Below are 50179 nucleotides of genomic sequence, written 5' to 3' on the forward strand. Positions count from 1 at the left end.
TGACATGGGCACCGTGATCGATCAGCGCGCGGCCATCGAATTCGAAGCCAAGGTGAAAGATGCCGAAAGCCGTGGTGCGCGGCTGTTGTATGGCAATATTCGGGACGGTGCCTTGTATTCACCGACCGTGCTCGATCATGTGCCGGCCGATTGTCTGTTGGTGGCGCAGGAAACCTTTGGCCCGGTATCGCCGGTAATCCGCTGTACCGACATCGCCCACGCCATCCGCATTTCCAATTCCACGCCTTACGGTCTGTCGTCGTCGGTATGTACCAATCGCATGGATTACATCACGCGCTTTGTACGTGAACTCGAAGTCGGCAGCGTCAATGTGCGCGAAGTGCCAGGCTATCGTCTGGAACTGACACCATTCGGCGGCATCAAGGATTCCGGCCTCGGTTACAAGGAAGGGGTATTGGAAGCGATGAAGAGCTTCTGCAATACCAAGACCTATTCGCTGCCGTGGCTGTGAACGAGATGCGCGGTTGACAACAGGATGACCGGCGGCCTGCTGCCTCGGTCATCTTGTCTGGCCTCAGCCGTAATACGGGAATTGCTGCGACTGGTCCATGAAGGCGTGGTAATGCACCACCACGCCGGCTTCCCGCAAGCTCAGCACGGCATAGGCTGGCGGCTCCATGGAAGTGGTGGCCGGACCGGTGAGGGCGAAATCGAGCGCATGCTGATGGTTGGTGCCGGGCACGGTGGCGAATGGCGTGCCATACCAGGTGCCGCCCGAGGGGCGATGTACGTGACCGGAAAACATGTAGCGCACATTGCCGTGTTTTCTGACCAGCAAGCGCAGGTCGGCTTCTTCGCGCAGGCGAATCCAGTCCATCGACGGCAGATCGAGTTCGAACGGCGGGTGGTGCGAGAACAGATAGACCTGACGTGGTCCCGCTTCTGCCAGCATGCGGTCGAGCCAGGCCAGACGGTCTGCGCACAGACGACCTTCATGGGTGCCGGCTTCTTTGGTATCGAGGAAGATCAGACGGGCGCTGTCGGTGTCGACCACGCTTTGGATAAAACCATGGGTATCGACCGGCATGTGCGGGAACACGCTGCGAAATACCGGGCGTTCGTCGTGATTGCCCAAGAGCAGGCGCACCGGCAACTTCAGTTCTTGCAGGCAGGCGGCAAGAATGCGATAGGAGGCTTCATCGCCGTCGTGGGTCAGATCGCCGGTGATCACGCACAGGTCGGCATCGGCATGGTGTTGATTGACATGGGCGATGCAGGTGCGAAAACGGCTGACCGAGTCTTCGCCGAACAACAGATTGCCGTCCGGTACCAGGTGGATGTCGGTGATTTGTATGACTTTCATCAGAATGTATTTTTCTATTAAAAAATAATGCGGCAGAGGCTGGGACTGAGGCAGAGCGAGCGGCAATGACCAGGCGTGCCGAGCGCAGACAGTACGGTTGTACGGCAAGGAGGCAACAACGACGTCAGTTTCGTTTTTCTTGGCCTCATCGGATGCCGGCACGCAAGAAGGCTTGAATGAACTGGCGCTGGAATACGAGGAAACCGATCATCAGCGGCGCAATCGCCACCAGCGTCGCGGCGCTGATGATAGCGATGTTGACGCCGCTTTCCGGCGCGCCGAACAGCGACAGACCGACCGTCAGCGGGCGCGTCGCCGGGGAGTTGGTGACGATCAGCGGCCACAGGAAATTGTTCCAGTGGGTCGCCACCGATACCAGTGCATAGGCCAGATAGACCGGCGTGGCGGCCGGCACGTAAACTCGCCACAGTACGCCGAACCAGCCGCAACCTTCGATGCGCGCCGCTTCTTCCAGCTCGCGCGGGATTTGCATGAAGGTCTGGCGCAGCAAGAAAATGCCGAAGGCGCTGGCCATGTAAGGCACTGCCATGCCGAGCGGCGTATCGAACATGCCGAGCCGGGTCACCATCGCATAGTTCTCGACGATCAGGATTTCCGGCAGCACGAACAATTGCAGCAGTACCAGTACGAACAGGATTTTCTTGCCGGTGAACTGAAAGCGGGCGAATGCGAATCCGGCCAGCGTGCACAGCGTGAACTGGCCGACCAGGATCAGGCTGACCAGCACAAAGGTATTGAAGAAGTAGCGCAGCCAGGGCGCCGCTTGCCAGGCCTGGCGGAAATTCTCGAGGATCAGCGGCGCCCGCCAGTCCAGGCTGAGGGCGGCATTGGCGGTGTGAAACGCGGCCCACAAGGCGAACAGCAGCGGCGCGATCCACAGCAGCGCCAGCAACCAGGCGCCGAAGGTATCGACGATGCTCCAGAGACGGTCGGCGGACATCGCCGGCGCCGTCGGTATGTCGGCGGCGGGTGCAGCATCACGGGGAATGCGAAGGGTAGTGGTATTCATCGGTAGTGGATGCGACGGTCAAAGAACAGGAATTGCAAGGCGGCGATCAGGCCCAGTGCAACCAGCACCATTACTGTCATCACGGCCGCGCTGGATTGATCGAGATAGGCGAAGGCCATTTCCCAGATCCAGTACAGGATCAGCTTGGAGGCATTGTCGGGACCACCCTTGGTCAGGATGAACAAATGGTCGATCAGGCGTACCGAATTGATCAAGGCGTTGATCGTCACGAACAGGGTCGTCGGCATCAGCAACGGCAGCACCACGCGGCGCGTGTAGGTCCAGCGGCCAGCGCCTTCGATCCGGGCCGCTTCGCGCAGATCGGGCGGAATCGCTTGCAAGGCGGCCAGATAGAAAATCATGAAAAAGCCGGCTTCTTTCCAGATCGTCACTGCCATTACCGACCACAGCGCTGTACCCGGTTGGCCGAGCCAGTTGGTGGGGCCGATGCCGAACAGGGCGGTAAAGTGATCCAGCAGGCCGAGGCCCGGGGTATAGAAAAACAGCCACAGATTGGCCGCCGCAATCATCGGCAACATGGTGGGCGTGAAAAAGGCCGTGCGCACCAGACCGCGGCCGCCGATACGGGCGTTGGCCCACAGCGCCATGGCCAGCGCCAGTACAATCGAGACCGGAACGGTCACGCCGGCATACAACAGATTGTTGCCGACGATGTGCCAGAATGCCGGGTCGGCCAGCAACTCACGGTAGTTGGCGATGCCATTGAAAGCGCTCGGACGGCGTGCGGTGCCGCGCGAGAAAAAGCTGGCCCACAGTGTTGCCAGCATCGGAAAGAAAGCGAACAGCGTCAGCAGAATCAGCGCTGGTGACAGCAAGCCCCAGCCGAACAGATTGTGCAGGCGGCGTTCGGCGGTATTGACGTGCAGCGGTGCGGCGGAAATTGGTGGATTCATCAGGATCTTATCCAGTGGTTGAGCTTGAGCGCGATGCCGGTATGACCGCAACCGGCATCGCCATGCTCATTACTTCTGCTTCAGGTAGCGCGGGCGCCGATTAACGGTAAGGCTTCAACAAACGTTCGGCAGTCGCTTGTGCTTCATCGAGTGCCTGCTTTGGCGTCTTGGTGCCGGTCAGTGCGGCCTGAATCGCATTCGACAGCGCTTCCCGCACGCGCGCGGTTTGCTCGGTCGAGAATTCCGGAATTGCGACGGCCAATTGATCACGCGCCACCAGTGCTTGCGGGAAGCTCTTGGCGTAATCGCGCAGGGCCGGGGTGTTGTACGAAGCCGGGCTGGTGCCGACATAACCGGTGGCGATCGACCATTGCGCAGCACGTTCCGGCGCTGTCATCCAGCGTACGAATTTGACCGAAGCAGTCTGTTGCTCAGGGGTTGAACCCTTGAACAGATAGATATTGCCGCCGCCGACCGGTGAACCCGGTTGCTTGTTGGCCGGCAGCATGGCAACGCCAAAGTCGAATTTGGCTTCTTTCTTGACCGCGGTCAGATTGCCGGTGGTGTGCCACATCATGGCGGTCTGGCCTTGCACGAAGGCCTGGCGCAGCGTGCCCCATTCAATTGCACCGGCCGGGCTGACTTTATGCGTGGCGGCCAGCGCACGCCAGAATTCCAGCGCTTCGACGGCGGCGGGCGTATTGAAGTAAACCTGGGTGCCTTCCTTGTTCATCAGCGACACACCGTTTTGAATCGCGAACGCCTGGAACATCCAGTATGGATAACCGGTGGAGGGCACCATCAGACCAAACTTGTCCTTGGCGGTCAGCTTGGTGGCGGCGGCCAGCATTTCTTTCCAGGTCTTCGGCGGCGCATCCGGATTGAGGCCGGCAGCGCGGAACATGTCCTTGTTATAGAACATCACGATGGTCGAACGCTGGAATGGAATCCCCCAGACGTGGCCGCCGATGGTGCCGTTGGCCATCAGGCCGGGATAGAAGCTTTGCAGCCAGGCCTTGTCTTCCGGACTGGTGGCGACCTTGTCGAAAGGTTCGATCAGGTTTTGGTCGATCAGGTCGTAAGTGTCGAGCGCGCCGAGCACCGACAATTGCGCCGGCTGACCACCCTTGATGGCGGACAGGGCGCGCACGCGGGTTTCGTCATAGTTGCCGGAATAGACGGCCTTGACCTTGATGTCAGGATTGGCTTTCTGGAAGTCATTGATCATGCCGTCAATGACATCGGTCAGCGGACCGCCGACGGCAATCGGATAGTACATGGTCAGATCGGTGGCGGCGCTGGCGGCCGAGGCGGCAGTCAGGGCACAGGCCACCAGTGCGGCGACAGTAGTTTTGCGGATCAGTTTGCTCAGCATTGCGGTTCCTTTGAAAGGGAGGTTCATGTTGCACAGAAAGGGATGAAACATTCAGGCGGTGGCCGGCAGTGCTTGCCGGCGCTCCGGATCAGCCGGTCTTGGCGTCAGCGTGGTGGCGGGTAAACGCTGTCCGTCATGGGCGGCAAAGATGTGCGCATCGGCGGCGCTCCAGTTGAGGCCGACGCGGTCGCCGAGTTTGAGGCTGCTCTTTTCCGGACTGCGCACAATGATGGCGTCGCCGCCCGGCAAGTCGAGATAGATGTACGATTCGGCGCCCTGGAATTCGACGCCGGTAACGCTGCCGAACAATTCGGTGGTGGACGGGGCGACGATATGAAAATGTTCCGGCCGCACCCCGAGCAGATATTTCCCGGCGCCGGCTGGCACGCCGGCGCACATCGCCGGCGGCAACTTTTCCGCCGCCATCAGCATCATGGGCGGGCTGCCGATGAAGCTGGCAGCAAATGCCGTGGCCGGCGTTTCATACAACTCTGCCGGCGCACCGCTCTGGACGATGCTGCCGCCATTCATCAAAACGATCTTGTCGGCCATGCCCATGGCTTCGGTCTGGTCATGCGTGACGTACACCACCGTCATGCCGAGCCGCTGCTGCAAGCCACGGATTTCATGCCGTACCGAATGGCGCAGTTTGGCGTCGAGGTTGGACAGCGGTTCATCCATCAGACAGATCGAGTGACCGGCCACAATCGCGCGCGCCAGCGCCACGCGCTGACGCTGGCCGCCCGAGAGCTGGGCCGGTTTGCGTTGTTCCAGTCCCTGCAGATTGGTCAGTTCCAGCGCATCTTGCAAACGCTGGCGGCGTTCGGCTGCGTGCACACCGCGCACCTGCATGCCGAAGCAAATGTTTTCGGCGATGTTCAGATGCGGAAACAGCGCATATGACTGGAACACCATCGACAAGCCACGCGCCGAGGGCGCCGCCGAAGTGACATCCTTGCCGTCGATCTCGACCCGGCCGCTGTCCGGGATTTCCAATCCTGCCAACAGCCGCAGCAAGGTTGATTTGCCGCAGCCGGACGGTCCCAGCAGCGCGACCAGTTGGCCGCGCTCAAATTCCAGATCGAGTGCTTTGATGACCTGATGCTGGCCCCAGGATTTGCTGATGCCGGAGAGGCGAATGGCGATGTCGTTATTCATGATGATTTTCCTGCGATGGCGGAGTGGTTCGATGCACTCGCCGGAAGTGAAGTCGGGGCGTCGTCTTGTGCGGCCTTGCGTTGCAGCGAGGTCACGACGACGCGGGTATTGCCGGCCAGCATGGCGGCCAGTGCCGGATTCAGCGGACTGTCGGTGACCAGGATGTCGGGGTCGGACAGATGACCGCCGCGCACCGGCGCTTGCCGGCCGAATTTGGAATTGTCGGTGACCAGAATCTGGGTGCGGCAGCTTTCGCGCAGGGCCTGACGCGAACTCGATTCCATGCGGTCGAAATCGAGCAGGGTGCCGTCGGTGTCGACGCCGCCGACGCCGTAAATGCCGAAGTCGGCGCGGAAGTTGCGAAACAGTTTGTCGGCGTCGTTGCCGAGAATTTCCGGGTTGGGAAACCGCAGGGTACCGCCCGGCACGATGACCTGGTTGTTCTGGTTGGTCGACAACGCCAGCGCTGCCCGCAGATTGTTGGTGATCACCGTCAGGTGATCATGCTTGGCCAGTGCCAGCGCTACTTGTTCGGGCGTGGTGCCGATACCGATCAGCACGCTGCATGAATCGGGAATCAGTTTGGCGACGGCGGCGCCGATCTCGGCTTTCTGTTCCAGATTGTTGATGCGCCGCATGTCGTAAGGCTGGTTGCGCGCCGACAGGATCAGCTCGGCGCCGCCATGCCGGCGGCGCAGGATGTCGGCGTCGCACAACGCATTGATGTCGCGCCGGATGGTCTGCGTGGTGACGGCGAAATGCTCCGCCAGCGCTTCCATCGTGATGAAGCCGTGTTGCCGGAACAGGGTAATGATTTCGTTGTGCCGCAACGATACGGGCTTGGCCGCAGGATTCGCCGACATGTTCATTTATCCATTCATTCGTTCATTTGAAATCGTGATGAATGGTATCGGGCGATTGTTACCGGCGCGTGACGTTCATATGAACAATTTGTGATGTTCATATCCACATAACGTCATGGCGATGTCATATATCGCGGGCATAGTTCGCAGCGTTTCACCGCCAGCCGAATGAATTCTTTTTCGTTCGCTTCATCGCCAACTGTTTCCAACTTTTCTGAAAATCATTCATGAAAAAAATCGTTCTCGCCATTTCGCTTTCTGCCGCTGGCTTATCCGTCGCCGCAGGTGCGCATGCGCAAACCGCAACTACCTCGTCGGGTGTCACCATCTACGGCATCATCAATCCCAGCCTGACCTACACTGACAAAGTCGCCAACGCCAACGCCGCCAATCCGACCGGCACCGGTTCGCGCCTGAGCATGGACACCGCCGTGGCGCAGGGTTCGCGCATCGGCTTCAAGGGTGTCGAAGATCTGGGCGGCGGACTGACGGCGCTGTTTACCATCGAAAACGGTTTCAACGCCGACACCGGTCAGGCTGCCCAAGGCGGCCTGTTGTTCGGCCGCACTGCCATCGTCGGTTTGTCTGGCAGCAAGGGCACCGTTTATCTGGGGCGCCAAAAGGATTACATCGATGACTTGTCGGCCTACAACGGCGCACTTGATTTCGGCAGCCTGGTCAACAACATCCATGCCCTGAATCTGGATCGCTCGCAAGGTTCGCGCGTCAACAACTCGATCCGCTACAACTCGCCGGTGATGGGCGGCGTCACGCTGAGCGCCTTGTACGGTTTCGGCGAACAGGCCGGTTCGACCGGCGCCGGCCAATCGTTCGGTATCGGCGGCAGCTATAACAACGGGCCATTGTCGGTCGGCGCCGCGTACTTCCAGAACAAGCTGACTGCCAACAACACCTTCACCGGTTCCAGCGATTCCGGCGTAGCGCCGGGTGCGATTACTGGCGGCATCGCCAGCACTTCCCTGAAAACTTTCCTGCTTGGCGGCTCCTACAAGCTGGGCGACTTGCGCATGTACGGTTCGTTCTCGCAGGTCAAACAACCGCTGGCAGTGGCTGCCGGCACCGCAATGACTGGCTTCACGGCAGGCAGCGGTGCGGCGTTCACCTTCGGCGGCGTCAACAACAGCAAGGTCAATATCGTCGACCTCGGCGTCAACTACAGCATTACCCCGACCACGCAATTGCTGGCCAACTTCGTGACCACCCGTTCCAAGTTCGTCGGCGCCAATGACGGTAAGGCAAGTCAGTTGTCGCTCGGTGTGGATTACTTCTTGTCCAAGCGTACCGACGTCTATCTGTTCTACGCGAACATCCGTTCGTCGGACATGTTCAATCCGGGTTTGTATGTCGCACCGGGCAGCAGCAATACGCAAAACGTCCTGACGGCCGGTATCCGTCACAAGTTTTGATTTGATCAAAGGAAACCGATATGCGTAATTTGATGAACAGTGTCATCGGCGCGGCGTTCTTGAGCGTCTCGCTGGCGGCGTTCGCCGATCCGCTGATTGCAGCCCATCGCGGCGGCACCGGTGACGGTCCGGAAAATACCATTCCGACACTGCAGAATTCACTGAAACACGGCGCCGATATCCTGTGGATGACGGTGCAAGTGTCCAGTGACGGCGTGCCGGTGTTGTATCGTCCGGCCGATGTCTCGGCGCTGACCGATGGCAAGGGCCTGGTCAATACGTTGACGGCGGCGCAACTGACGGCATTGAATGCGGGTTATGCATACAGTGTCGCGGACGGGGCCGGCAACAAAAGCTATCCGTATCGTCAGCAGCCGGTGCAGGTGCCGACGTTGCGCGATGCCTTGCGTGCAGTGCCGGCATCGACCCAGATCCTGATCGACATGAAGCAGGTGCCGGCAGAAGCATTGGTGACCGCAGTGGCCAACGTCATCGACGAAGAAAACGCCTGGCAGCGCGTGCGTTTCTATTCGACTGAAGCCGACGTGATTGCGCTGATGGCGAAGCAACCCAAGGCGCGCGTGTTCGAATCGCGCGATGCCACGCGGGATCGTCTGGCGCGCATTGCCCTGAACGGCGGTGCCTGCGATGCGCCGCCGGCTGCCGGCACCTGGTCCGGCATCGAGCTGGAACGCAAGGTGCGGGTGGTCGAGAAATTCACGCTGGGCGAAGGTGTGTCGGAGGTAGTGGCGCACTGGTGGACACCGGAAGCGATGAAATGCTTCAAGACTAATCCTGATGTCAAGGTAGTGGTGTTCGGCGTTGATTCACCGGCGGCTTATGGCGCCGCGCAGAAGTTGGGCGTGGATGTGGTGATGACGGATTCGCCGCTCAAGATGAAGACGATACGCGCAGCGGCAAAGTAATCCGGTGCGCAAGTAATCAGTAGCAAGAGCAGCGGGAAGGGCGCAAGCTGCTTCCCGCTTTTTATTGCGTCGTGGTGTTGACGGGCAACGCTTCTCGATTTCAGCTGAAAACCAACAGCTGAAATTTTTTTTTCATTTTCTTTGACGATTATGTTTCATTAATATATATTTGTGAAACTGATGAATCATCAAGGTATAACCATGAATACAAGTTTGCAAGACCGGATATTGCAATTTCAAAGCCAGTTTACCGAGAGCGAACGCCGCCTTGCCGATGTCATGCTGTCCTGTTCGGACCAGCTGGCGTCTTACTCGGCGACTGAAATTGCGCAGATGGCCGGGGTTTCCAAAGCCACTGCCGCGCGCTTCTTCCGCACGCTTGGGTATGAAAATTTCAATGATGTACGCAGTCAGGTACGCGATGCGGCTGACCGCGGCTCCCCTCTGTATGAACTGGCGGGAGTGCAACCGGTGGCGGCACCGGCTGATTCGCTGGAAAAGCATTTGGCCAACGATTTGCAAAATCTGGCCAATACCCTCAAGGCACTCGATCCGGATACCGTCAGGCAAACCATCGCCGCGCTGGCCAAGGCGCGCCGGGTATTCGTCGGCGGTTTTCGCAACGGCCGGGTGCTGGCGCAGTATGCCTGGGCCTTGCTGACTCAGGTGCGCAGCGAAGTATTGCTGGTGCCCGGCGCCGGGTTGAACCTGGCCGAAGATCTGGCCGATCTGGGTGCCGATGATGTGTTGCTGGTGATGGACTTCCGGCGGCGCGTGACCTTGCTCAGGCCGATGATCGAGCATGCCAGCCAGGTCGGCGCCAAAGTCATCATTCTTACCGATCCCAGCGCCATCGAATTGCCGGCCCGTGCCGACCTCGTTCTGCGCTGCGTGAATCATGGTTCTGCCGTATTCGACTCTTACGTCGCCGCCATGAGCCTGATCAATCATCTCTGTTCCAGCCTTGCCGTGACCATGGGCGAACGCGCCCGCAAACGGCTCAAGGCAATTGAAACCTTACACGACCATTATGGCGATTTGCATCGCTGAATTCATCACAGGAGACTTCTTTGGCTACCATCATTCCACAACTGCAACTACAGTGTTTTCAGAATCCTGCGGTGCAGCCCGCAGCACGCTACAGCCCGCAGCAACAGGAAATTCTGGGCGGCGCGGCGTTTGTCACTGCCCGCGATGAAATTACCCGCTGGCCCGGTTACGCCGCCACGCCTTTGTGCGACTTGTCCGGTCTGGCGCGGGCCGCCGGGGTTGCCGCCATTCGCTATAAGGATGAATCAGAACGTTTCGGACTGAGCAGTTTCAAGGCACTGGGCGGCGCCTACGCCGTGAGCCGTTTGCTGATTCGTGAAATTTCCAGCCGGCTGCAGATCAGCAATGTGACAGTCGACGACTTGCTGTCCGGACGCTACGGCGAAATTACCAAATCCATTACGGTTACCTGCGCCACCGATGGCAATCACGGCCGTTCCGTGGCTTGGGGCGCGCAGCGCTTTGGCTGCAACTGCATCATTTATATTCACGCTACCGTGAGCAATGGACGCAAGGAAGCGATTGCGGCCTATGGTGCTGAAGTCATCCGCACCGCCGGCAATTACGACGATTCCGTGCGTCAGGCCGCAGAAGACGCCGCCCGTGAAGCACGCTTTGTCGTCTCGGATACCTCCTATGAAGGTTACATGGATGTGCCCAAGGATGTCATGCAAGGCTACGCCGTCATGGCCGATGAGGCATTGCAGCAACTCGGCCCGGCGCAATTGCCGACTCACGTTTTCTTGCAAGGCGGTGTCGGTGGACTGGCCGCAGCAGTGTGTGCACATTTCTGGGAACAACTGGGGCTGGAGCGTCCGCGTTTCATCGTGGTCGAACCTGACAAGGCGGCCTGTCTCTATGAGAGCGCCAAGGCCGGACATCCGGTCGCGGTGCATGGCGAGCTCGATACCGTGATGGCGGGTCTGGCCTGTGGTGAAGTATCGCTGCTGGCATGGGAAATCCTGCATACCGGCAGCCATGCATTCCTCACGATTGATGATGAGTCGGCGCTGGAAACGGTGCGTTTGCTGGCCGCCAGTCCTTATGGCGACGCGCCGGTGGTTGCCGGCGAATCTGCCGTTGCCGGTCTGGCCGGTTGTCTTGGCGCGCTGGCGGATGCCGATATCGCCCGTCAGCTGGGCTTGGATGCCGGCAGCCGGATTTTGGTATTCGGCAGCGAAGGTGCGACCGATCCGGATTTGTACCAGCGTATTGTCGGCCGCTCCGCTGCTGACGTGAAGGCAGCGGGATGAGCTCGGCAACCGTAGCGCAAGTCCCGGTTGTCAATCGGGAACGCTTGCTCAAACGCATCAGCGATCTGGCGGCAGTGGGCGCCATTGAAGGCGGTGGTGTATGCCGCCTGGCACTGACTGACAGTGACCGCGAAGGGCGTGACCTGGTGTGTCGCTGGATGCAGGAATTGCAGCTGGAAGTCAGTGTGGATGCCATCGGCAATGTCGTCGGCTTGCGGCGCGGGCGAGAAGATGGCGCACCGGTAATGACCGGGTCGCATATCGACACGGTGCGTACCGGTGGCCGCTATGACGGCAATCTCGGTGTGCTGGCCGGACTGGAAGTCATGGCCGCGCTCAACGACGCCGGCATCGTCACGCAACGGCCGCTGGCAGTCGCTTTCTTTACCAACGAAGAGGGCGCGCGGTTTCAACCGGACATGATGGGCAGTCTGGTATTTCAGGGCGATATGCCATTGCAGCAGGCGCTTGATACGGTGGGCATCGACGGTACTTCGGTACGCGAGAATCTGGATCGCATCGGCTATGCCGGCGCGGCGCCGGTCGGCAACAACCGGGTACACGCCTTTGTCGAACTGCATGTGGAGCAGGGGCCGGTGCTGGAGCATGAGCACATCACCATCGGCGCGGTCACCGGAGTGCAGGGGATTCACTGGACCGAATACACGGTCGAGGGCATATCCAATCATGCCGGTACCACGCCGATGCGGTTGCGGCATGACGCCGGTATCGTGGCGGCCCGCATTGCCTGTTTCGTGCGCGACTTGTCAGCCCGGCTGGGCGGCGGTCAACTGGCCACGGTCGGGCACCTGCAGCTGACCCCCAATCTGATCAACGTGATTCCGAACCGGGCCGTGTTTACTGTCGATTTGCGCAATACGGACGGCGTGGTGCTGGTGCAAGCGGTGCAGTCGGTGTCCGAATTCGCGGCGGTGGTTGCGACAGAGGAGGGGGTGAGTCTGACGACCCGTTCACTGGCCGATTTTGCACCGGTTGAATTTGCCCCGCATCTGGTGGACCGGGTCGAAGCCATTGCGCGTCAGCGCGGCCATAGCGTGCGCCGCATGCCGAGCGGCGCCGGACACGATGCCCAGATGCTGGCGCGGATGTGTCCGGCCGGGATGATTTTCGTCCCCAGCGTCGGCGGCCTGTCCCACAACGTTGCCGAATTTACCGCCGACAGCGATATTCAGGCCGGCGCCGACATTTTGCTGGAACTGATGCTGGAGCTGGCGCAAAGCTGAACCGGTCAAGTCCAAACAAATATTCATCAAGTATTCACGAAGGAGAGTGTTATGCCACGTTTTATCAATGTTGCTGCCGCGCAGCTGGGGCCGATACAGCGCGCCGATTCACGCAAGGACGTGATTGCGCGCCTGCTGCAACATTTGCAGCAGGCCCATGCCATGGGCTGCCAGTTGGTGGTTTTTCCGGAGCTGGCGCTGACCACGTTTTTCCCGCGCTGGTATATGGAAGATCCGGTCGAGGTCGATGCGTTCTATGAAAGCCAGATGCCAGGCCCGCAAACGCAGGCATTGTTTGACGCCGCCGAAAAACTCGGGATCGGCTTCTACCTCGGCTATGCCGAATTGGCGGTTGAAAATGGTGTACGGCGTCGTTTCAATTCATCGATTCTGGTCGGTCAGGATGGCAAGATCATCGGCAAGTATCGCAAGGTGCATTTGCCGGGACATGCCGAGAATGAGCCGTGGCGTGCCTTTCAGCATCTGGAGAAACATTACTTCGAACCGGGCCCGTCGTTCGATGTCTGGCGCGGCTTTGGCGGCGTGATGGGAATGGCCTTGTGCAATGACCGTCGCTGGTCGGAGACCTACCGCGTCATGGGACTCAAAGGCGTGGAAATGATTCTGCTTGGTTACAACACGCCGGTACACAATCCGCCGGCCCCCGAGCATGATGATTTGTCCATGTTCCACAATGCTCTCGTGATGCAGGCCGGGGCTTATCAGAACGGCACCTGGGTAGTCGGCGTTGCCAAGGCCGGTCTGGAAGAGGGTTGTGAAATGATTGGCGGCACCAGCATCATTGCGCCGTCGGGTGAAATCGTCGCCGCCTGTTCCACCAAAGGCGATGAACTGGCCATCGCCCGCTGCGATCTGGATCTGTGTCGCTCATATAAAACCACGACCTTCAATTTTGAGCGCCACCGGCGTCCCGAAGCCTATGGCCTGATCACTGAACAGCGCGGCGCGGTTGAACCGGCCTGACTGAACTGAACACGGCGTGGTCGGTAGCTGCTGATTACTGACTGCGCTGCGATAACCCACATTTTTATAACGTTGCGGAACATTTATTGTCCGCAGGGGTAGCGCTTTGCCCAAACAAAGCGAATGGAGGATGACATGCATAAAACAGTAACTGATACGTTCGCTGCCGGCAGCCTGGCGGCGACCAATGATGATGGCTTGTACCGAAAAGTGGCATGGCGGTTGATGCCATTCCTGATGCTTTGTTACGTGGCGGCGTTTCTGGACCGGGTCAATGTCGGTTTCGCCAAGTTCCAGATGCTCGATGATCTCAAATTCAGCCAGACCGTGTACGGCTTTGGCGCCGGTATTTTCTTTCTTGGCTATTTCCTGTTCGAGGTGCCGAGCAATGTATTGATGCACCGTATCGGCGCCAAAAAAACCTTGGCCCGGATCATGATCCTGTGGGGGCTGATTTCAGCGTCGATGGCGCTCACGCAAAACGCGACCCAGTTTTATATCCTGCGATTTTTGCTGGGCGCTGCCGAAGCCGGCTTTTATCCCGGCATCATTTTGTATCTGACTTATTGGTTTCCGGCGAACCGGCGCGGGCAAATCATCGCCGTGTTCATGACCGCGGTGCCGATTGCCGGTATTCTCGGCGGCCCGCTGTCGGGCTGGATCATGGAGTCGTTCCATACCACCCATGGCCTGGCCGGCTGGCAATGGATGTTTCTGATCGAAGCGATTCCATCGATCATGCTTGGCATCGCGGTGATCTGGTGCCTGGATGATCGCATCAGCGATGCCAAATGGCTGAACCGGGAACAAAAGACGCGCCTGATCTCCAACATCGAAGCGGACAAGCAAAGCAAGGTGGAACACGTATCGATCATTTCGCTGTTCAAGGATCGCCGCGTGGTACATATGGCGCTGATTTGCTACTGCACGGTATCGAGCCTGTCCGGGCTGGCATTCTGGTTGCCTACCGTGATCAAGTCGACCGGCGTGGTGTCGTTGCTGGATGTCGGATTGCTGACGGCGATTCCGAATGCGGCGGCGGTCATTTCCATGATTCTGGTGTGCCGTCATTCCGACGCCGTGCGTGAACGGCGCTGGCATCTGATCATTCCATTCCTGGTCGGCGGCACCGGCCTGGTGCTGAGCACGATATTCGGCCATAACCCGGCACTGGCGATCACCATGCTGTCGATTGCCGCCGCCGGTTGCATGGTGTGCTCGCCGCTGTTCTGGAGTCTGCCAACCGCATTCCTCGATGGGCGCAGTGCCGCCGCCGGGATCGCCGCCATCAATGCCTTTGCCGGCCTGGCAGCCTTCATGAGTCCTTACATCATCGGTTGGATCAAGGATGCCACCGGTTCTACCGATTGGGGCATGTACTTTCTTGCCAGCTTTACTGTCATTGGCGCGGTTCTGGTGTATCTGGTGCCGAAAGACATGGTGAATAAATAAACGACATGTCCAGGTCATTGTCAGTGGCCTGGATGTTTCATGATGAGGAAACAGAATGAATGATCAGTTAAGTGATGTGGTGGCGCTGACGCAGGAAATGGTGCGCACGCCAAGTTTTTCCGGCAATGAGAGTGCAATGGCCAAGTTGGTGGCCGGGTACATGCAAGAGTCGGGTTTTACGGATATCAAGACCGATATCAACGGCTCGGTCCTGGGTTTGATCGGTCCGGCGGATGCCGATATTGCGCTGTTGTTCGACGGGCATATGGATGTGGTACCAGTCATCGGCGACTGGAAGTTTGATCCGTTTGGCGGCGCCATCGTCGATGGCCGTTTGTATGGACGCGGCAGTACCGACATGAAGGGCGGCATTGCCGCCGCTATTTGCGGGGTTGCTGCCGCAGCCAGAACCGGCCGGCTGAAAAAGCGCATTGCGGTATCGGCCAGCGTACTGGAAGAAGTCATCGAAGGCTACGCCTTGTCGACCGTACTTCAACACTGCAAACCGCAAGCGGTGGTCATTTGCGAACCATCCAGACTCAAGATCAAGGTGGCGCAAAAAGGGCGCATGGAAATACTGCTGACCTTGCATGGCAAACCGGCTCATGCCGCATCGCCGGAATACGGTGTCAATCCGTTGGCAGCGGCCGCACGCGCTTTGCTGGCACTGGAAAAAATCGAATTGCCGAGCGACGATGTGGTCGGCCAGGCACTGCTGGTGCCGACCGATATCGTGTCTGCGCCGTATCCTTCGATTTCCATGATCCCGCTGTCAGCCACGATACGATTTGACCGGCGCACATTAAGCGGCGAAAGCGAGCACGATATTCTGGCGGCCATCAGTGCTTGTCTGAATCAGGAGGGGATCCGTGACTTCCAGCTCAAGGTGACCAATGATGCCGTGCACACATTCACCGGCGAGACCGGCCATCCGGCCAGATTCTTGCCCGGCTGGAAATTGCCGGATGATGCGCCGCTGCTGACCAATACCATGCGTGCCGTGGTCGCTGCCGGCGTCGAGCCGCACATCGGTTACTGGGGCTTCTGCACCAATGGCTCCGAATCCGCCGGACGACAAGCCATTCCCACCATCGGCATCGGCCCCGGTTGCGAAGAAGATGCGCATACCATTGATGAGTCGGTAGCGCTGGAGCAGCTTGAGAAGGCGCGCGAGATATACCGTCATTTGAGTTTGCTGGCCGGCGCCGAAGGATGACACATGCCGGCCACCGACGGTAACAGACGATGGCCGGAGCGTGGCGTGAATCAGGTGCCGGTCGCGAGCAAATCGTCGATGCGCAATGACGGCCACGATCCGTCTTCGCACATGGAGTTGACCAATTGCGCGATCAGATCGGCCACGGCGCGCTTGGCGTTGGTGGCGGGGATGTTGTTCGACATGCAGATGCCGAGCGTGCGCGATACCTGTGCCGGGCTGATGCGGCGCGCCCGCAGCCGGCCCTGCAATACTTCCTGTTGCACCAGCGCCAGCGGCATGATGGTGTTGCCGCTGCCGGCTTCGACTGCACTTTTGAGAATGTGTACCGAATTGATTTCGGCACGCAGTGCGGGCATGTGCAATCCTTCCCGCATCACGGCTTCTTCGATGATGCTGCGAATGCAGTGGCTGTGTTGCAGGCCCGACAGCATGAGCGGACCTGCCAGCGCGTCTGTCAGTGACATATCGCCGGCGCCGCCCGGATTCTTTCCGGCCTGGCTGATCAGGTAAAAATCTTCTTGTGCAATCGGTCTGAAGGAAAAACCCTGCAACTGGACGTTCGAGGTAAATACCGCCAGGTCGACGCGGCCCTGCCATAGTTGTTCCAACAGATTGCCGGTCAGCTCTTCATTGATATGCAGTGAAATGTTGGGCAAGCGCGCCTGCGCCGCATTGATCAGCGGCAGCGCCAGCGCGCCCGAGGTACTTTGCGGCAAGCCGACGACGACATTGCCGAAGATGGCATCGGTCGGAAAATGCACCGCTTCGCGCGCATCGCTCATCTGCTTCAGGATGGCTTTGCCGTATTCATAAAACACTTTGCCGCTTTCGGTGGGGAACACGCCGCTGCGGCTGCGATGCAGCAATTGCACGTCAAGGTCGGTTTCCAGATCCGAGATTTGCTTGCTCAGCGCCGATTGCGCCACGAACAATCGTCCGGCGGCACGCGACACGCTGCCGCTGTCGACCACGGCGAGGAAGTATTTGATTTGCCTGATTTCCAACTGAAAGTCTCCGCGGCCGGCATCATTTCCGGCCTGTGATGGGTGTTGCCAATATGGCAATTGCGGCGTCAGGCAGGCGATGGCAGCCATCTGCAAACGAGAACGCGGGATATGCAATCGATATTACCACCGGCGATTGTTTCCGCAGTAAGCTTTGCAGCCATTCAGCCTCAGCCACAGAACCCCAGAGTTCGGCAGTGCCCCATAACGGAGATACACCATGACCACCATGCCTGCGCTCGCTTCCGCACGCGTCTTGCCCGCGCCGTTTTGCGCCGCGATGACCGCCTTGCTCGATAGCCGCTTCACGTTGTCATTGCCGGTGCGCGAGCATCACGGCAAGGATGAGTCGCCGTTCGGCATCATCGCGCCCGATGCGGTGGCATTCATTCACAGTACCGAAGAGGCGGCGGCCGTCATGCGCCTGTGCAGCGAACACCGGGTGCCGGTGATTCCGTTTGGTGCCGGCACCTCGATCGAAGGCCACTTTCTGGCACCGCACGGCGGCATCAGTCTTGATCTCAGCGGCATGAATGCGGTAGTCGCGGTCAATCCCGAGGATTTGACCGTCACGGTGCAGGCTGGTGTGCTGCGCAAGCAATTGAATGAAGAGATCAAGCATACCGGTCTGTTCTTTCCCATCGATCCCGGTGCCGATGCGTCCATCGGCGGCATGTGCGCGACCCGCGCTTCAGGGACCAATGCCGTGCGCTATCAGACCATGCGCGAGAATGTGCTGGCGCTGACCGTGGTCACCCCGGCCGGCAAGATCATCCATACCGGCACCCGCGCCCGCAAGTCCTCGGCCGGTTACGATCTGACCCGCGTCTACATCGGCAGTGAAGGCACGCTGGGTATCATCACTGAAATCACGCTGCGCGTGTATCCGCAGCCGGAAGCGCTGTCGGCGGCTGTGTGCGCATTTCCGACCATGGCCGATGCGGTGCGCACCGTCATTGAAACGATACAGATGGGCGTGCCGGTGGCGCGCGTCGAATTCGTGGATGCCTTGTCGATCCGCGCCATCAATCGTCACGACCAACTCGAACTGGCCGAGATGCCGACCTTGTTCTTCGAATTCCACGGCAGCGACAGCGGGGTCAAGGAGCAAGCCGAAACGGTGCAGCAGATCGCCGGCGACAACGGCGGCCAGCAGTTTGCATGGGCGACGCAACCGGAAGATCGCAAGAAATTGTGGAATGCCCGTCATAATGCCTACTTCGCGGTGTTGCAACTCAAGCCCGGTTGCGTGGCGGTGGTCACCGATGTGTGCGTACCGATTTCACGGCTGGCCGAATGCGTGACCGCGACCGATGTCGATTTGCAGGCCTCGGCGTTGCCATGTCCCATCGTTGGTCATGTCGGCGACGGCAATTTCCACGTCATCATCCTGGTCGATCCGGATAAGCCGGAAGAGCGCGCCGAGGCCGAGCGCATCAATGCCCGCATCGTCGAACGCGCGCTGGCGATGGAGGGCACCTGTACCGGCGAGCACGGCATCGGCCTGCACAAGATGGAATTCCTGCGCACCGAACAGGGGGAAGATGCGCTGGACGTGATGCGCGCCATCAAGCAGGCGCTGGATCCACAGAATCTGCTCAATCCCGGCAAGATATTTGCACTGAAATAATTCCCACTATAAAAACCGGCTCACCCAAATCGGAGGCAACAAATGACTGATACCACTGCAGAGGGCGTGCGTTTTCAGGATGCGAGCAACATCGACCGCATCTACAAGAAAATCACGCTGCGCCTGATTCCCTTCCTGCTGTTTTGCTACATCCTGTCGTATCTGGACCGCGTCAATATCGGCTTCGCCAAATTGCAAATGCTCAGTGATTTGCAATTCAGCGATGCCGTCTACGGTTTGGGCGCCGGCGTTTTTTTCCTCGGTTATTTTTTCTTCGAGGTGCCGAGCAACATCCTGATGCACAAGATCGGCGCCCGTCGCTGGATTGCCCGCATCATGATTTCCTGGGGCATCTTGTCGGCCGCCATGATGTTTGTTGAAGGGCCAACTTCCTTCTATGTCTTGCGCTTTTTGCTGGGACTGGCCGAAGCCGGCTTTTTCCCCGGCATCATTTATTACCTCACCCGCTGGTATCCGGCGGATCGTCGCGGTCGCGCTACCTCGCTGTTCCTGACCGCGATTGCATTGGCCGGTGTGATCGGCGGCCCCTTGTCCGGCTGGATTTTGCGCGACACCAACGGCATGGCGGGGCTGGCCGGATGGCAATGGATGTTTTTGATCGAAGGCATTCCTTCCGTGATTGCCGGTTTCTTCCTGTTGCGTTACCTGGACGATAAAGTCGAGGATGCCAAATGGCTGACCGACGCCGAAAAGCGCGAAGTCATCGCTTTGCTGCAAAAAGAAGAAGCCACCAAAACCCATTCCGCCGCCGGCAAGGCATTTGCCAGCGGTCGTACCTGGTTGCTCAGCGCGATCTATTTCCTGTTCGTGTTCTCGCTGTATGGCATCAGCTTCTGGCTGCCGACCATCATCAAGGCTACCGGCGTCACCGATGCACTCAATATCGGCTTGTTGAGCGCGGTGCCATGGGCGGCGGGCGTGATCGGCATGATCTTGCTGGCGCGCAGTGCCGATCGTCGCGGCGAACGGCGCTGGCATATCGCGATCACCTCGGTGGTCGGCGCCATCGGGTTTGTCATCAGCGTGAAATTCAGCAGCAATGTACCGATTGCCATGCTCGGCATGTCGATTGCCACCATGGGCATCATGAGCGTGTTGCCGATTTTCTGGAGCATCCCGACCGCTTATCTGGGCGGGGCGGCAGCGGCGGCGGGCATTGCGCTGATCAATTCCTTCGGTAATCTGTCCGGTTTTGTCGGGCCGTCGCTGATCGCCTGGATCAAGGGCATTACCGGCACGCTCGACAGCGGCGTCTATCTGCTCGCGGCATGTCTGCTGGCAGGCGGCCTGCTGACCTTGCTGACGTCGTCGAAATTGCGCTGAACGAAATAATCGCCCGGAAATTTGCGGGCAAGAAAAAAGCGCCGTGCATGAAAATGCGCGGCGCTTTTTTGGTTACTGCATACCGTTGCCGGTGATCAGAACGTGTGGATCATGCCGATGTTGAGGGCATTCTGGCTGTTGTCGGCGCCAGGAGTGCTGGTGCTGTTGACGCCCGGGCTGTACATATCCGAAGCGCGCAGGTTGCGATAGACACCGTACAGCGTCGTGCGCTTGGACAAGGCGTACTTGGCGCCCAGGTTGACCTGGGTCATCTTGCCATTGTCGGCATTGACGAAGTTCACGCGCGCCAATTGCACGCTGCCGATCAGCGACAGTGCCGGCGACAGTGCATAGTTCACGCCGACGTCAATGATGTTGGTCTTGTCATTGTTGATGCCGCCGACCGCGAATTGCTGGGTCGCTGCGTCAGCCACGAAGCTGGCTGCCGATGCCGCCGAGAACGAGGACGAAGCGCCGCTCTGTGCCAGCGGCAATTTCACTTGCGACCACGAACCGTGCAACTTGGCAGCGCCGAGTTGGTAGGCGGCAGCCAGTGTCCAGGTCTTCAGGCAAGTATCGCCGGCGCTGCCGACAGCGTTGGAGCACGTGGTGGCGTTGCTGGAATTGACATCGCTGGCAGCGGCTGCACCGGCGGCCGAACTGGCCTTCTTCGCCTGGAAGTAAGCCAGACCGATATTGAACGGGCCGTTGGCATATGCGCCGCCGATACCATACGACTGGCCGGTGGACGTGGACCCGGCTTGTTCGCCGAAGCCATAGATCAGGCTGCCGTAGAAACCGTTGACGTTAGGCGTGTTGTAGCGAATCGAGTTGTTGACGCGTTCGCCGTTGGTGCGGTCCAGATCCTTGGCGTGGACATTGCTGATCAAGCCGCCGAAGTCGGCCACCGAAGTGTTGGCAGCCAGATCGTCGAGGAAGTCTTTCTGACGGCCCAGCAGTACTGTACCGAAGTTGCCAGACAGGCCCAGCGTCGCGGTGCGACCGAACAACTGGCCGTTTTGGGCGGCAGTGGCGGTATCGACGTTGAAGCCGTTTTCCAGATTGAACAGGGCCTTGAGACCGCCGCCCAGATCTTCGCTGCCCTTGAAGCCGATACGGGAACCGTTGATGGCGCCCGAGTCGATGCCGGCACGGTTGCCGGTGGCAGCGCCGACGCCGGTAGCGACCTTGCTGTTGTAGGAGACGCTGGCATCGATGATGCCGTAGATGGTGACCGAGCTTTGTGCATGGGCGACACTTGCGAATGAGCCGATGACCGCCAGCGCCAGAAGAGACTTTCTCATTTTCAGAACTCCAATGATTTGTTTAATTAATATCGAAATGTGATCGATGCGATGTTGCGAAAACGCTTCACAATCGATGCTTCGTGAATTCAATTTCAAGAAGACTGTATTTATTTAAACAAATAAAGGTGATTTAAACAAAGTTTAATTTTTAATTTTATCTGTGGAATGTGTTTTTGTATCTTTTTCGCAACGATGTATTCGCCAGTGAAAAATGCCAACGGCCTCTTCATGGAAGAGGCCGGGTCGGATGTCGGATGGCAGGGGCGATACGGCAGCGGGATCAGATGTGAAAGCGGCACTGATGCACGATGATGTCATCGCGCAGGCGTTCGAAAACAATCCTGTGCTCGGCTGAAACGCGCACGGCATTGAGTCCGTGCAGATTCAGCGGCAGCTGGGTAATCTGATGACCGGGCAGCGGCTGGCCATGTTTGAGCTTGCGCAGAATGCGGCAAATCTTTTCGGCAAAGGGACGGTCGGTGGCCTGCCAGAAGTCGAGATCTTCGGCAGCGCCGGGCGTGAGCAGCAGTTTCATTCGATGTGTGCTTCCGTCAGATAGTCGGCGCGCACTTGCAGCAAGCTTTGCTGCAGCCGCTCGGCATTGACCGAGGTGGCGAACAGATGCGCGATGTCCTGCAGCGAACGCCACGTGGATTCCTTCAGAATCATCAGGTTTTCGCTGGAGTCCTGCGCAATCAGGACTTCGTCGACGGTTGCCAGTTCCAGCACTTCATCGACGTGACTGGCGAGGTAGTTTGCGCTCAGGGAATACATGCTTGCCTCAATCGGTTTTTATGTTGCAAAGCGGGTCTCCGCCATTTCCTTCATGCTGTCGTTGCCGGCCTCACCGGTCGGGCATCAATACCCCTGATACAAACCTTGCGGGTCAGGATTCTTGTTGTATTCGACCAGCTCGGCCTGCACCTGGGCGCGGGTCTTGGTCGAGACGAATTTGGGCTGGTACGGGTAATCGCTGTCGCCGACCGGCATTTCGCCGCGTGCACGGGCCTGCGCCAGTTCAGCCAGCACCTGAGCGCGGGTCTTGGTCGAGACGAATGTGGGTTGGTACGGATAATTGCTGTCGCCGACGCTCAGTTCGCCGTTGGCGCGCGCCTGAATCAGTTCAGCCACGACCTGGGCCCGGGTTTTGGAAGTAACGGTAGTTGCGGAAGATGACGCTGCTAATACAGAACCGCTGAGAACGGTCAACACAAGAGCGGCCGCCAATTGATTGATAGCCATTTTTTTCTTTCGGTAATTGACAAAAATGAGCGGTGATCCGATGCGCATGAACACACCTCGAACCACCTGTCGGCAGGGGAGTTTGTTGCTGCTTGCCGATGGACGTACTTTAATCCTTGCCAATAAGTGAATAAATGCTCGAAAAAGAAAAACGTTGTTCCATATTTGGAAATAATCTGTGAAGTGAAACTCAGGTAGATGCGCAGGCGGGCGCGCAGTTTCCTGTCTGCACGATCAGTCTGACCGGGGAAGGTGTTTACCGGCATCGCCAGAGGATGGCAGTGCCCGCGATAATGCGAGCCGTAAAACAGTAGCGCAAAAGATGCAGTACAGGATGCAGCAAGAAAATATTCCGGAAAAAAGTCAGTGCCGGGTTCCACTTTTCGTTTTTCGCTCGTCAAGGGGAGGAAGAGATCAACGAACCGGGGAATCATCCACTATGTCTGACTTGCAGTTTTCATGCCGTATCACTACTTCACGCCAGCGCATGAAGCCGCTGGCACTGGCCATTCACTTTGCCTTTGCGGCGGCGCTGACGCTGGGCGCGACCGCCGCCACGCAGGCGCAAGCGTCAACGCAAACGATGCAGTACAACATTCCGGCCGGGCCGCTGGTCGAAGGCTTGAACCGTTATGCCTTGCAGTCAGGCGTGGCGATTGCGATGGATGCCGCAGCGCTGCAAGGATTGCGCACCCCCGGTCTGAGCGGCAGTTATGGCATCGAACAAGGGTTTGCGAGGTTGCTGCAAGGCAGTGGCTACAGCGTCAGTAAAACCGCCGCCGGTTATGTCGTGCGCACGGCAGCCGCCACCGCCGGACGTCAGGATGGCACGGCGTTGCCGGCGGTTACCGTGAGTGCCGCCAGTGATCGCAGCGCCACTACCGAAGGGTCGGGTTCCTACACCACCCGCGTGACCTCGGCCGCGACCGGACTGGCCTTGTCATTGCGCGAGACACCGCAGTCGGTCACCGTGGTGACGCAGCAGCGGATTGAAGACCAGCATCTGGAAAACCTGAATGAAGTGCTGGCCAATACCACCGGCATTTCATCGAGCCAGAATGATGGCAACCGGCGCACCTATTTTTCGCGCGGTTTCGTGATCCGCAATTTTCAGTATGACGGCATCCCGACTGCGGCCACCGCCAACTGGTATGCCGGCGAATCCGAACTCGATGCGGCGCTGTATGACCGGGTCGAGATCGTGCGCGGCGCTACCGGTTTGCTGACCGGCGCCGGCGAGCCGTCGGCGTCCATCAATCTGGTGCGCAAGCACGCCGACAGCAAAGTGTTTGCCGGTGAAGTCTCGCTGGCCGCCGGTTCCTGGAACAACTATCGCACGTCGGTCGATCTGACTACGCCGCTGACCGAGGATGGCCGGATACGCGGCCGGGTCGTGGCGGCGTATCAGGATCAGGATTCGTATGCTGATTTGTATCACGTCAGGAAGAAGGTGTTTTACGGTGTCGTCGATGCCGACCTGACACCATCGACCAAACTCAGCGTCGGCTTCGACTATCAGGACAATGCGCCGAAAGGCACGGCATGGGGCGGGCTGCCGTTGTGGTACAGCGATGGCAGCAGAGCCTCATGGAGCCGCTCCGCTACGCCGGCCACCAACTGGTCATATTGGGCAACCCAGACCGAGAGCGTCTTTGCCACGCTGGAACATCGTTTTGATAATGCGTGGAAGGTGAATGCCGGTTTTACGCACAGCAGGCAATCGCTGGATACCAAATTGCTGTTTCTGTACGGCTCGCCGGACAAGATAACCGGATTGGGCATGGGAAAGACAGGTGCCATGTATCAAGGCCATCGTGAACAGGAAAGCGTAAGTCTGCAATTGAGCGGTCCGTTTTCGCTACTGGGCAGAACGCATGAACTGACCGTTGGTTATCTGGGGAGTGAGCAGAAGTATCGTTACGACTGGCGCGGTGGTGTCAACATGGCGCCGGTGGTGTTCAATGCCAACTGGAATGGCTCTTATCCAGAGCCGCAATGGGCCTCGCCGGTGACACTGGATGAAGGAAAGACCACGCAACTCGGGGTATATGGTGCCGGTCGCTTTTCTCTGACCGACCGCGCCAACCTGATTCTCGGCGGACGCTACAGTAGCTGGAATGAAAAGACTCCGGAGACCGAGCGCGACCACCGGAAGTTCATTCCCTACGCCGGCTTGACGTACGACCTGAGCAAGAGTGCGACGGTGTATGCCAGCTACACCAGTATTTTCAATCCGCAGGATGCCAAGGACCGTTCCGGCAATTATCTCGATCCCATCATCGGCAAGAGTGTTGAAATCGGTCTGAAAAACAGCTTCTATGACGGCAAACTCAATACGTCATTCGCGGTCTTCAGAATCAAACAAGACAACCTGGCACAAGCCGATGGCGCTTTCCTGGTGCCGATCACGCTGGATCAGGCGTATTACGGCGCGGCCGGCGCCACCAGTACCGGCTTCGAGATGGATGTTTCAGGTGAAGTTGCGCCGGGCTGGAATGTCTCTGCCGGTTACTCCCATTACACGGCACAGGAAGCTTCTGGCAAAACCGTCAATTCGAATCAGCCACGTACTTTGTTCCGCGTGTTCTCGACTTATCGTTTGCCCGGCAGTTGGCGTGATCTGACAGTGGGGGGCGGCGCCAACTGGGAAAGCGGCAACTATACGGATGTCATCAGCCCGCTTGGAAAAGAGCGGGTGGGGCAGGGAGCCTATGCGTTGTTCAATCTGATGGCGCGCTACCAGTTCAGCCCAAAACTTTCATTGCAACTGAATCTGAACAATGTCTTCGACAAGCAGTATTACAGCCAGATCGGCTACTATTATGCGACCGCATGGGGCGCACCGCGCAATGCAATGGCGACGCTGAACTACAAGTTCTGAGCGGGTAACGCCGGCGTGGTGGCCTGACGCCGGGCAGTCACGCCAGCGCCGGCAACCATCGGCCCCGCGTCATCCGCCTCGCGCTGCATGTGCGTTTGCGCTGCCAGCTTCAAAACAACCAGTTTGCCTTGACCGCAGCCGATTGGTTCAGATAACCGTCACGCCCCTCAATTTCATAGCGCAGCGAAACCTGCGTGTGTTGATTTGCCTGCATCGTATAACCGACCCCGGCGCTGACCAGCCACGGACCATGCGCGACGCCGGCGGTGGTAAAGCTGGCTGCCGGCGTACCGGCATAGATCGATACGATATTGGCGCGCTCATTGATGGCGTCATAGCCCAGCCCGGCGTTGGCACTCAGCCATGAACGCGCGGTCAAGGCATGACGCAGGCGTCCTTCGGCCGTCAATACCAGTGCCGCGGTAGTCGCGCCGTTGACGTGCAGATTCAGCGCATCGGCACCGGATTCATCATAGCTGCGCTGGCGCAACCAGGTGTAATCGACACGCACACCCGGCGCAAATGTAGTGCGCTCGCTCCAGGCAATACTTTTCGACAATCCGGCACCAAGGTGTGCACTGTAGCTGGCGTAGTTCGCGGTCGCGCTTCGGCTCAAGCCAGCGAAACTGATCGGTCGTACGCCATTCACGCCATGGCGGCCGACATCTGCCTGCCAGTCGACTTGCAGATCATCCGGCAAGGCACTGGCCCCATACAGCGCCAATATTTGCGAGTCTATGTCTGCGCGTTGCTGTGTACCGCTCAGATTGGTGTTGCCGTTCACGCGACTGTTGGCATAGGCCCAGGCAACGCCAATACGGCTGTCGCGATCCGGATTGCCCTCGGCGCCGATCGCCATGCCCCAGGTATTGGCAGCGAAGCCGGACACCCCCTCCTTGTCATCCTGCCGGGTCCGCGAACCGAAGGCCTTGAACCACAACTGACGATCCGTCTCGCTATCCCCGGTCGACAAGCCTGAACCCTTGCCGGCGTCATCGCTCAGGCGATTCTGCAAGACCCGGTCGAACGATGACAGCATGCCCAGCGTCGATTGCGTGACGCCGCCACTCAACAGCGGCAGCGTTTGTGCCACGGCGCGGCTGAGATCGTTTACTGCCGGCAACTGCGCAAATGCTGTCACCACCGTGTTTGCATCACCCGTTGCGGTACCGCTGACCCAGGTGTCAAGCACGCGGGCCGCCGCGGTTGCAGAATAAGTACGGCTGGCCTGCACGGCATCATATAAAGTGAGGCCCGGGATCACGATCAGGTTCACCATGTTGCCAGTCAACGCCGCGCGAAAATTGAACAGCGCAGAGTTGTCGCTGACACTGAAGGTGGAAGCATTGAGCGTACCGGCCGTGATCACCCCGGCGAGCGTCTGATTGAGGGCCAAGGTATTGACGCTGGCGACATCCACGGCAATTTTTGCGCCGGCCACGAAAGTCGCGTTGTTGCCAACCGCGAGTTGGCCGTAGGTGCCATTGCCGGATGCGCCGATAGTGAGGGTCTGGCCGGCACTCTGGGTGTAACTGTCGAAGTGCAGCGTACCTGCTGACACGGTGGTATTGCCCGCATACGTGTTGCCACCGGCAATCGTCAGGGTGCCGGTACCCAGCTTGGTCAAGCCACCGGCACCTTGCAGCACGGCCGGAGCAGCAATGCCGACATTGAAACCGGCACTGTCGATGAACGCACCACCGCTGGCAATAGTGATGTCGCCGACGGCAAAGTTGCGCAGAAAATCTGTTTGATTACCAATGGCACGCAACGTACCGCCATCGAAGATAACGCTGGCGCTCCCGCCCGCGCCTTTCCCGACATAACCGGTTTCCAGCACGCCACGGGCGCCGGCCTGACCGCTCAGCAACAGTGTTCCGGTGCCCGGCGCACCAAGAGGACCGAGGCCGATCACTACCGCCGGACTGGTGACCAGGCCGCCATTGGCGACAGACATGCTGCCGGCAGTCGCCTCCGCACCGATATAGAGGATGCCGCTATTGCTCCATTGCGAACCGGATCCCGAGACCGTGGCGGTTTCGTATTCACCACAGCTGGCAACGATGGTATTGATGCTGCTGAACGTATTTCCGCCGAGCACCTCCAGCAGGACACCGCCCCATCCCTGGCAAGCCAATGACGATTGCGACCACAGCCCGAGGGCGATCCCGGTCAGGAGCCGGATCCGGCGATTGAAAAAAGTATGCTCTGTGCGCGGCATGACGAACGGTGTCTGATCATTGTTATGGACGACGGATGTGCCGGCGACCACGATGTTCTGCGGATGCGGGCGCTTTGCCTGTCGGATTGCCCAGATCTTAACCAACTCAGAAGCAAAGTAAATACTGCAAATACAGTAGATGCCGCCAGCCATTTGCATGTGACGCGCTATATTCTGCCGGGTGAAAGACTCGGCCTGATGCTGACGGCCAGTTGCCGTTTTCAGATCTGCAAGCCTCGTTTGCGGATTACTGCGGCGGACCGGAGAGGGCGTTGCTGCGACGTTTTGTCGCAGCAAGAACATGATAATCAGCGCATAATAATGCGACTTGTTCTCGTTATCATTGTCGCTTTTCAACGCTTGTGTCAGTACCAACATCTGGCATCAAAGGTCCGTCATGTCCGAAGATTTTCCTGGCAGCGCCAGACTCTCCCATTTGCGCAAGGGTGAGCGCGCGCAGATCAGTTCGCTGCTGGCACCGCAGGGGGCAGAGCAGGCCGCCACGCATGAACGTTTGCAGGAACTCGGCTTCTTGCCCGGCGAGACATTGCGGGTGATCGCGACGGCGATTCCTGCCGGCGATCCCATCGCCGTGCGCATCGGCAACACCACCTTTGCCTTGCGTCGCCACGAAGCGGAAATGATCTGCATCGAACGTCAGATGCCAGCCTGATCCGACGCCGCACAGCTACCCCGATCTTTCATCCGACTCTTGCCGAATTTCATCGTATGCAGCAATCCGACACTATCAACCTGGCTTTGGTTGGCAACCCCAACTGTGGCAAGACCGCGCTGTTCAATCGTCTTACCGGCGCCCGCCAAAAGGTCGCCAATTATGCCGGCGTCACTGTCGAGCGCAAAGCCGGCCGCTTCGATTCCGGCGCCGGCATGTCCTACCGGATTCTCGATTTGCCCGGCACTTACAGTCTCAGCGCCCTGACCCCGGATGAATCGATTACGCGCGCAGTGTTGCTCGGCGAGCGTGCCGATGAAAGCCTGCCGGATGTGATCGTGCTGGTGGTGGATGCCAGCAAGTTGCGTCTCAACCTGAAGCTGGTGATCGAGGTACTGCGCCTGAACCGGCCGACGATTCTGGCATTGAACATGGGCGATATTGCACGCCAGCGCGGGGTGGTGGTCGATGCCGTCAAGCTGGGGCAAGAACTCGGCATTCCCGTGGTGGAAACGGTGGCGGTGCAAAAAAATGGCGTGGCCGCGCTGGTACAGGCGATTGATGACTGGCGTCTGGCCGGCGGTGATCAGTCGGCCTGGACCTCGGGTCGCTTCAACGGCGCCGAATCGGTTTCGGCCGCCGGTCGTCAGGATATCGTGCGGCGCATCCTCGGCGTCGCCGTCAGCGAACAGCCGCCAACCGATACCACCGAAGACAAGCTGGATGCCTGGGTGCTGCATCCGGTGCTCGGTTATGTCATTTTGCTGGCATTGCTGTTCACGATTTTTCAGGCCGTCTTCAGCTGGTCGGCGCTGCCGATGGATCTGATCAAGGATGGCGTCGATGGCATTGGCGCGCTGGTCGCGCAGCTGTTGGCGGATGGATTGTTGCGCAGCTTGCTGGTGGATGGCGTCATCGCCGGAGTCGGCAGCGTACTGGTATTCCTGCCACAGATTCTGATCCTGTTTTTCTTCATCTTGTTGCTGGAAGAATCCGGCTATCTGCCGCGCGCGGCATTTCTGCTGGACCGGCTGATGGGCAGTGTCGGGCTGTCGGGACGCGCCTTCATACCGCTGCTGTCGAGTTTCGCCTGCGCCATCCCGGGCGTGATGGCCACCCGCACCATCCAGAATCCGCGTGACCGGCTGGCGACCATCATGATCGCGCCGCTGATGACCTGTTCGGCGCGGCTGCCGGTGTATGCCCTGATCATCGGCGCTTTCATTCCAGCGCGCGCCATCGGCATTTTCAATCTGCAAGGTCTGGTGCTGTTCGGTTTGTATCTGATGGGCATCGTTTCCGCCATGACTGTGGCCTATGTCTTCAAGCGCGTGATTGCCAAAGGACAGGCGCAACCGCTGATGCTGGAATTGCCCAACTATCATTGGCCCAATCTGCGCAATCTGGCGCTCGGTTTGTGGGAACGCGCCCAGATTTTCGTTTCCCGCGTCGGCACCATCATTCTGGCGCTGATGATCATTCTGTGGTTTCTGTCGACCTTTCCGGGACCACCGGCAGATGCCGTCGGTCCCGCCATTCAGTACAGTCTGGCCGGCCGGATCGGGCACGTGCTGGAGCCGCTGTTCGCACCGATCGGCTTCAACTGGCAAATCGTGATCGCATTGATTCCCGGCATGGCCGCGCGCGAAGTGGCGGTCGGTGCGCTCGGTACGGTGTATGCCTTGTCGGCCACCGGCGACCAGTTGTCCTCGGCGCTGGCGCCGATGCTGGCCCATACCTGGAGTATGCCGACTGCGCTGTCATTGCTGGTCTGGTATGTGTTTGCACCGCAATGCATTTCGACCTTGTCGATTGTCAAACGCGAAACCAATTCCTGGAAACCGGCGCTGGCCATGGCCGCTTATATGTTTGCACTGGCCTATCTGGCATCGCTGGCGACGTACCAGCTGGCGCGTATTTTTCTGTGAGGAATCCCATGCAAAATCTCATCGTCGCCGTGATTGTCGTCATCGCCTGCGGGGTGGTATTGAAGCGTTATCTGCCACGCCCGGTACGATTGGCAATCGCGCGGCAGCTGGCTGACTGGTGTGCCAAAGCCGGGTGGGATGGAATGGCAATGCGTTTGCGCAGCGGCGTGGCGAGTGCATCTGCCACTACCGCCTGCGGCGATTGCAAGTCGTGTGCACCGGTGGCGAACCCTTCGAAGCCAGCGACGTTTTCGATCACACCGGAAGAATTGCGTAAAACAATCCGTCGCTGATTCAAGCAGTGGTGCGCCAGCCGAGTCGCGGCGCCATTACCGGCTCAAGATGCCGGCGGTCGCTAATCGCATGTTCCGCAGCAGAAGTGGGTCTGCTCCTGCTATTGCGCCTGAGACGGGGCGGGGAGGTTGAGTTCTCGCTTTGCCGAAAATGGATATTGCAGCTTCGGTGGTTTCAATACATTCTTGACGACATCATCGCTGAGTTTGTTTCCTTTGATCAGCGTCTCCATGTTGTCCGCAAGCTGGCTTACAAATTTGGCTTGCGCTGTTACCAGCGCCGAGTAGGCCTTTGCACTTGCAATATCTTCGCTCAGATAGTCGATACATTTAAGCGCCAGGCTGTTGGAGGCCGGCGTTGTCAAAATATTGTCCCGTTCTGCAATATAGCCAAAAACGGTAGTGCAGGTTTCACGTCCAAATCCCAATCCCAGCGTTGCAGTCACGATATTTTCGATCGCTTCCGATAATGCTTTCACGGTATCTTTATCCATCATCGACATCACCGGGATCTGCGCCAATTGAGAATTGATTGAAGTGGAACCAGCCGCTGTCAATGCCGCATTGCGGATTTTCACTTGCGCGTCATATTCGGCCTGCTTGTCTTGGGTCGATGTGGCCGCTTTTTTAGACTGCTCGGTTGCCGCTGTCGTATTCTTCTTTGCGGTATCCAAATCTGCCTGTAGCTTTTTAAAATTGGCCAGGTCCGCTTTTTCCGTTTCACTTTGCGAATCGGCGGATTTTTTGTCGAGTTTCTCCATATTGTCTTTGTCGGCAGCTATTTTTGTTTCCAGTGATTTTTGTGCTGCACTGGCTGTCACAAGCTTTTCATCGGCAGAGGTTTGTGCGCTTTTGGCGGTCTCCAGCGCGGATTTGGCGGTGGCGGTTTGATCGCTGATCTTGCTGAGACTCTCGGCATCATTCCCGGAGGTTTGGGCATTCAATATGACGTTCGGCGAGCGAACTGCGCCGGAAAGCTGCTCGATTGCCAAAACTGCAACCAGGGTGCTTTGAAATCTGCGCTGCAATGTTTCCAATCCGAATTTGGTGATTCCTCCGTTCATATGGGCTTCGCAATCGCGGTAGGTAATATCGCGCAAGGCCTGAATGGCGGAGGTTCTGATACCGATCGTGGCGGCGCCTTCGGAAAACGCCTGTTTTACGCCGAGGTCGCCTTTTCCGGCAACCGACAGGTCAATGCCGAGACTCGCAGCGAGTGCCGAAAGTGCGTCGGGACTTGGCTCGGCGCAAAAGCGCTGGTACCGCTTGGTCAGGGTCACCGTTTGGATCTCTTCGGCCTGGGTTGCTTGATTGATGGTTTTTCTTTGGATTGGAATTTCTTCGACGTAAGGAGAGGAAATGAGGACTCTTTGTTTGGCATCCATTGCAATGACCTGTACCCCGCCGCCCGAGGAATCGACGCGATGGAACGTGGTGAGATCTGCACATCCCCCGCATATGACAACCAAGAGTAAGGCCAGACCTGTGCGCATGATCATGATTCCCCCGTCAATTTATTGTTATTTCTCAGGATGCCGAATGGCAAGAAAAAAATAATACACGGCATTGATGGGCGAAATTCTACGTCAACTTTTGTCTGCTCATCTCATCTGAATGAATGAGATCCGTATTTTTTGACGCAAATCCTGAGGCGGAGAATTATCCCGACCGGAACATTTTGGCATGGCCGGCTTGATTGCTTTTTTATCATGCGAAAGTACTGCTGATATGTGTCTCTCCCGACTTCGGCGGGCTACGGCGATGGCAGTCGATGCAATTTTTGCAAGCGCGCCTGCGCCGCCTTTCTGCGCGCAAACCACAAGTACAAACCGCTGATCAGCACCACGATGGTCAGCAGGTCGAGGATGGCCCAGATGATTTTCATCGGCAGGCCGCCGTAATCGCCGAAGTGGATCGGGCGTGACACTTCGAGCGCGCGCAGATACCACGGCATTTGTACGACGGCGGTCAGTGCACCGCTGCGGGCGTCGACCATGACCGGACTGAACAGGCGCGATGTCAGCGGCGTATTGCCCTTGGCCCAGATCAGGTAATGGTAGGGCGTGGCGAACAGGTTGCCGGGATATTCGACACTGATCACGCGCATGTCGGGCACCGCCTTGCGGGCGGTGTCGAAGGCGGCATCGAGTGACGACAGGGCTGCGGGTGGCGGTGTTGGCTGGCCTTGCCACGGTTGCAGCATGGCTTGTACATCCTGACTCTGCCACAGCGAGAACAGCGGTTTGGTAAATTCGTTGAGGATGCCGCTGGCGCCGACCAGCAGCGCCCAGGCCAGGGTCGCGATGCCGAGCAGGTTGTGCATGTCGAGCCACTGCAGGCGGCGCGAGCGGTCACTGCGGATGGTGCCGAACTTCAGCTTCTTCATGAACGGGCCATACAGCACGATGCCGGAAATGATGGCCACCAGAAACAGGAATGCCATGGCGGCAAAGAACAATTCACCGGCGAGTCCGGTGAACAGATCGGTATGCAGGCGCAGCACGAATGCCAGCAGGCGCAGGCGGCCCGGTTCGTGTTGCAGGGAATCTTCCATGACGGCACCGGTGCGGGCGTCGTACTTGAGGTAATGGATGCGCTGCGGGCTATCGACTGCGATCTGATACGAGGGCGCCATGCGGATCCGCACCTGCGGTTCGGCATCGTCCATGAAGGCCGACAAGATGACGTCGGCCGGGTAGCGTCGCCGGCTTTCGGCGATCAGGCCGTCGATGCCGGCCAGCGGCGCATCGGCCGGCAGGGTGGCATACGGCGGCCCGTCGTCCAGCCATTGGCCGATCTCTTCGGTAAAGATCAGCGGCAGGCCGGTCAGGCAAATGAGCAACAGGAACAGCGAGCAGACCAGACTGCTCCAGCGATGAATCTGGTCCCACGCGTGCAAGCGGATGCGGGTCATGGCCGCGCGATTACCACTTGTATTTCACGTTGGCCAGAATCGCGCGTTCCATGCCGAACACGCAAGTGACATTGCTGGAACAACTGGCAATGGTGTTCTTGTTGGTCAGATTGCTGCCGCTGACGGTGGCGCTCCAGCCTTGCAAGGACGATGAGAGACGCGCCAGATCGTAGCGCAGCGACAGATCCAGCAAGGTCACGGCCGGCACCTTGAAGGAATTGATGCTGTCGCCATAGCTGGCGCCCATGTAACGGGCGCCGGCACCGACCTGCAAACCGGCCAGCGGCGAGCTGGTGAAATCGTAGTTCAGCCACAGCGCGGCCATGCTGCGCGGAATGCCGGCCGGTACCTTGTCCAGATTGTTGGTGTTGCTGCGGGTGTTCTTGATATCGGTGTAGGTATAGGTGGCAATCGCTTGCAGGTTTTTGGCCAGCGTTGCGCGTGCTTCCAGTTCTACCCCTTGCGAACGCACTTCGCCGGTCTGGATCTTGAAGTTGCTTTTGACCGGATCGGCAGTCAGCACATTGGTCTGGGTCAGATCGAACACGGCCACCGTGACCGAGCTGTCGGAGCCGGGCGGCTGGAACTTGACACCGGCTTCGTATTGTTTGCCTTCGGTCGGCTTGAAGGTATTGCCGGCGGCATCGGTACCGATGGCGGGCTGGAACGAAGTGGAGTAGCTCAGGTAGGGCGAGACGCCGTTATCGAACAGATACACCGCGCCGGTACGCCAGGTAAATGCGCTGGCGCTCTGGCTGGTGGATTTGCCGGTCTTGTAGGCCAGCGAACTGCTGTTGACCTGATCCTGACGGCCGCCCAGCAAGAAGGCCCAGCGATTCCAGCGGATCTGGTCTTGCGCATAGAAGCCCAACTGGCGCGTGACATCGTCGGACGAGCTGCCGTACATGAAATCCGGTTGCGGGCCGATGCCTTGGCCGTAGACCGGATTGGCGATATTGATCGACGGTGCCAGTGCATCGCCCTGACCGGTGTAGGTATGGTCGTAATGCAGACGCTGGTAATCGACGCCGAAGATGGCAGTGTGTTTGACGGCGCCGGTGTTGAAGATCGCTTGCAACTGATTGTCGACCGCCGCCGAGGTGGCGCTGCCATCATGTTTATAGGCTTCGCGGCCGATGCTCACGCCGTCGGCATTGAGTCCGTAGCTGTCATCGAGCATGCGGATGTGCAGACTGTTGCGCAACACCCGCAGGTTTTGCTTGAAGCTCCAGGTATCGTTGAACTTGTGTTCGAATTCGTAGCCGATGGATTCCTGTTCTTTTTCATAGGAATTGTAGTCGGGGTCGCCGGCAAAAAAACTTCTCGGAATGGTGACCTTGCCCGGCAACACGGTGCCGGCTGCCGGCACAAAATTGTAGACCCCGGCCTGCGGGTCTTTCTGATAATTGACGAAGGCGGTCAGATGGGTGTCGCTGTCGGGACGCCAGGTCAGGGCAGCGGCGACGGCAGTCCGCTGTTGCCGCACGAAGTCGGTCTGGGTGCCGGTATCGAGCACATTGGCGGTCAGACGATAAGAAAACTTGCCGGCCTCATCGAGCGGGCCGCCAAAGTCGAAAGCGGCTTGTTTGCGGCCATGGCTGCCGGTCTGCAACATGATTTCATGCAGCGGTGTTGCGGTCGGGCGCTTGCTGACCAGACTCAGCAAGCCGCCGGGCGAAGTCTGGCCATACAGTACCGAAGCCGGGCCACGCAACAGTTCTACCCGTTCAAACATGTACGGATCCATGCTGGTGATGTTGAAGCCATTGTTGGGCAGGCGCAGGCCATTCCAGTATTCATCAATCTGGAAACCGCGCGCGTAAATGTATTCGAGCGAATCGGTATTGACGCCGCGCTGTTCGGACACCACGCCCGGTGTATAGCGCAGCGCTTGCGGCACGCTCTGGATATTTTGCGCATCCATTTGTTCGCGCGTGACGACCGAGATCGATTGCGGGGTTTCCAGCAGCGCGCTGTCCGTCTTGGTGCCGCTGGCGCTGCGTCGGGCCACATAGCCCGGTGCCGGGCCGGTGGCGGTTTCACCATCGGCGGTGGCGGTCACGGCAATTGCCGGCAAGCTGCTGGCCGGACGCGCGGCCTCGGCCGCTGCGGTCTTTCTGAGCAAGTAGCTGCCATTGGCTTGTACGCTGGCCTGCAAGCCGCTGCCGGCGAGCAGCGTGTCGAGTCCGCTGGCGATCGAGTAGCCGCCGTGCAAGCCGCTGCTGCGCATGCCGGCGGTGGTTTCCGGTGCAAACGACAAGGTAATGCCGGCTTCGCGGCCAAAGCGGCTCAGCACGCTTTCCATACTGCCGGCCGGAATATCGTACTGACGCAACGGCGCCGATTGGGCCATGACGATTTGTGGCAACGCCAGCAGCGAAGCGGCGGCCAGCGTGCCGACGCTGATCTGGCTGATGGCGCGCGCCAGTATCTTGCGGGCCAGAGGGCGTTGAGACGGGCGCCGTGGCGCAGTAGGGTGATTCATGTCGGGACCTTTCGTTGAAGACAGAAGAGGAGTGCTTACCTCCCATGTCCCGCGAAAAATCGAAAAGGGACACGGCAACGAAAGTTTTTTAAAAATAAATGGAAATGGAGAGTGATGCAGCTCAGGAAGACTGGCCGCGCGGTCGCAGACGGACCCCGGTCACTTGCTTGCCCCAGAACCGGGTGACCGTTTCCATTTCCAGTTCCAGCATGGTGCTCAGGGTTTCCAGCAGTTTGTCGATGTCGGCCAGCGCATACGAGCCGGAGACGCGACGTGCGGCGATGGCGGGATCGCAACTGAGGGCGTAGGTGCTGTAGCGGTTGAGGTCTTTCAGGAAAGCGTCGAGGCGGATGCCGAGCGCGACAATGAAGCCGTCGGTCCAGGCAGTACTGCTTTCGATTGCCGGCAAGATCGGGGTGATCGCCGACGAGGTAAAGCTGGCCTGTTGTCCGGCCTGCAATATCAGTGATGGCGCAGCGGTGCCGCCGGGACGAATTTCGACGGCACTCTGAAAGACATTGACGTTGGTGGCCTCGTCCAGTTGTTGCACGCTGTAGCGTGTACCGAGCGCCTGCGACAATCCTTGCCGGGTTTGCACCAGGAACGGCCGCCGGTTCGGGTGCGGATCTTTGGCCGTGGTAATCAGAATTTCACCGGCCAGCAGATGGACTGTGCGTTGTCCGGCGTCGAAGTGAATATTGACGGCGCTGTTGGTATTGAGTATTACCTGCGTGCCGTCGCTCAGGGTTACGCTGCGACGCTCGCCGACGGCGGTGCGATAGTCGGCCGACCAGCGTCGCCACGGGGTTTGGTCCTGCACCATCCAGCCGGCGCCGCCGGCGAAGATCAGCACCGCCAGCGTCTTGACTGCCTGCCGGCGTCTGGCAGACGCCTTGGGTGCCAGCGTGGCGTGGGCAATCGTGGAATGCAGCGGCGACGACATGTCGTGCAACTGACCATTGAAAGCTTCGATGCGTTGCCATGCGCGTTCGTGGTCGGGATGTTGCGCGCGCCAGCGCTGGAAATTCTTGACGGTATCGGCCGGACGCGGATCGCTTTGCAAATCGATCAGCCATTCGAGCGCGCGTTGTGCCACTTCACGGGGAATGGCGCCGGTATTGCGAGCGGTACCCATCAGTTCAGGGCATCGCTGAAATAGCACTGATGCCCGGCCTTGACGATATGACGCTTGACGGTCCGCACCGAGATGCCCAGCGTTTCCGCAGTTTCGGCATGGCTCAGACCATCCAGCTGGGTCAGCAAAAAAGCGCGTTTCACCACCGGCGGCAACCCATCGAGCAACTTGTCCAGTTCAATCAGGGACTCCAGCAGGATGGTGCGTTCTTCAGGCGACAGCTCAACTTCATGCGGCGTCAGTTGCAGTGCTTCCAGATAAGCCTGTTCCAGTTTCTGGCGACGCCAGTGATTGGACAATACCCGTTGCGCAATGGTGGTCAGGAAGGCGCGCGGCTCGTTGAGCAGCGGTGGTGGTTCCTGCGATGACAAGACGCGCAGAAAAGTATCTTGCGCCAGGTCGGCAGCCTGATCCACGCAACCGAGTTTTTTTCGCAACCATGCACGCAGCCAGGGATGGTGGTCGGCATAGAGGGTACTGATGGACTCTGGCCGGGTAGCGTGGGAGGTGGTCACGGTGGAGCTCGGTTGGTTGTTATTAATGAGAATCAATCTCATTTTATATTGATCACTATTGATTTGCAACGAAATGGAAAATGCCGTCGGATGCCCGCCACAAAGGGGTTTCAGAAAAATCCTGTGAGGCAAAAAAAGTTATCAAAAGTGAATTTTTGATCATCGAAGAAAGGGGCCGGCATGTCCTTGTGCGGAGTGTACGGCGCATTCTGATGGTCTTTTTCTGCAAGACAGCGGGCAGGATTTCTTGCCTGTTCCATCAGCGCAAAGGAAACGTCCGGTAATTTTCCGGCGTGATCCGTCACCGGCTGCATCGGCCAAATTCAATTGTCGTTCTGACATAAATATAGACACGTGAAGCCGGCGCAAGTGTGTCGCGATTGGGTGCCGGGCGTGAAAGCACAATGCATTGCATGGGGCATGCATGCGCCGTTGCGGCTTGAATCAAATTGAAATTGAATATAAAGTATGTTTTAATACTTGATAGTAATTTAAAAGACTTTAAATTTAATTCGTGCTGATCGATGCGTCTGTGCAGGCAGTTTCAAGCCGCCGAGATCCGTTGCGTGAATGCCAACTACCTCTAATTCATCACAATTCATGTCACATTCGCCGAACGCAGCATCCCGCATCCATTTCATCAAGATCGACAACGCCCCTGTCAACGGACTCAATTACGCGGTCCGGCAACATATCGTTGCCGGGCTCGACGCCGCGCAGCAGGACGACACCGTCACGGCCGTGGTGTTGATGGGTGCCGGCAAGGTATTTTCCGGTGGCGCCGATATGCGCGAATTCGGCACGTCGATGGAAGCCGCTGAGCCGCATCTCAATACAGTGATTGCCCGTCTGGAAAATTTCCCCAAACCGGTAATTGCGGTATTGCACGGCGTGGCAATGGGCGGCGGCCTGGAATTGGCGATGGGCTGTCACTACCGCCTGACGACTGCCAACTGCAAGATCGCACTGCCTGAAATCAAGCTGGGATTGATGCCCGGCGGCGGCGGGACGCAACGCTTGCCGCGGTTGACGAACAGAGAAATGGCGTTGGCGGTGATTGTGTCGGGCGACGTTTTCCAACCCTCGTGGTTTGCCGATACCGCGCTGTTCGATGGCGTGATCGATGACGGCGACGCGGCTGCACTGGAAGCCCAGGCGCTTGCCTTTGTCAGCGCACTCGGCACACCGGCATCGTTGCCGCGCACCTGCCATCGCGCTGTCGACATCGACGCCGGCGGCGCGGCATTGCAGGCAGCGAAGCTGGCCGGGCAAGCAACCGCGCATTGGTATCCGGCGCCGCTGAAATGCATCGAGGCGATTGAGGCCAGCGCCCAGTTGTCATTTGCAGAGGGGCTGGCACTTGAGCGCACGCTGTTTCTGTCCTTGCTGGAAAGCGACACATCGAAAGCGTTGCGCTATCAGTTTTTTGCCGAGCGCGCAGTCGGCAAGATCCGCGATCTTCCCGCCGCAGCGGCAACGCCGGTGGTGTCGGCGGCCGTGATTGTCGGTGCCGGCGACAGCGGGGATTATCTGCAGGACATGCTGGTACGCGCAGGAATTGCGACGCAGCGCATCGCAGTCGGTGAGCTTGGCGATGCATCCAAACAGGAGGCACTGGCCGCCGCCGATGCCGTTTTCTGCGGTGAAGCTGAGGCTGCCGGCAACCCCGTGCCATTGTTTCAGGCGCTGGAAAAGCAAGTGTCAGCGTCTTGTTTGCTGGTCAGTCTGTCGCACGGCGATCTGCTTGATCGGGTGGCGGCCGAGGTGGCACGACCCGCGCATATCGCCGGCCTGTACCTGGGCCTGCCAGGTGACAAATTGCCGGTCATTGAAATCATTCGCAGCCGGGCTACTGCAGCGCAGACTGCAGCGGCATTGATGGCGCTGTGCAAGCGCTTGCGTAAGACCGGCATCGTGGCGCCGGCGTGCAGCGGCTTTATCGGTCCGCGTTTGCTGGCAACGCTGATGCAGCATCGAAAGATCATGGTCGAAGCCGGCGTAGCAGAACGCGCGATTGATCAGGCATTGCGCGAATTCGGCTTTCTGGAAGGACCGTGCTTGCGCAGCGACACTGCGGTCGAAAATGATGCGCCGGCGCCATCGGGGAAACCTGTCGCGGCACGCGATATCGCGGCTGACATTACTCGTGCCCTCGGTGACGAAGCGGCATCGCTGCTGGCGGAATCCGATCTGGTCACGGCCGCCGATATCGATATGGTGTTCACCAAAGCCTATGGCTTCCCGCGCCATCGCGGCGGCCCCGTTTACCACCGAAAAATGCAACAGATCGTCAGCTGAATCAGCGCCGGGCCGGCGCGTCCGGCAGCGGCGATGCGCGCATCCATTTCACGAATACATTTCACAACATCAAGGAGATTTTCATGGCTGAAGCCTATATCGTCGCCGCCGTCAGAACTGCCAGCGGACGCCGCAACGGACGTTTGTCGGGCTGGCATCCGGCCGATCTCGCAGCACAGACGCTGGACGCACTGGTTGACCGCACCGGCATTGATCCGGAACTGATCGACGACGTCATCATGGGTTGCGTGGGGCAGGCCGGTGAACAGGCACTCAACATCGGACGCAATGCAGTGTTGGCATCGAAGTTGCCGGAAAGTGTTCCCGGTACCAGCATTGACCGCCAATGCGGCTCTTCGCAGCAAGCCTTGCACTTTGCGGCGCAGGCAGTGATGTCGGGCACCATGGATATCGTTATCGCAGCCGGCGTCGAGAGCATGAGTCGGGTGCCGATGGGAACCGCCACTGACTTCCTGCAGAAAAACGGCTTCGGCAGTTTCATGAGCCCGGCCATGCAGGCCCGTTATCCGGGCAAACGTTTCAGTCAGTTCGATGGTGCCGAACTGGTCGCGCAAAAATATGCCTTGCAGAAAGACGCGATGGATCGCTTCGCGCTGGAAAGCCATCGCAAGGCGGCAGCGGCAACCCAGGCAGGCTTGTTTGCCAATGAAATCACACCGGTCGAGATCCGGCTGGAAAACGGCGACAGCGAATGGCATCAGACCGATGAAGGCATCCGTTACGACGCCAGCCTGGAATCGATCGCCAAGGTCAAGCTGTTGTCAGAAGGGGGCACCGCCACGGCGGCCTCGACCAGCCAGATCAGCGATGGCGCAGCGGCGTTGCTGATCGTCAACGAAGCCGGTCTGAAGAAGCTCAATGTCGCGCCGCTGGCACGCATCCACCATATCGGCCTGTTGGGTCACGATCCGGTGATCATGCTGGAGGCGCCGGTGCATGCCACGCTGAAGTCGCTCAAAAAAGCCGGCATGACGATTGACGATATCGATCTGTTCGAAGTCAACGAAGCCTTTGCTTCGATTCCGCTGGCATGGTTGCAAGGCACCGGCGCCGATCCGCAACGGCTCAATGTCAACGGCGGCGCCATCGCGCTGGGGCATCCGCTCGGCGCCAGCGGCGCGCGTCTGATGACGACACTGGTCAATGCCCTGCATCAGAAGCAAAAACGTTTCGGCCTGCAAACCATGTGTGAACTGGGCGGGCTGGCGAACGTGACGATTGTCGAGCGTCTTTAACATTTAAACAGGATACGAATAACATGCAAATCGAACATCAGGTATTTATCGTCACTGGCGGCGCTTCCGGGCTGGGTGCAGGAACCGCGCGCATGATCGTGGAGCAGGGCGGCAAGGTCGTGATTGCCGACCGCGATGCGGTCAAGGGCGAGCAACTTGCCAAGGAATTGAGCCAGACCTTTGTCCAATGTGACGTGTCGTCGGAAGCCGACGGCATGGCGGTGATCGCCGCAGCCACTGCGCTTGGCACTGTGCGCGGTCTGGTCAATTGCGCCGGCATCGCCGGTCCGGAGCGGATTCTCGGCAAGAACGGGCCGCACAGCCTGGAAACTTTCAGGAAAATCGTCACGGTCAATCTGATCGGCACGTTCAACATGACGCGTCTGGCAGCGGAGGCAATGAGCCGCAATGAACTGACGGCCTCCGGCGAACGCGGCGTGATCATCAACACCGCATCGGTTGCCGCGTATGACGGCCAGATCGGCCAGACAGCGTATGCCGCGTCCAAAGCCGGGATTGCCGGCATCACCTTGCCGATTGCGCGTGATCTGGCGCGCAGCGCGATTCGTTGCATGACCATTGCGCCGGGTATTTTCGCCACGCCGCTGTTGATGGAATTGTCGGAAGAAGTGCGCCAGAGCCTGGCGGCATCGGTACCGTTTCCGTCGCGTCTCGGTACGCCGCAGGACTACGCCTTGCTGGTGCAGCAAATCATTCTCAATGAAATGCTCAATGGTGAAGTGATCCGTCTCGACGGCGCGATCCGGATGGCGCCAAGGTAATGCCGCCGGGCATCCATATCCGGGTGCCATGCCGGCCCGCCTGAACGGTGGCCGGCGCGTTTGCGGAATGCCACGAAATGCCTGTATCCGGCGCTGTACAGCCGTTCTATGTGTTAACATTACGCGCGGAACGCAGAGCGAAAAACAAGCTGATCCTTGCCTGGCCGATGAAGCTGAGTCAGCGTCGCCACCGGTCCTTCATTAATCATGCGACACCACACAATACGGAAATAACAGATGGCGAAAGTCAAAGGAACGCGTTGGCAGGGAGAAGTCAGCTCGGTCGAAGAGCAGCATCAGCACAAACGGCAGATCGTCCTGCGGGAAGCTGGTCGCCAGTTCAGCGCCAACGGCTTCCACAATACCTCTCTGGATCAGATTGCCGCGCAGCTCGGCGTGACCAAGACTTCGGTTTATCATTATTTCAAAAACAAGAACGAAATCCTGCTGGCTTGTTTTGATGTCGGCTTTACGCTGACCGAACAGGCGCTGGATACCGCCGCCGCAGCAGGCGGCACCGGACTCGAGCAGGTGCATCGTTTCGTGCTGGTGTATTCGGAAACGATACTGGCCGAACTCGGCGCCTGCGCCGCCTCGCTGGAACTGAAGTCAGTGCCGGCCAGCGAACTGGAAGCCATCATCGAACGCAAGCGCCTGTTTGACAAACGCCTGCGCGCCATGGTCGCGGCCGGGATCGAAGATGGCAGCATCGCCAACATTTCGCCACTGATCGCGGTCAACTGGGTGATGGCGGCCACCAACAATCTGCCGCGCTGGTTCCAGCCCAACCGTGAATTGTCTGCCCACGATGTCGCCCTGAGTTATGCCGACATGGCAAAACGCATGTTGACCTCGGGCAATCAGGAATAAACGACCACCGGCAAACCTGCCGGTATTCCGGTCGCAGCAGCATCGTCATCATCAAGCCGGCAGCACAGCTTTCCAACCCGCTGCCGGTCTGTCACACGCCGTTCTGGCGTTGACCCGGCCATCACTCATGCCCAATTTACTGCCGGACAATCGTCAATGCCGCAGCGCGGTTTTTCGCGCCCGGGTCGGGATCTGTTGCAAGTGGCGGGATGTATTGGAGAGAAATGAAGACGTCAGGAGCACGCAGGATGCGTGGCGCCGTCCTGCACGCAGTCGATGGAATCAGCCGGCGCCGGCTGATTCCGGGCCGCCGGTTCAGGCGGGGGCGATAACGGCGACGCCGTGGGAGACGGCCAGTTCGCCGTTGCGTTGACGGACGGCGAATTCAATGTCATCGCCGGCGCTGCGCGCATGTTCCACGTACAAGCCGGGATCGGTGCCGACCATGCCGGAGAAGCGGCCGCCGAAACGTTTGATGCGCGCCGGATCACCGCCTGCATGGGCACGCGTGATTGCCAGACAGGCCGCCGACCAGGTCCAGGTGCCGTGCAAGATGATGTCATCGAGTCCGGCGACGACGGCGGCTTCACGTTCGGTATGAATCGGGCTCCAGATGCCGCTGCATTCGGTATAGATGTGGCTGGTTCCCGGCGTGACCGGGATTGCGGTTTGTTCTGCTGCGCTGCTTTCGACGCCGGACTTGGCGCGCAGACGCGGCGCCGGCTGGCCGTCGGCGGTGGTAACGGACAGGCCGCGATACAGCGAACCATACCAACTTTCGGCTACCGCTTCGCCGGTGGTGGCGTCGCGTGTGGCGATATGGCTGGTCACCAGTGCGCCGCTCGGCAACTGGCTGATGTGGCTGATGGTCAGCACCGATTCCAGCGTCTGGCCGGCGCGCATCGGCTGATGGAACGTCGTGTCTTGAAAGGCGTGAATCCAGACGCTCAGCAACAGGTCGGGACGCATGCCGATGGCTTCCAGATAACTCTGGTCGAACAGCAGCGGCGACTCGATGGCGCAAATGAATCCGGGAGTGGCAATCAGTCCGCCGGCGCGCAGATCATCGTAGTAGATGTCTTCAGTGGCACCCACCGCTGCTGCATATGCCAGCAAGCGACGTTTGCTGACCACGGTGGTGGCGCGCACCACTTCATAGCCAACCATGTCGGCACGGATCACGGTTTCGTTTTTCTGCATCAGTTGCACAGCCTATCCCTTCAGTGAATCACGTTTGACTGAAAATCCTTCGCGTTCCCGATCCCATGCGCTGGCGCGCAGATTCTGCGAACGCAGTACGTGCTTTTCAACCTTGGCAGTGGACGTCTTCGGCAGTTCAGCGATTTGATGAATGTAGCGCGGCACCATGAAGTAGGGCAGGCGTTCCTGCAAGAAGCCCAGCAGCTCTTCGTTGCGCACGGTGTGGCCGGGTTTGGCAACGATGACGGCCAGTACATCTTCTTCTCCCATATCGCTGGGAACGCCGATCACGGCGGCCTCGAATATGCCGGAGAAGGCCAGTACTTCCGCTTCCACTTCAAATGACGAGATATTTTCTCCGCGCCGGCGAATCGAATCCTTGACCCGGTCGATGAAGAAATAATTGCCGTCGGCATCGACCCGCATCACGTCACCGGTATGGAACCAGCCGTTACGCCACGCGCTGGCGGTCGCTTCCGGATTCTTGTAATAACCGTGCGACATGGTCCATGGCAATTCGCTGCGCAAGACCAGTTCGCCCGGGCTGCCGAGCGTAACTTCGCAATCGTGCTTGTCGACCAGACGGGCTTGTATGCCGGGGCGCACTTTGCCGCAGGAGCCGCGCACTACCGGATTGTCTTCCGAACGCAACGGACAGGACACCTCGCTCATGTTGAACACGGTGTAAACATTGAAGCCGAAACGCGCCGACATGGCCGGCGCATCCAGTTCGAGCGGCACCACCATCACGCGTCGCAGGAAATGGTCGCGGTCGCTGTCCTGTTCCGGCGAGCGCATCAGGAATCCGGCCATCGATCCCAGCAAGATGCAGCAGGTCGCACCGAGTGCTTTGCCGGTCTGCAGGAAGGTATCGGTCTTGAATGGCCCCATCAGGGCGATCGAGGCATCGCGTGCCAGTGCGCCGTACACCACCAGCGTGGCAGCGACGTGAAACAGCGGAATGTTGACCAGGTAGCGGTCGCTTGCTTCGATGCCGTAACAGCATTCGTAGCCCATCGAATACAGATGATAGTAGGTCGACAGTACGCCTTTGGATGGGCCGGTAGTACCCGAGGTATAGCAAATCGCTTGCACGTCCCACGGCTTGAGGCCGGCCACCGGCAGCGCCTCGTCAGCATCAAGGTCAAGCGTGTCGAGCGATCTCAGTTCCAGCCCGGCAGCGGCAAAGCGGCCGGCATCAGCGGCGGCTTTGCCGGCGCTGGTATAGATGATCTTGAGCTGGCTCAGATTGGTGAGTTCCAGCAGACGGTCAGCGAGTTCGGGGTGGCACAGCATGACCTTGGCATCGGAGTTGCCAATCACGTGTTCCAGCACGCCGCCCTTGTATGCAGTATTGATCGACACGCAGACCGCGCCGACCGCATTGAGTGAAAACCAGGTATTGAGTGCGAGTTTGCCATTGGGCATCCAGACCAGCACTTTGTCGTCCCGCGCAATTCCCGCCTGCTGCAGACCGGTACCCATGCGGCGCATGTGATCCAGCGCCTGCTGGTTGGTCCAGCTGCTGAGGTCTTCGAAAACGACCAGCGTTTCATCGGGTTGCTCGCGCGCGCGTCGCGCCACAATATAGGGCAGGACGCAGATGTCATCGGCGGGAATGCGGGCCACTGCGCCGGACACTTCGTGGGGGATTGCAGCAGGGTTAATGCCATCCATTTTTTATCTCTTTTCTCTCTACCTGCCGGTGTTGTCTGGACTGCCGGCTGTCACTCAATGCTGATTTTTACCGGTGCTTCACCTTCCGTGGCGCAGACTATACCAGCGGTATCGTCTGCGCTGCGGGAGGCTGTCCGTTACAGCGCAATCTGTTATTGCTTGATATAGGAACAGCCGCCTTCTTTGAGCGACTTGTATGCCGTTGCTCCGGGTGTGGTGCTGACCAGCTTGTACAGGTCCCACGGGCCTTTCGACTCGGCCGGGGTCTTGGTCTGGAACAGATGCACATCGCGCAGCACGCGGCCATCTTCCCGCACCTTCACGTTTTTGCCCATGGCGTCGTTGACCGGTAGCGCCCGTATTTTATCCGCAACCACTTTCGGATCATCGGATTTTGCTGCTTCGGTCGCTTTCAGGAAATGCAGCACCGCACTATAGACGCCGATTTGCGTCATGGTTGGCATCTTGTTGGTTTCCTTGAAGAAGCGCGCCGACCAGGCGCGGGTGTCGGCATTCAGATCCCAATAGAAAGGATCGGCCAGCAACAGACCTTGTGCCGTTTTCAAGCCCAGGCTGTGAACGTCGGTCAGATAGATCACCGGTACCGCCAGACGTTGTCCGCCTGCCACCAGACCGAAATCGCGCGCTGCCTTGATGACGGTAATCGTATCGCCACCGGCCGTTGCCACGCCGACGATTTTTGCTTTCGAGGCCTGGGCTTGCAGTACGAAGCTGGACGCATCCGAGCTGTTGATCGGCATCTTGACCGAACCGACGACCTTGCCGCCGGCCGCGACTACGGCAGCGGTGGTGTCACGCTGCACGGCTTGTCCGAAATTGTAATCGGCGGCTACAAAGAACCAGCTGTCGCCGCCGTTGGCAACCACTGCTGAACCCACGGTCTTGCCCAGCGAATAGCTGTCATAAGCCCAGTGGAAACCGGTCGGCGAACATTGCGAACCGGTCAGGTCGGAACTGGCAGCGCTGGTCACGATATCGATCTTGCCGAGACTGCGCGATACGGTGCGCACGGCATTTGCCACCGCCGAATTGCCGAGGCCGGTAATCAGCTTGACGTCGTCTTTCTGATACCACTCACGGGCCTTGGTAGAAGCGACGTCGGCCTTGTTCAGATGGTCAGCGGTGATCAGTTCGATTGGACGGCCCAATACCTTGCCGCCAAAATCCTCAACCGCAAATTGCGCCGCCACTACCGAACCGCGGCCGGTGATGTCGGAGTACAGGCCCGACATATCTTCCAGCACGCCGATGCGAAACGGTTCGGCGGCATGCGCGCTGCCGATTGCCGAAAAAATCAAAGCAGTGGCTATCGCAATCCGCGACATCTTGTTGTTCTTTTGCAAGGTTATCTCCTGTGACAATGATTGAAGGTGAAGTCTCGACAGACTTTTGTAATTTTTTCTGTGCAATCGACTCAACTCGAATTTGCTGTGCCTGTGCCATTCAGCGCTCTTTGCGAACCTCTTTCAGGTGGCTGGGAATATGCTCTTTGAGTTGAATTTGAATCCATATTAACATAATAGATTCTTAAGTCAATTCATCAAATTGAACGTGAGACAGTACTTTTCAATCCCTTGTAAGTCAGATGGATGTTGGGGTGCACAAAAACATGATGGATTTATTTGAATCTATAGTATGTTATTTATAATCAAATTCAATTATAGTAATATGAATTCAATTTGCGGAGGGGTCAGATGCTTTTATTGGAAAAATGCGATGCCGGTATGGCACCAGGATTGACGACAATTTTTGCGTGCGGAGGGAAGTGATGTCTGCGTATGAACATATCCTGGTTGAAAGAATCGGTCCGGTCGGCGTCATCACGTTAAACCGGCCGCGCGCGCTCAATGCACTGTGCGATGGACTGATCGCCGAGATGGTGCAGGCGTTTGACGTCCTGGAAGGTGACCGCGAGGTCCGCTGCCTGATCCTGACTGGCGGCGAGAAAGTGTTTGCCGCCGGCGCCGACGTATTTGAAATGCTGGACAAGACCTACATCGACGCCTATCTCAGCAATTTTGTCGCGCACGACTGGGAGCGCATTTCGCGTTGCCGCAAACCGGTGATCGCGGCAGTGGCGGGCAAGGTGCTGGGTGGTGGTTGCGAGTTGGCGATGATGTGCGATTTCATTCTTGCCGCCGACAACGCCTCCTTTGGCGTGCCGGAAATTACCGTCGGGACCATCGGCGGCATTCAGCGTCTGACACGGTTCATCGGCAAATCAAAAGCCATGGAAATGATTCTGAGTGGTTCGCAAATCGATGCCGCCACCGCAGAACGGGCGGGTCTGGTATCGCGCGTGGTACCAGCGGCCGATCTCATGGGTGAAGCGCTGGCCTGTGCCAACCGCATCGCCGGCATGTCACTGCCAATCGTCATGATGGCCAAGGAATGCGCCAACCGTGCCTTTGAAAGCACACTGGCAGAAGGCCTCAATTTTGAACGCCGGGTATTCCATGCCACGTTTTCGACCGCCGACCGGCGTGAGGGCATGCAGGCGTTCTGCGAGCGCCGGCCGCCGGTATTTCAGGATCGCTGACGATATCTTCAGCGTGCGGGCCGACCGCTGCCGTTGCATCGCCGCCGTGGTTCATGCTTGAACCCCGGCAGCCAGTCCGGTACAGTGCGCTGACCAAATCACAAGGAAAAATCAATGCAGGAGCACCCCCTCGTTCAGCGCGACACGGCGCGCGCGGCATTCCCCCGTTTTGTCAGCCTGTCAACGCGCTGGATGGATAACGACATCTATGGTCACGTCAATAATGTGCATTACTATAGCTACTTCGACACGGCGGTTAACAGTTTCCTGATCGAGCAGGGCGTACTCGACATTCACCACGGCGAGGTCATCGCCTTCGTAGTCGAAACCGGCTGTACTTATTTTGGACCGGTGGCGTTTCCCGACACGGTGCACATCGGATTCCGGGTCGTCAAGCTGGGCAATTCCAGTGTGCGCTATCAGTTGGCGCTCTATCGAAATGACGATCAGGTGCCGGCTGCCGCCGGACATTTCACGCATGTCTACGTGGAGCGCGCCAGCGGCCGCCCGGTGGCGATTCCGGACGCCGTGCGGCAAGTGCTCGCGGCGGCCATGGTCGCTGCCTGAAACCCGACATCGATATTTTTCATTTTTTGCTGCAAAGGTTCCTATGATCAATTTTTCATTTCAGACCGTCCCCAAACTGATAGTCGAATATGGCGCGTGTCGCCGGCTGGGCGCATTGCTGCGGCAGCACTTCGATCTCACCCGCGTCAGCCTGGTGACCGATGCGTTCCTGCACCGCAGCGGCTTGTTGCAACCGGCGCTGGATAGCTTGCGCGCAGACGGCTGGGAAGTGTGCGTCATCGATGAAGTGGTGGCCGATCCGCCGGAAGCGGTCGTGTTGGCCGCTGCGGCCCGCTCCCGCGGCTTCGGCGCGGAACTGATTGTCGGTCTGGGCGGTGGTTCGTCGATGGATGTCGCCAAGCTGATCGCCGTGCTGGCCAGCGATCAGCAACCGCTGGCCGCGATGTATGGCATCGACAAGATCACGGCCGCGCGCTTGCCATTGGTGCAGATTCCGACGACGGCGGGAACCGGCTCCGAAGTGACGCCGATATCCATCGTGACGACCGGTGAAAATACCAAGGCGGGCGTAGTATCGCCGCAACTCTACGCCGATCTGACGCTGCTGGATGCCGAGTTGACGTTGGGATTGCCGGCCAACATCACGGCCGCCACCGGCATCGATGCCATGGTGCATGCGATTGAAGCCTATACCAGCCGTGTGCGTAAAAATCCTTTGTCCGACATGCTGGCGCGCGAGGCGCTGCGGCTGTTGTCCGGCAATTTGCTGGCGGCGTGCCAGGACGGTGCCAATCGCGAAGTGCGGGAAGCCATGTTGCTCGGCGCCACGCTGGCCGGCCAAGCCTTTGCCAATGCCCCGGTGGCAGCGGTGCATGCGCTGGCATACCCGATTGGCGGTATCTTCCACGTGCCGCATGGATTATCCAATTCGCTGGTGTTGCCGCATGTGTTGCGCTTCAATTTGTCGGCAGCGGCACCGTTGTATGCCGAAATTGCCGATGTGATCTTGCCGGCCAACAGCGGCGGCAGCGTCGAGGCGCGGGCGCAGGGATTGATAGCGTGGGTCGAAAAACTGGCGCAGCAGACCGGCATTGAGCGCTCCTTGCGCCAAGTCGGTATCGGTGCCGGCGACCTGCCACGACTGGCGGAAGGCGCCATGTTGCAGACACGCTTGCTGGTCAACAATCCGCGTGAAGTCAGTTTTGATGATGCGCTGG

General features: G+C 58.8%; 44 protein-coding genes. 22 read left to right on the forward strand and 22 right to left on the reverse strand.

Features of this window, described 5'->3' with window-relative positions; genetic code table 11:
* Positions 1-472: aldehyde dehydrogenase family protein (locus AKL27_RS23595; RefSeq protein WP_157057069.1), on the forward strand; the 472-nt coding region annotated here is incomplete at its 5' end.
* 63 nt (positions 473-535) lie between these two features.
* On the opposite strand, the gene AKL27_RS23600 is transcribed toward AKL27_RS23595, so the two are convergent.
* The 6 genes from AKL27_RS23600 to AKL27_RS23625 all read right to left on the reverse strand — a co-directional run bounded on the left by AKL27_RS23600 (position 536) and on the right by AKL27_RS23625 (position 6664).
* Positions 536-1324 (reverse strand): phosphodiesterase, encoded by a 789-nt coding sequence (locus tag AKL27_RS23600; RefSeq protein WP_050465330.1) that lies wholly within the window; start codon positions 1322-1324, stop codon positions 536-538.
* Between the two features lie 145 nt (positions 1325-1469).
* On the reverse strand, positions 1470-2285 hold the full coding sequence (locus AKL27_RS23605; RefSeq protein WP_050465364.1) for a carbohydrate ABC transporter permease: 816 nt from the start codon (positions 2283-2285) through the stop codon (positions 1470-1472).
* 65 nt (positions 2286-2350) lie between these two features.
* Complete coding sequence (locus AKL27_RS23610) at positions 2351-3268, reverse strand: carbohydrate ABC transporter permease (protein ID WP_050465331.1); 918 nt, start codon at positions 3266-3268, stop codon at positions 2351-2353.
* A 100-nt stretch (positions 3269-3368) separates the two neighbouring features.
* A complete protein-coding gene (locus tag AKL27_RS23615) occupies positions 3369-4643 on the reverse strand; it encodes an ABC transporter substrate-binding protein (RefSeq protein ID WP_050465332.1) in 1275 nt (424 codons plus the stop codon).
* 51 nt (positions 4644-4694) lie between these two features.
* Positions 4695-5801, reverse strand: coding sequence for an ABC transporter ATP-binding protein (locus tag AKL27_RS23620; RefSeq protein ID WP_050465333.1), 1107 nt, complete (start codon positions 5799-5801; stop codon positions 4695-4697).
* A complete protein-coding gene (locus tag AKL27_RS23625; RefSeq protein ID WP_050465334.1) occupies positions 5798-6664 on the reverse strand; it encodes a DeoR/GlpR family DNA-binding transcription regulator in 867 nt (288 codons plus the stop codon). Before AKL27_RS23625 ends, AKL27_RS23620 begins: the two co-directional genes overlap by 4 nt.
* A 227-nt stretch (positions 6665-6891) precedes the next feature.
* On the opposite strand from AKL27_RS23625, the gene AKL27_RS23630 reads away from it, so the two are divergent.
* From AKL27_RS23630 to AKL27_RS23665, 8 genes are all read left to right on the forward strand, one after another.
* Entirely contained in the window at positions 6892-8091 is a 1200-nt protein-coding gene (locus AKL27_RS23630) for a porin (protein ID WP_050465335.1), read from the forward strand.
* A 20-nt stretch (positions 8092-8111) separates the two neighbouring features.
* The gene (locus tag AKL27_RS23635; protein WP_050465336.1) at positions 8112-9017 is read left to right on the forward strand and encodes a glycerophosphodiester phosphodiesterase family protein; all 906 of its coding nucleotides are present in this window, start codon (positions 8112-8114) and stop codon (positions 9015-9017) included.
* A gap of 201 nt (positions 9018-9218) precedes the next feature.
* Positions 9219-10067, forward strand: coding sequence for a MurR/RpiR family transcriptional regulator (locus AKL27_RS23640; protein ID WP_083439254.1), 849 nt, complete (start codon positions 9219-9221; stop codon positions 10065-10067).
* A gap of 20 nt (positions 10068-10087) precedes the next feature.
* The gene (locus tag AKL27_RS23645) at positions 10088-11320 is read left to right on the forward strand and encodes a diaminopropionate ammonia-lyase (protein ID WP_050465337.1); all 1233 of its coding nucleotides are present in this window, start codon (positions 10088-10090) and stop codon (positions 11318-11320) included.
* Entirely contained in the window at positions 11317-12564 is a 1248-nt protein-coding gene (locus AKL27_RS23650; protein ID WP_050465338.1) for a Zn-dependent hydrolase, read from the forward strand. Before AKL27_RS23645 ends, AKL27_RS23650 begins: the two co-directional genes overlap by 4 nt.
* 51 nt (positions 12565-12615) lie before the next feature.
* Complete coding sequence (locus tag AKL27_RS23655) at positions 12616-13548, forward strand: N-carbamoyl-D-amino-acid hydrolase (protein ID WP_050465339.1); 933 nt, start codon at positions 12616-12618, stop codon at positions 13546-13548.
* Positions 13549-13683: 135 nt separating this feature from the next.
* On the forward strand, positions 13684-15000 hold the full coding sequence (locus AKL27_RS23660; RefSeq protein ID WP_050465340.1) for an MFS transporter: 1317 nt from the start codon (positions 13684-13686) through the stop codon (positions 14998-15000).
* Between the two features lie 55 nt (positions 15001-15055).
* Positions 15056-16216 carry a YgeY family selenium metabolism-linked hydrolase gene (locus AKL27_RS23665; protein ID WP_050465341.1) on the forward strand — a complete coding sequence of 387 codons (1161 nt, stop codon included), beginning with the start codon at positions 15056-15058 and terminating at the stop codon, positions 16214-16216.
* A 50-nt stretch (positions 16217-16266) separates the two neighbouring features.
* Here the strand turns inward: AKL27_RS23665 and AKL27_RS23670 are convergent, their stop codons facing one another.
* Positions 16267-17223, reverse strand: a complete 957-nt coding sequence (locus AKL27_RS23670) for a LysR substrate-binding domain-containing protein (protein ID WP_050465365.1) — start codon at positions 17221-17223, stop codon at positions 16267-16269.
* A 220-nt stretch (positions 17224-17443) separates the two neighbouring features.
* Between AKL27_RS23670 and AKL27_RS23675 the strand changes: the two genes are divergently transcribed.
* Both AKL27_RS23675 and AKL27_RS23680 read left to right on the forward strand, forming a co-directional pair.
* On the forward strand, positions 17444-18853 hold the full coding sequence (locus AKL27_RS23675; RefSeq protein WP_083439255.1) for an FAD-linked oxidase C-terminal domain-containing protein: 1410 nt from the start codon (positions 17444-17446) through the stop codon (positions 18851-18853).
* A 42-nt stretch (positions 18854-18895) separates the two neighbouring features.
* Positions 18896-20197 carry an MFS transporter gene (locus tag AKL27_RS23680; RefSeq protein WP_050465342.1) on the forward strand — a complete coding sequence of 434 codons (1302 nt, stop codon included), beginning with the start codon at positions 18896-18898 and terminating at the stop codon, positions 20195-20197.
* 95 nt (positions 20198-20292) lie between these two features.
* Here AKL27_RS23680 and AKL27_RS23685 read toward each other — a convergent pair whose 3' ends face one another.
* The 5 genes from AKL27_RS23685 to AKL27_RS28215 all read right to left on the reverse strand — a co-directional run bounded on the left by AKL27_RS23685 (position 20293) and on the right by AKL27_RS28215 (position 23126).
* On the reverse strand, positions 20293-21501 hold the full coding sequence (locus tag AKL27_RS23685) for a porin (protein WP_050465343.1): 1209 nt from the start codon (positions 21499-21501) through the stop codon (positions 20293-20295).
* Between the two features lie 283 nt (positions 21502-21784).
* Entirely contained in the window at positions 21785-22039 is a 255-nt protein-coding gene (locus AKL27_RS23690; protein ID WP_050465344.1) for a type II toxin-antitoxin system YoeB family toxin, read from the reverse strand.
* Positions 22036-22278, reverse strand: coding sequence for a hypothetical protein (locus AKL27_RS23695; protein WP_050465345.1), 243 nt, complete (start codon positions 22276-22278; stop codon positions 22036-22038). Before AKL27_RS23695 ends, AKL27_RS23690 begins: the two co-directional genes overlap by 4 nt.
* Before the next feature lie 84 nt (positions 22279-22362).
* Positions 22363-22794, reverse strand: a complete 432-nt coding sequence (locus AKL27_RS23700) for a DUF4148 domain-containing protein (RefSeq protein WP_050465346.1) — start codon at positions 22792-22794, stop codon at positions 22363-22365.
* Positions 22710-23126 carry a hypothetical protein gene (locus AKL27_RS28215; RefSeq protein ID WP_198156071.1) on the reverse strand — a complete coding sequence of 139 codons (417 nt, stop codon included), beginning with the start codon at positions 23124-23126 and terminating at the stop codon, positions 22710-22712. Before AKL27_RS28215 ends, AKL27_RS23700 begins: the two co-directional genes overlap by 85 nt.
* Before the next feature lie 59 nt (positions 23127-23185).
* Here AKL27_RS28215 and fhuE point away from each other — a divergent pair, with 59 nt between their 5' ends.
* Positions 23186-25627: a ferric-rhodotorulic acid/ferric-coprogen receptor FhuE gene (gene fhuE / locus AKL27_RS23705; RefSeq protein ID WP_232311086.1), complete on the forward strand. Its 2442-nt coding sequence runs from the start codon at positions 23186-23188 to the stop codon at positions 25625-25627.
* Between the two features lie 109 nt (positions 25628-25736).
* On the opposite strand, the gene AKL27_RS23710 is transcribed toward fhuE, so the two are convergent.
* Positions 25737-27899: an autotransporter outer membrane beta-barrel domain-containing protein gene (locus AKL27_RS23710; protein ID WP_232311087.1), complete on the reverse strand. Its 2163-nt coding sequence runs from the start codon at positions 27897-27899 to the stop codon at positions 25737-25739.
* A 346-nt stretch (positions 27900-28245) separates the two neighbouring features.
* Here AKL27_RS23710 and AKL27_RS23715 point away from each other — a divergent pair, with 346 nt between their 5' ends.
* The 3 genes from AKL27_RS23715 to AKL27_RS23725 are packed head-to-tail and all read left to right on the forward strand — an operon-like array spanning position 28246 to position 30742.
* Positions 28246-28521, forward strand: coding sequence for a FeoA family protein (locus tag AKL27_RS23715; RefSeq protein ID WP_050465347.1), 276 nt, complete (start codon positions 28246-28248; stop codon positions 28519-28521).
* A gap of 56 nt (positions 28522-28577) precedes the next feature.
* Positions 28578-30449: a ferrous iron transport protein B gene (gene feoB / locus AKL27_RS23720; protein WP_050465348.1), complete on the forward strand. Its 1872-nt coding sequence runs from the start codon at positions 28578-28580 to the stop codon at positions 30447-30449.
* Positions 30450-30457: 8 nt separating this feature from the next.
* Positions 30458-30742, forward strand: a complete 285-nt coding sequence (locus tag AKL27_RS23725; RefSeq protein WP_050465349.1) for a DUF6587 family protein — start codon at positions 30458-30460, stop codon at positions 30740-30742.
* 101 nt (positions 30743-30843) lie between these two features.
* Here the strand turns inward: AKL27_RS23725 and AKL27_RS23730 are convergent, their stop codons facing one another.
* The 6 genes from AKL27_RS23730 to AKL27_RS23755 all read right to left on the reverse strand — a co-directional run bounded on the left by AKL27_RS23730 (position 30844) and on the right by AKL27_RS23755 (position 38105).
* Entirely contained in the window at positions 30844-32235 is a 1392-nt protein-coding gene (locus AKL27_RS23730; protein ID WP_157057073.1) for a hypothetical protein, read from the reverse strand.
* Between the two features lie 260 nt (positions 32236-32495).
* On the reverse strand, positions 32496-33656 hold the full coding sequence (locus AKL27_RS23735) for a PepSY-associated TM helix domain-containing protein (RefSeq protein ID WP_050465351.1): 1161 nt from the start codon (positions 33654-33656) through the stop codon (positions 32496-32498).
* Positions 33657-33666: 10 nt separating this feature from the next.
* A complete protein-coding gene (locus tag AKL27_RS23740; protein ID WP_050465353.1) occupies positions 33667-36141 on the reverse strand; it encodes a TonB-dependent siderophore receptor in 2475 nt (824 codons plus the stop codon).
* Positions 36142-36262: 121 nt separating this feature from the next.
* Entirely contained in the window at positions 36263-37276 is a 1014-nt protein-coding gene (locus AKL27_RS23745) for a FecR domain-containing protein (RefSeq protein ID WP_050465354.1), read from the reverse strand.
* Positions 37276-37791, reverse strand: coding sequence for a sigma-70 family RNA polymerase sigma factor (locus tag AKL27_RS23750; protein ID WP_050465369.1), 516 nt, complete (start codon positions 37789-37791; stop codon positions 37276-37278). Before AKL27_RS23750 ends, AKL27_RS23745 begins: the two co-directional genes overlap by 1 nt.
* Before the next feature lie 110 nt (positions 37792-37901).
* On the reverse strand, positions 37902-38105 hold the full coding sequence (locus AKL27_RS23755) for a hypothetical protein (protein WP_050465355.1): 204 nt from the start codon (positions 38103-38105) through the stop codon (positions 37902-37904).
* Positions 38106-38391: 286 nt separating this feature from the next.
* Here AKL27_RS23755 and AKL27_RS23760 point away from each other — a divergent pair, with 286 nt between their 5' ends.
* The 4 genes from AKL27_RS23760 to AKL27_RS23775 all read left to right on the forward strand — a co-directional run bounded on the left by AKL27_RS23760 (position 38392) and on the right by AKL27_RS23775 (position 42997).
* Positions 38392-40089, forward strand: a complete 1698-nt coding sequence (locus AKL27_RS23760; protein ID WP_050465356.1) for an enoyl-CoA hydratase-related protein — start codon at positions 38392-38394, stop codon at positions 40087-40089.
* An 83-nt stretch (positions 40090-40172) separates the two neighbouring features.
* Positions 40173-41345, forward strand: coding sequence for an acetyl-CoA C-acetyltransferase (locus AKL27_RS23765; RefSeq protein WP_050465357.1), 1173 nt, complete (start codon positions 40173-40175; stop codon positions 41343-41345).
* 23 nt (positions 41346-41368) lie between these two features.
* The gene (locus AKL27_RS23770) at positions 41369-42127 is read left to right on the forward strand and encodes a 3-hydroxyacyl-CoA dehydrogenase (protein WP_050465358.1); all 759 of its coding nucleotides are present in this window, start codon (positions 41369-41371) and stop codon (positions 42125-42127) included.
* A gap of 237 nt (positions 42128-42364) precedes the next feature.
* On the forward strand, positions 42365-42997 hold the full coding sequence (locus AKL27_RS23775; protein WP_050465359.1) for a TetR/AcrR family transcriptional regulator: 633 nt from the start codon (positions 42365-42367) through the stop codon (positions 42995-42997).
* Positions 42998-43312: 315 nt separating this feature from the next.
* Here AKL27_RS23775 and AKL27_RS23780 read toward each other — a convergent pair whose 3' ends face one another.
* The 3 genes from AKL27_RS23780 to AKL27_RS23790 form a co-directional block, all read right to left on the reverse strand.
* Positions 43313-44197: a MaoC/PaaZ C-terminal domain-containing protein gene (locus AKL27_RS23780; RefSeq protein WP_050465360.1), complete on the reverse strand. Its 885-nt coding sequence runs from the start codon at positions 44195-44197 to the stop codon at positions 43313-43315.
* Between the two features lie 12 nt (positions 44198-44209).
* Positions 44210-45874: an AMP-binding protein gene (locus tag AKL27_RS23785; protein WP_083439259.1), complete on the reverse strand. Its 1665-nt coding sequence runs from the start codon at positions 45872-45874 to the stop codon at positions 44210-44212.
* Positions 45875-46026: 152 nt separating this feature from the next.
* Entirely contained in the window at positions 46027-47238 is a 1212-nt protein-coding gene (locus tag AKL27_RS23790) for an ABC transporter substrate-binding protein (RefSeq protein ID WP_232311088.1), read from the reverse strand.
* Between the two features lie 425 nt (positions 47239-47663).
* Here AKL27_RS23790 and AKL27_RS23795 point away from each other — a divergent pair, with 425 nt between their 5' ends.
* The 3 genes from AKL27_RS23795 to AKL27_RS23805 form a co-directional block, all read left to right on the forward strand.
* A complete protein-coding gene (locus tag AKL27_RS23795) occupies positions 47664-48434 on the forward strand; it encodes an enoyl-CoA hydratase-related protein (RefSeq protein ID WP_050465361.1) in 771 nt (256 codons plus the stop codon).
* 114 nt (positions 48435-48548) lie between these two features.
* The gene (locus AKL27_RS23800; RefSeq protein WP_050465362.1) at positions 48549-49001 is read left to right on the forward strand and encodes an acyl-CoA thioesterase; all 453 of its coding nucleotides are present in this window, start codon (positions 48549-48551) and stop codon (positions 48999-49001) included.
* Positions 49002-49044: 43 nt separating this feature from the next.
* Positions 49045-50179 (forward strand): iron-containing alcohol dehydrogenase (locus AKL27_RS23805; protein WP_050465363.1); only part of this gene is annotated, 1135 nt, incomplete at its 3' end.

This window comes from Herbaspirillum autotrophicum (assembly GCF_001189915.1).
In the GTDB taxonomy this organism is placed as follows: Bacteria; Pseudomonadota; Gammaproteobacteria; order Burkholderiales; family Burkholderiaceae_D; genus Herbaspirillum; species Herbaspirillum autotrophicum.

Excerpts from the sequence above, each read along its gene's own strand:
- AKL27_RS23735 (WP_050465351.1), bottom strand. The coding sequence starts at position 33,656 with ATGACCCGCATCCGCTTGCACGCGTGGGACCAGATTCATCGCTGGAGC.
- feoB (WP_050465348.1), top strand. The coding sequence starts at position 28,578 with ATGCAGCAATCCGACACTATCAACCTGGCTTTGGTTGGCAACCCCAAC.
- AKL27_RS23635 (WP_050465336.1), top strand. The coding sequence starts at position 8,112 with ATGCGTAATTTGATGAACAGTGTCATCGGCGCGGCGTTCTTGAGCGTC.
- AKL27_RS23610 (WP_050465331.1), bottom strand. The coding sequence starts at position 3,268 with ATGAATCCACCAATTTCCGCCGCACCGCTGCACGTCAATACCGCCGAA.
- AKL27_RS23655 (WP_050465339.1), top strand. The coding sequence starts at position 12,616 with ATGCCACGTTTTATCAATGTTGCTGCCGCGCAGCTGGGGCCGATACAG.
- AKL27_RS23765 (WP_050465357.1), top strand. The coding sequence starts at position 40,173 with ATGGCTGAAGCCTATATCGTCGCCGCCGTCAGAACTGCCAGCGGACGC.
- AKL27_RS23745 (WP_050465354.1), bottom strand. The coding sequence starts at position 37,276 with ATGGGTACCGCTCGCAATACCGGCGCCATTCCCCGTGAAGTGGCACAA.
- AKL27_RS23740 (WP_050465353.1), bottom strand. The coding sequence starts at position 36,141 with ATGAATCACCCTACTGCGCCACGGCGCCCGTCTCAACGCCCTCTGGCC.
- AKL27_RS23755 (WP_050465355.1), bottom strand. The coding sequence starts at position 38,105 with ATGCAGCCGGTGACGGATCACGCCGGAAAATTACCGGACGTTTCCTTT.
- AKL27_RS23640 (WP_083439254.1), top strand. The coding sequence starts at position 9,219 with ATGAATACAAGTTTGCAAGACCGGATATTGCAATTTCAAAGCCAGTTT.
- fhuE (WP_232311086.1), top strand. The coding sequence starts at position 23,186 with ATGTCTGACTTGCAGTTTTCATGCCGTATCACTACTTCACGCCAGCGC.
- AKL27_RS23600 (WP_050465330.1), bottom strand. The coding sequence starts at position 1,324 with ATGAAAGTCATACAAATCACCGACATCCACCTGGTACCGGACGGCAAT.
- AKL27_RS23800 (WP_050465362.1), top strand. The coding sequence starts at position 48,549 with ATGCAGGAGCACCCCCTCGTTCAGCGCGACACGGCGCGCGCGGCATTC.
- AKL27_RS23660 (WP_050465340.1), top strand. The coding sequence starts at position 13,684 with ATGCATAAAACAGTAACTGATACGTTCGCTGCCGGCAGCCTGGCGGCG.
- AKL27_RS23700 (WP_050465346.1), bottom strand. The coding sequence starts at position 22,794 with ATGCGCATCGGATCACCGCTCATTTTTGTCAATTACCGAAAGAAAAAA.
- AKL27_RS23685 (WP_050465343.1), bottom strand. The coding sequence starts at position 21,501 with ATGAGAAAGTCTCTTCTGGCGCTGGCGGTCATCGGCTCATTCGCAAGT.
- AKL27_RS23730 (WP_157057073.1), bottom strand. The coding sequence starts at position 32,235 with ATGCGCACAGGTCTGGCCTTACTCTTGGTTGTCATATGCGGGGGATGT.
- AKL27_RS23630 (WP_050465335.1), top strand. The coding sequence starts at position 6,892 with ATGAAAAAAATCGTTCTCGCCATTTCGCTTTCTGCCGCTGGCTTATCC.
- AKL27_RS23760 (WP_050465356.1), top strand. The coding sequence starts at position 38,392 with ATGTCACATTCGCCGAACGCAGCATCCCGCATCCATTTCATCAAGATC.
- AKL27_RS23695 (WP_050465345.1), bottom strand. The coding sequence starts at position 22,278 with ATGTATTCCCTGAGCGCAAACTACCTCGCCAGTCACGTCGATGAAGTG.
- AKL27_RS23625 (WP_050465334.1), bottom strand. The coding sequence starts at position 6,664 with ATGTCGGCGAATCCTGCGGCCAAGCCCGTATCGTTGCGGCACAACGAA.
- AKL27_RS23680 (WP_050465342.1), top strand. The coding sequence starts at position 18,896 with ATGACTGATACCACTGCAGAGGGCGTGCGTTTTCAGGATGCGAGCAAC.
- AKL27_RS23665 (WP_050465341.1), top strand. The coding sequence starts at position 15,056 with ATGAATGATCAGTTAAGTGATGTGGTGGCGCTGACGCAGGAAATGGTG.
- AKL27_RS23725 (WP_050465349.1), top strand. The coding sequence starts at position 30,458 with ATGCAAAATCTCATCGTCGCCGTGATTGTCGTCATCGCCTGCGGGGTG.
- AKL27_RS23605 (WP_050465364.1), bottom strand. The coding sequence starts at position 2,285 with ATGTCCGCCGACCGTCTCTGGAGCATCGTCGATACCTTCGGCGCCTGG.
- AKL27_RS23785 (WP_083439259.1), bottom strand. The coding sequence starts at position 45,874 with ATGGATGGCATTAACCCTGCTGCAATCCCCCACGAAGTGTCCGGCGCA.
- AKL27_RS23615 (WP_050465332.1), bottom strand. The coding sequence starts at position 4,643 with ATGCTGAGCAAACTGATCCGCAAAACTACTGTCGCCGCACTGGTGGCC.
- AKL27_RS23795 (WP_050465361.1), top strand. The coding sequence starts at position 47,664 with ATGTCTGCGTATGAACATATCCTGGTTGAAAGAATCGGTCCGGTCGGC.
- AKL27_RS23780 (WP_050465360.1), bottom strand. The coding sequence starts at position 44,197 with ATGCAGAAAAACGAAACCGTGATCCGTGCCGACATGGTTGGCTATGAA.
- AKL27_RS23775 (WP_050465359.1), top strand. The coding sequence starts at position 42,365 with ATGGCGAAAGTCAAAGGAACGCGTTGGCAGGGAGAAGTCAGCTCGGTC.
- AKL27_RS23715 (WP_050465347.1), top strand. The coding sequence starts at position 28,246 with ATGTCCGAAGATTTTCCTGGCAGCGCCAGACTCTCCCATTTGCGCAAG.
- AKL27_RS23675 (WP_083439255.1), top strand. The coding sequence starts at position 17,444 with ATGACCACCATGCCTGCGCTCGCTTCCGCACGCGTCTTGCCCGCGCCG.
- AKL27_RS23650 (WP_050465338.1), top strand. The coding sequence starts at position 11,317 with ATGAGCTCGGCAACCGTAGCGCAAGTCCCGGTTGTCAATCGGGAACGC.
- AKL27_RS23690 (WP_050465344.1), bottom strand. The coding sequence starts at position 22,039 with ATGAAACTGCTGCTCACGCCCGGCGCTGCCGAAGATCTCGACTTCTGG.
- AKL27_RS23770 (WP_050465358.1), top strand. The coding sequence starts at position 41,369 with ATGCAAATCGAACATCAGGTATTTATCGTCACTGGCGGCGCTTCCGGG.
- AKL27_RS23620 (WP_050465333.1), bottom strand. The coding sequence starts at position 5,801 with ATGAATAACGACATCGCCATTCGCCTCTCCGGCATCAGCAAATCCTGG.